55 protein-coding genes (1 of these 55 only partly in view) are annotated in these 55,956 nt (G+C 64.8%); 24 read left to right on the top strand and 31 right to left on the bottom strand.

Annotated elements, in window-relative coordinates; all coding sequences use genetic code 11:
* A partial coding sequence (locus tag NCR34_RS07605) for a hypothetical protein (protein WP_250499526.1) occupies positions 1 to 745 on the top strand: 745 nt, incomplete at its 5' end.
* Positions 746 to 833: 88 nt separating this feature from the next.
* Positions 834 to 1,892 carry a diguanylate cyclase domain-containing protein gene (locus NCR34_RS07610; RefSeq protein WP_371747413.1) on the top strand — a complete coding sequence of 353 codons (1,059 nt, stop codon included), beginning with the start codon at positions 834 to 836 and terminating at the stop codon, positions 1,890 to 1,892.
* A gap of 27 nt (positions 1,893 to 1,919) precedes the next feature.
* On the opposite strand, the gene NCR34_RS07615 is transcribed toward NCR34_RS07610, so the two are convergent.
* Complete coding sequence (locus NCR34_RS07615) at positions 1,920 to 2,831, bottom strand: recombination-associated protein RdgC (RefSeq protein WP_248319876.1); 912 nt, start codon at positions 2,829 to 2,831, stop codon at positions 1,920 to 1,922.
* 166 nt (positions 2,832 to 2,997) lie between these two features.
* Here NCR34_RS07615 and NCR34_RS07620 point away from each other — a divergent pair, with 166 nt between their 5' ends.
* Positions 2,998 to 3,315, top strand: coding sequence for a hypothetical protein (locus tag NCR34_RS07620; protein WP_250499527.1), 318 nt, complete (start codon positions 2,998 to 3,000; stop codon positions 3,313 to 3,315).
* Between the two features lie 61 nt (positions 3,316 to 3,376).
* On the opposite strand, the gene NCR34_RS07625 is transcribed toward NCR34_RS07620, so the two are convergent.
* Together NCR34_RS07625 and NCR34_RS07630 are read right to left on the bottom strand one after the other, a co-directional pair.
* Positions 3,377 to 3,535, bottom strand: coding sequence for a hypothetical protein (locus NCR34_RS07625; protein ID WP_175940360.1), 159 nt, complete (start codon positions 3,533 to 3,535; stop codon positions 3,377 to 3,379).
* Between the two features lie 72 nt (positions 3,536 to 3,607).
* The gene (locus NCR34_RS07630; RefSeq protein WP_248319877.1) at positions 3,608 to 4,435 is read right to left on the bottom strand and encodes an EamA family transporter; all 828 of its coding nucleotides are present in this window, start codon (positions 4,433 to 4,435) and stop codon (positions 3,608 to 3,610) included.
* Between the two features lie 153 nt (positions 4,436 to 4,588).
* Here NCR34_RS07630 and NCR34_RS07635 point away from each other — a divergent pair, with 153 nt between their 5' ends.
* The 3 genes from NCR34_RS07635 (at position 4,589) to NCR34_RS07645 (ending at position 7,553) form a co-directional block, all read left to right on the top strand.
* A complete protein-coding gene (locus NCR34_RS07635; protein ID WP_248319878.1) occupies positions 4,589 to 5,983 on the top strand; it encodes a selenium-binding family protein in 1,395 nt (464 codons plus the stop codon).
* 33 nt (positions 5,984 to 6,016) lie between these two features.
* Positions 6,017 to 6,667, top strand: a complete 651-nt coding sequence (locus NCR34_RS07640; protein ID WP_248319879.1) for a hypothetical protein — start codon at positions 6,017 to 6,019, stop codon at positions 6,665 to 6,667.
* Between the two features lie 196 nt (positions 6,668 to 6,863).
* Positions 6,864 to 7,553 carry a class I SAM-dependent methyltransferase gene (locus NCR34_RS07645; protein ID WP_248319880.1) on the top strand — a complete coding sequence of 230 codons (690 nt, stop codon included), beginning with the start codon at positions 6,864 to 6,866 and terminating at the stop codon, positions 7,551 to 7,553.
* A gap of 854 nt (positions 7,554 to 8,407) precedes the next feature.
* Here the strand turns inward: NCR34_RS07645 and NCR34_RS07650 are convergent.
* Entirely contained in the window at positions 8,408 to 9,499 is a 1,092-nt protein-coding gene (locus NCR34_RS07650; RefSeq protein WP_248319881.1) for a hypothetical protein, read from the bottom strand.
* 163 nt (positions 9,500 to 9,662) lie between these two features.
* A complete protein-coding gene (locus tag NCR34_RS07655) occupies positions 9,663 to 9,875 on the bottom strand; it encodes a hypothetical protein (RefSeq protein ID WP_248319882.1) in 213 nt (70 codons plus the stop codon).
* 179 nt (positions 9,876 to 10,054) lie between these two features.
* Between NCR34_RS07655 and NCR34_RS07660 the strand changes: the two genes are divergently transcribed.
* A complete protein-coding gene (locus NCR34_RS07660; RefSeq protein WP_248319883.1) occupies positions 10,055 to 11,098 on the top strand; it encodes a T6SS phospholipase effector Tle1-like catalytic domain-containing protein in 1,044 nt (347 codons plus the stop codon).
* Positions 11,099 to 11,277: 179 nt separating this feature from the next.
* Here NCR34_RS07660 and NCR34_RS07665 read toward each other — a convergent pair whose 3' ends face one another.
* Entirely contained in the window at positions 11,278 to 11,688 is a 411-nt protein-coding gene (locus NCR34_RS07665; protein WP_244846331.1) for a hypothetical protein, read from the bottom strand.
* A 213-nt stretch (positions 11,689 to 11,901) separates the two neighbouring features.
* Here NCR34_RS07665 and NCR34_RS07670 point away from each other — a divergent pair, with 213 nt between their 5' ends.
* Positions 11,902 to 12,660, top strand: a complete 759-nt coding sequence (locus NCR34_RS07670; protein ID WP_248319884.1) for an SDR family NAD(P)-dependent oxidoreductase — start codon at positions 11,902 to 11,904, stop codon at positions 12,658 to 12,660.
* Positions 12,661 to 12,739: 79 nt separating this feature from the next.
* Here NCR34_RS07670 and NCR34_RS07675 read toward each other — a convergent pair whose 3' ends face one another.
* From NCR34_RS07675 to NCR34_RS07690, 4 genes are all read right to left on the bottom strand, one after another.
* Entirely contained in the window at positions 12,740 to 13,975 is a 1,236-nt protein-coding gene (locus NCR34_RS07675; protein ID WP_248319885.1) for a porin, read from the bottom strand.
* Positions 13,976 to 14,372: 397 nt separating this feature from the next.
* Positions 14,373 to 14,645, bottom strand: a complete 273-nt coding sequence (locus NCR34_RS07680) for a hypothetical protein (protein WP_248319886.1) — start codon at positions 14,643 to 14,645, stop codon at positions 14,373 to 14,375.
* A gap of 101 nt (positions 14,646 to 14,746) precedes the next feature.
* Positions 14,747 to 15,904 (bottom strand): Rieske 2Fe-2S domain-containing protein, encoded by a 1,158-nt coding sequence (locus NCR34_RS07685; RefSeq protein ID WP_248319887.1) that lies wholly within the window; start codon positions 15,902 to 15,904, stop codon positions 14,747 to 14,749.
* 134 nt (positions 15,905 to 16,038) lie between these two features.
* Positions 16,039 to 16,671 (bottom strand): DUF938 domain-containing protein, encoded by a 633-nt coding sequence (locus NCR34_RS07690; RefSeq protein WP_248319888.1) that lies wholly within the window; start codon positions 16,669 to 16,671, stop codon positions 16,039 to 16,041.
* Positions 16,672 to 16,970: 299 nt separating this feature from the next.
* On the opposite strand from NCR34_RS07690, the gene NCR34_RS07695 reads away from it, so the two are divergent.
* The 3 genes from NCR34_RS07695 (at position 16,971) to NCR34_RS07705 (ending at position 20,092) form a co-directional block, all read left to right on the top strand.
* Positions 16,971 to 17,552 (top strand): ankyrin repeat domain-containing protein, encoded by a 582-nt coding sequence (locus tag NCR34_RS07695; protein ID WP_248319889.1) that lies wholly within the window; start codon positions 16,971 to 16,973, stop codon positions 17,550 to 17,552.
* Positions 17,553 to 17,643: 91 nt separating this feature from the next.
* Positions 17,644 to 18,819 carry a hypothetical protein gene (locus NCR34_RS07700; protein ID WP_248319890.1) on the top strand — a complete coding sequence of 392 codons (1,176 nt, stop codon included), beginning with the start codon at positions 17,644 to 17,646 and terminating at the stop codon, positions 18,817 to 18,819.
* A gap of 31 nt (positions 18,820 to 18,850) precedes the next feature.
* A complete protein-coding gene (locus tag NCR34_RS07705; protein ID WP_248319891.1) occupies positions 18,851 to 20,092 on the top strand; it encodes an MFS transporter in 1,242 nt (413 codons plus the stop codon).
* Positions 20,093 to 20,913: 821 nt separating this feature from the next.
* Here the strand turns inward: NCR34_RS07705 and NCR34_RS07710 are convergent.
* Entirely contained in the window at positions 20,914 to 22,296 is a 1,383-nt protein-coding gene (locus tag NCR34_RS07710) for an FAD-containing oxidoreductase (protein WP_250499528.1), read from the bottom strand.
* A gap of 177 nt (positions 22,297 to 22,473) precedes the next feature.
* Here NCR34_RS07710 and NCR34_RS07715 point away from each other — a divergent pair, with 177 nt between their 5' ends.
* Positions 22,474 to 23,787, top strand: coding sequence for a cation:proton antiporter (locus tag NCR34_RS07715; protein ID WP_248319892.1), 1,314 nt, complete (start codon positions 22,474 to 22,476; stop codon positions 23,785 to 23,787).
* Between the two features lie 17 nt (positions 23,788 to 23,804).
* Positions 23,805 to 24,389 (top strand): ATP-binding protein, encoded by a 585-nt coding sequence (locus tag NCR34_RS07720; RefSeq protein WP_248319893.1) that lies wholly within the window; start codon positions 23,805 to 23,807, stop codon positions 24,387 to 24,389.
* A gap of 9 nt (positions 24,390 to 24,398) precedes the next feature.
* Here NCR34_RS07720 and NCR34_RS07725 read toward each other — a convergent pair whose 3' ends face one another.
* Positions 24,399 to 25,514: a saccharopine dehydrogenase family protein gene (locus tag NCR34_RS07725; RefSeq protein ID WP_248319894.1), complete on the bottom strand. Its 1,116-nt coding sequence runs from the start codon at positions 25,512 to 25,514 to the stop codon at positions 24,399 to 24,401.
* Between the two features lie 136 nt (positions 25,515 to 25,650).
* Positions 25,651 to 26,106, bottom strand: a complete 456-nt coding sequence (locus NCR34_RS07730) for an Lrp/AsnC family transcriptional regulator (protein WP_248319895.1) — start codon at positions 26,104 to 26,106, stop codon at positions 25,651 to 25,653.
* Between the two features lie 234 nt (positions 26,107 to 26,340).
* Between NCR34_RS07730 and NCR34_RS07735 the strand changes: the two genes are divergently transcribed.
* Positions 26,341 to 26,874: a Spy/CpxP family protein refolding chaperone gene (locus NCR34_RS07735; RefSeq protein WP_248319896.1), complete on the top strand. Its 534-nt coding sequence runs from the start codon at positions 26,341 to 26,343 to the stop codon at positions 26,872 to 26,874.
* Positions 26,875 to 27,035: 161 nt separating this feature from the next.
* Complete coding sequence (locus NCR34_RS07740; protein WP_248319897.1) at positions 27,036 to 27,464, top strand: PGDYG domain-containing protein; 429 nt, start codon at positions 27,036 to 27,038, stop codon at positions 27,462 to 27,464.
* A 237-nt stretch (positions 27,465 to 27,701) separates the two neighbouring features.
* Here NCR34_RS07740 and NCR34_RS07745 read toward each other — a convergent pair whose 3' ends face one another.
* The 8 genes from NCR34_RS07745 to NCR34_RS07780 all read right to left on the bottom strand — a co-directional run bounded on the left by NCR34_RS07745 (position 27,702) and on the right by NCR34_RS07780 (position 35,414).
* The gene (locus NCR34_RS07745) at positions 27,702 to 28,067 is read right to left on the bottom strand and encodes a DUF3022 domain-containing protein (protein WP_248319898.1); all 366 of its coding nucleotides are present in this window, start codon (positions 28,065 to 28,067) and stop codon (positions 27,702 to 27,704) included.
* A gap of 13 nt (positions 28,068 to 28,080) precedes the next feature.
* A complete protein-coding gene (locus NCR34_RS07750) occupies positions 28,081 to 28,899 on the bottom strand; it encodes a YhfC family intramembrane metalloprotease (protein ID WP_248319899.1) in 819 nt (272 codons plus the stop codon).
* Between the two features lie 10 nt (positions 28,900 to 28,909).
* Positions 28,910 to 30,004, bottom strand: coding sequence for a LacI family DNA-binding transcriptional regulator (locus NCR34_RS07755; protein ID WP_248319900.1), 1,095 nt, complete (start codon positions 30,002 to 30,004; stop codon positions 28,910 to 28,912).
* 125 nt (positions 30,005 to 30,129) lie between these two features.
* On the bottom strand, positions 30,130 to 31,101 hold the full coding sequence (locus tag NCR34_RS07760; RefSeq protein ID WP_248319901.1) for a 2-hydroxyacid dehydrogenase: 972 nt from the start codon (positions 31,099 to 31,101) through the stop codon (positions 30,130 to 30,132).
* A 135-nt stretch (positions 31,102 to 31,236) separates the two neighbouring features.
* Positions 31,237 to 32,520, bottom strand: a complete 1,284-nt coding sequence (locus tag NCR34_RS07765) for an MFS transporter (RefSeq protein ID WP_248319902.1) — start codon at positions 32,518 to 32,520, stop codon at positions 31,237 to 31,239.
* Between the two features lie 76 nt (positions 32,521 to 32,596).
* A complete protein-coding gene (locus tag NCR34_RS07770; protein WP_248319903.1) occupies positions 32,597 to 33,613 on the bottom strand; it encodes a sugar kinase in 1,017 nt (338 codons plus the stop codon).
* A gap of 34 nt (positions 33,614 to 33,647) precedes the next feature.
* Positions 33,648 to 34,424, bottom strand: coding sequence for a sugar phosphate isomerase/epimerase family protein (locus NCR34_RS07775; protein ID WP_248319904.1), 777 nt, complete (start codon positions 34,422 to 34,424; stop codon positions 33,648 to 33,650).
* Positions 34,425 to 34,523: 99 nt separating this feature from the next.
* Positions 34,524 to 35,414: a LysR family transcriptional regulator gene (locus NCR34_RS07780; protein WP_248319905.1), complete on the bottom strand. Its 891-nt coding sequence runs from the start codon at positions 35,412 to 35,414 to the stop codon at positions 34,524 to 34,526.
* Positions 35,415 to 35,529: 115 nt separating this feature from the next.
* Between NCR34_RS07780 and NCR34_RS07785 the strand changes: the two genes are divergently transcribed.
* Together NCR34_RS07785 and NCR34_RS07790 are read left to right on the top strand one after the other, a co-directional pair.
* Positions 35,530 to 36,594 (top strand): YeiH family protein, encoded by a 1,065-nt coding sequence (locus NCR34_RS07785; RefSeq protein WP_248319906.1) that lies wholly within the window; start codon positions 35,530 to 35,532, stop codon positions 36,592 to 36,594.
* 302 nt (positions 36,595 to 36,896) lie between these two features.
* Positions 36,897 to 37,151, top strand: coding sequence for a hypothetical protein (locus NCR34_RS07790; RefSeq protein WP_248319907.1), 255 nt, complete (start codon positions 36,897 to 36,899; stop codon positions 37,149 to 37,151).
* A gap of 224 nt (positions 37,152 to 37,375) precedes the next feature.
* On the opposite strand, the gene NCR34_RS07795 is transcribed toward NCR34_RS07790, so the two are convergent.
* Positions 37,376 to 38,614, bottom strand: coding sequence for a cystathionine gamma-synthase family protein (locus NCR34_RS07795; RefSeq protein WP_248319908.1), 1,239 nt, complete (start codon positions 38,612 to 38,614; stop codon positions 37,376 to 37,378).
* Positions 38,615 to 38,835: 221 nt separating this feature from the next.
* On the opposite strand from NCR34_RS07795, the gene NCR34_RS07800 reads away from it, so the two are divergent.
* The 5 genes from NCR34_RS07800 to NCR34_RS07820 all read left to right on the top strand — a co-directional run bounded on the left by NCR34_RS07800 (position 38,836) and on the right by NCR34_RS07820 (position 43,074).
* The gene (locus tag NCR34_RS07800; protein WP_248319909.1) at positions 38,836 to 39,573 is read left to right on the top strand and encodes a glutathione S-transferase; all 738 of its coding nucleotides are present in this window, start codon (positions 38,836 to 38,838) and stop codon (positions 39,571 to 39,573) included.
* Positions 39,574 to 39,613: 40 nt separating this feature from the next.
* On the top strand, positions 39,614 to 40,417 hold the full coding sequence (locus NCR34_RS07805) for an aldo/keto reductase (protein ID WP_248319910.1): 804 nt from the start codon (positions 39,614 to 39,616) through the stop codon (positions 40,415 to 40,417).
* Positions 40,418 to 40,562: 145 nt separating this feature from the next.
* On the top strand, positions 40,563 to 42,299 hold the full coding sequence (locus NCR34_RS07810; RefSeq protein WP_175940394.1) for a ClcB-like voltage-gated chloride channel protein: 1,737 nt from the start codon (positions 40,563 to 40,565) through the stop codon (positions 42,297 to 42,299).
* A 235-nt stretch (positions 42,300 to 42,534) separates the two neighbouring features.
* On the top strand, positions 42,535 to 42,795 hold the full coding sequence (locus NCR34_RS07815; RefSeq protein ID WP_248319911.1) for a hypothetical protein: 261 nt from the start codon (positions 42,535 to 42,537) through the stop codon (positions 42,793 to 42,795).
* Positions 42,796 to 42,828: 33 nt separating this feature from the next.
* Positions 42,829 to 43,074, top strand: a complete 246-nt coding sequence (locus tag NCR34_RS07820) for a DUF2795 domain-containing protein (RefSeq protein ID WP_248319912.1) — start codon at positions 42,829 to 42,831, stop codon at positions 43,072 to 43,074.
* A gap of 431 nt (positions 43,075 to 43,505) precedes the next feature.
* Here the strand turns inward: NCR34_RS07820 and NCR34_RS07825 are convergent, their stop codons facing one another.
* Entirely contained in the window at positions 43,506 to 45,884 is a 2,379-nt protein-coding gene (locus NCR34_RS07825) for an AsmA family protein (RefSeq protein ID WP_248319913.1), read from the bottom strand.
* Positions 45,885 to 45,999: 115 nt separating this feature from the next.
* Between NCR34_RS07825 and NCR34_RS07830 the strand changes: the two genes are divergently transcribed.
* Positions 46,000 to 46,707, top strand: coding sequence for an ABC transporter ATP-binding protein (locus NCR34_RS07830; RefSeq protein WP_248319914.1), 708 nt, complete (start codon positions 46,000 to 46,002; stop codon positions 46,705 to 46,707).
* A complete protein-coding gene (locus NCR34_RS07835) occupies positions 46,704 to 47,519 on the top strand; it encodes an ABC transporter permease (RefSeq protein WP_248319915.1) in 816 nt (271 codons plus the stop codon). Before NCR34_RS07830 ends, NCR34_RS07835 begins: the two co-directional genes overlap by 4 nt.
* Here NCR34_RS07835 and NCR34_RS07840 read toward each other — a convergent pair whose 3' ends face one another.
* The 8 genes from NCR34_RS07840 to ligD all read right to left on the bottom strand — a co-directional run.
* Positions 47,520 to 47,996 carry a VOC family protein gene (locus NCR34_RS07840; protein WP_248319916.1) on the bottom strand — a complete coding sequence of 159 codons (477 nt, stop codon included), beginning with the start codon at positions 47,994 to 47,996 and terminating at the stop codon, positions 47,520 to 47,522.
* A 35-nt stretch (positions 47,997 to 48,031) separates the two neighbouring features.
* Positions 48,032 to 48,499: a VOC family protein gene (locus tag NCR34_RS07845; RefSeq protein WP_175940401.1), complete on the bottom strand. Its 468-nt coding sequence runs from the start codon at positions 48,497 to 48,499 to the stop codon at positions 48,032 to 48,034.
* A gap of 137 nt (positions 48,500 to 48,636) precedes the next feature.
* Positions 48,637 to 50,574, bottom strand: a complete 1,938-nt coding sequence (locus tag NCR34_RS07850) for a hybrid sensor histidine kinase/response regulator (protein ID WP_248319917.1) — start codon at positions 50,572 to 50,574, stop codon at positions 48,637 to 48,639.
* A 74-nt stretch (positions 50,575 to 50,648) separates the two neighbouring features.
* Complete coding sequence (locus NCR34_RS07855) at positions 50,649 to 51,113, bottom strand: response regulator (RefSeq protein WP_175940403.1); 465 nt, start codon at positions 51,111 to 51,113, stop codon at positions 50,649 to 50,651.
* On the bottom strand, positions 51,106 to 53,487 hold the full coding sequence (locus NCR34_RS07860; RefSeq protein WP_248319918.1) for an ATP-binding protein: 2,382 nt from the start codon (positions 53,485 to 53,487) through the stop codon (positions 51,106 to 51,108). The genes NCR34_RS07855 and NCR34_RS07860 overlap by 8 nt, the downstream gene beginning before the upstream one ends.
* Positions 53,484 to 54,101 carry a biliverdin-producing heme oxygenase gene (locus tag NCR34_RS07865; protein ID WP_248319919.1) on the bottom strand — a complete coding sequence of 206 codons (618 nt, stop codon included), beginning with the start codon at positions 54,099 to 54,101 and terminating at the stop codon, positions 53,484 to 53,486. The genes NCR34_RS07860 and NCR34_RS07865 overlap by 4 nt, the downstream gene beginning before the upstream one ends.
* Positions 54,102 to 54,310: 209 nt before the next feature.
* Positions 54,311 to 54,532, bottom strand: a complete 222-nt coding sequence (locus NCR34_RS07870; RefSeq protein WP_248319920.1) for a hypothetical protein — start codon at positions 54,530 to 54,532, stop codon at positions 54,311 to 54,313.
* Positions 54,533 to 54,574: 42 nt separating this feature from the next.
* Positions 54,575 to 55,956 carry the 3' end of a DNA ligase D gene (gene ligD / locus NCR34_RS07875; protein WP_250499529.1) on the bottom strand. It continues 1,405 nt past the right edge of the window, so only the last 1,382 of its 2,787 coding nucleotides appear in the window; the start codon falls outside the window, past its right edge — the gene reads right to left on this strand; it ends in the stop codon at positions 54,575 to 54,577.

Below are 55,956 nucleotides of genomic sequence, written 5' to 3' on the forward strand. Positions count from 1 at the left end.
CCCCCCCCCCCCCCCCCCCCCCCCCCCCCCCCCCCCCCCCCCCCCCCCCCCCCCCCCCCCCCCCCCCCCCCCCCCCAACGATCCTTCCGTACCGCTTGCCGCGTCCGAGACCGCGCCCGACTTCGACGACGATCTCGACGCGCCGCGCGCGCCCCTGCGCTTCGGGCGGCTCGCGCTCTGGATGGCGTCGGCGAGCGCGCTCGGCATCGGCGTGCTCGGCACGGTCGCCTACAGCATGTGGTTCAACCACGACCAGCGCGTCTATACGGAAGCGATGGCGAGCGCGCGCCGCACGCTCGGCATCGACCAGCCGGTGATCGCGGCGGGGCCGCCGTCGCAAACGCTGTCGTCGGGCGTCGTGCAGGCACCGCCGCCCACCACGAGCCTCGTCGCGGCGCACGCGGACACCACGGCGCTCGCCGACAACCCGCCCGCCGACACGTCCGGCACCACGAGTCTCGGGCCCGTCGCGGTCGCGCCGGTGGCCACGGCCGCGACCGTCGCTGGCGCATCGCAAGATGCGGCGTCGCCATCGCGAACGGCGGCAACTCCTGCGTCGCAGACGGTCGCGGCGAATCGCCCGAGTCGCGGCGCAAGCGGCCAGGCGGTGCGCACGACACAGGCAAAAGAGGCCCGGCATCGAGCGTCGCGTGCCAGGGCCGAGCCGGGACTCTTTGCCCGCGTGGGCGCGTTCTTTCATCGAGTGAGCTATCGACGCAATGCCACATCCGGCCAGCGAGAGTAATATTCCCGTCCGTGAGAACGGCGCGACGCACGTGCTGGCGGCGCGCGCCGCGCGCGTGTTCGACGAGGCCCGCGCGCAGGCCGGGCGGCTGCGCATGCCCGGCCCGGCGCCGATGGCCGCCGCCGCGCTGCTGTGTCTTTTGATCGGCCTGCTGTTTCTCGCGTATCAGGTGCGCGGCATCTTCTCCGCGCAGCTCGAGCAGGAATACGTCGGGCTCGTGCTTCAGGCCGTCGAGCGCGCGGACGCGGCGCGCGCTTCGGCGATCGCGCTGAAGGACGCGTCCGCCACCGACGCGCAGCATCGCGCCGCATACCGCGAGGCGCGCATCGAGTGGGCGGCGCGACTCGCGAGCCTGCATGCGCTCATCACGTCGAGTCCCACGCCCGCACCCGCGTTGCCGCCCTCCGCGCTATCCGCGGCAGCGGACTTCAATCAGGCGAGCGCCGCGCTCGATTCCGCCGACGCCTATTGGCGCGATCAACGCGATCGCGCGAGCAGCGACGTTCGCGCGCGCATCGTCAGCGTGTCGCACACGTTGATTGCATTAACGGCGGTCGTGTTCGGCGTGCTCATCACGGCGCTCGGCATGTATGCAAAACGCAATCGGCAGCTCGTCGGCATCTCCAGCGAATTCGAGCACGCGTCGCTGCACGACGCGATGACCGATCTGCCCAATCGCCGCAAGCTCTTCGCGGCGCTGGAGGAATCGGCGGAGGCGCTCGCCGACGGCTCGCAGGCGAAGCGCATCGCCGTGCTGTATATCGACCTCGACGGCTTCAAGCGCGTCAACGACACGCTCGGGCACCGCATCGGCGATGAATTCCTGATCGCAGTGTCGCGGCGTTTCCGGCAGACGGTGCGCAACAGCGATATCGTCGCGCGCATCGGCGGCGACGAATTCGCGGTGCTGGTCAGAGAGTTTTCGAGCGATCTGGAACTGGCGGCCATTGCGCAACGCATCATCCATTGCGTCGCGGAAACGGACACGCGCATGGGCTTGTCGCTCGTGCGTGCGAGCATCGGCATCGCGAGCTTTCCGGATCGCGTGACCGATTACTGGCGGCTCGTCGCCGCCGCCGACGAAACCATGTACGCCGTCAAGCGCAACGGCAAGAACGGCTACGCGTTCGCGTCGGCGGCCTCATAACTACGCGCTGCTGCGCGATCGTCCGCGTCAGGCCGCCGCGCGCAAGTCTTCTTCGCCGCCAAGCGCTTCGGTCAGCGCCGCGAAAAGGCGCGCGAGCTCGCCCGTCATCAGCAGGAAATCCGACTCGAAGCGTTCGTCGTCGTTCGCGGCGGTGGGATCGGCTGCTTCCTTGATGACGTCGAGCGGGCTCACGCGCTTGAGCGTGAGCGACGGCGTAAGCACGAACGACACGCGGTCGTCCCAGGTCATCGCAAGACGCATGCACTGCTTGCCGGCTTCGATATGGCGGCGCATGTCCTCCGCCTCCAGCGCGTGACCGACATAGCGCACGGTCGCATTGCCCTCGCCCGCCGAACGCAGTTCCGTATCGCGATCGAGCGTGAAGCCCGCGGGCGCGTCGCCCGTCAGCAGCCATTCCGTCATCGCCGACACGGCCGAGCGCGCGACGCGCACGCTGGCGAGCGGCAAGTCCGTGACCGACTTCACCAGCAAGCCGATGATGTCGTCGGCGAGCGTGGCGGATGCCGCATCGATGGCGAGCCAGCCGTGCACCGGATCGATCCACACCCGCGTATCGCGGCGAATGCTGAACGCGCGCGGCAGCAGTTCATCGGTCACCTGCTCCTTCAGTTCGCGCATCTGCTTGCGGCCCGGCTTGAAGCCCTGCTGCTCTTCGAGTTCCAGCGCGCGGTCCTTCGTGAACTGCGTGACCACCGACGCGGGCAAAAGCTTTTTCTCCGCGCGGTACGTGAGCAGCATCTGGCGATTCACGGTGTAGACGAGCGCATCGTCGCCGCGCGGCGAGACCCAGCCGCGCCGCTCGTTTTCGATGCTCGATGCATCGCTGAAAGCAAGCGGCGCGAGCCACTGCTGCATCTGATCGGGCGTGACGGTCCAGTGAACGGGAAGACGGTGAAGCTGAAGATTCTTGAACCACATGGCGGCGCTTTCGATGTTGTTCGGAAAAGCGGGCCATTCTATACGACGCATGCGGCGTGGCGCGAGCCGCCGGCTTTATGCGAAGCAGCGCGGCGCATCCATCGGCAGAAACGGGACTACACTGAGGGCGCTCGATCGCACGCGTGCATCGGGCGAGGAGGTTGGAATGATCGATCTAGACGCGAACCGCACGTTCCGCGGACTACCGCTCACGCCTGAGCAGGACGCCGAAGTCAGGCACTACATCAAGAAGAAAAAGCAGCGCGGCGAGCCGTGGAAGACGCCCGAATTGCGCGCGATGTTGCGCGACATGCTCGAGCCGCCCGACGAAGAAAGCGCGATGGATGAAGTCGCGGACGACGACGCGCGCGCGGTGGCCGAACGGGCTTCGGCTTTCATCGACGATGTCATGGACCCGATCGAAAGCAGCGAGGAATGGCACGCGGCAATGGAAGCCGAAGCGATGAAAGGCCCGCGGCGTTGATAAGCATGGTTGACCCGAGAAGCGCCGGCGTGGACGGCGCCGTTCGCGTCCGCACGCTCGTTCAGTGCCTGCGATGCGTCCAGTCTCGCGGCGGATGCGTGTCTAGCCAGCGCGCTTTCGGCGGATGAATGTTCGGATGTTTGTGATGCATCACGAGAATCACGATGGCGCATAACACCACGACGACTCCCACCATCAAGCTGATCATCGGCTCGGTCATCGCAACCTCCTTCGGGCTCGAGGGGCAACGCTTTCATTGTAGGTGCTTGCGCCGCCGCGGAACACGCGAATGTCACGCGCCGATGCACACCGCGCCCGCCGCGATCACGCAACAGGCCAGCAGGCGTCGCGCGGTCAGTTGCTCGCCGAGGAAGATGCGCCCGATGAGCGCCGCGAACACGACGCTCGTTTCGCGCAGAGCGGAGACGGCGCCCATCGCGCCGAACTGCATCGCCCAGATGACGATGCCGTATGCGGCCACCGAGACGAGCCCGCCCGCTACGTTCTGCGCGACGGCGGCGGCGGGCGCGCGCAACGCATGCCGCCCTCGCAGCGCGACGAAAAGCGGCAGCATCAGCAGATAGAACGCGAACATCCACGCCGTATAGGAGAGCGCGTGCCCCGAAGCCCGCACGCCGATGCCGTCGATCACGGTGTAGACGGCAATGGTCGCGCCCGTGACGAACGCGGCCAACGCGCCCTTTCCCGACAGATTGCCGCGCTGCAACGCGAGCCATACGATGCCCGCCGATACCATCACGATACCCACCACGGGAAGCGCGCCCGGATGCTCGCGCGCGAAAAATGCCGCGCCGAGTGCGACGAGCATCGGCGAAGAACCGCGCGCGATGGGATACGTCGCGCCGAGATCGCCGCCCTGATAGGCGCGCACGAGCGCCATGTTATAGCCGATATGCACGAGCCCCGACGCCACGATGCACGGCCATGCGCCGCTCGCGGGCAGCGGCAAGAACGGAATGGCCACGACGGACACGACGCCGATGCAAAGGCTCATCCACGTCATGGAGAGGAAGCGGTCCGCGTTGCCGTGCAGCATCGCGTTCCAGGTCGCGTGTAAAAGTGCGGCGAAGAGCACGCAGCCGCCTACGTAGCTGAACATCCGTCGAACCGTCCTCTTTTGAGAAGTGCCCAGTCTAAGCCAGACGGGATTGCGACGCGACAGCTTTGTATTGCGCAATCCCTTATATGCGAGCCGCCGCATGCGCTCTAACCATGTCCTATAGTGCAGAGGACCGCATGAGGGAGACACGACATGGCGACATGGAAACCCGACCCGAGCTTCTACCCTTCCCCGCGTCTTGCTGCGAAGGCGCCCCGCGAAACGCTCGCCTACGTCGCGACGTTCGATCCCGAGCGCAAGAGTCCGGACAAGCTCGCCGTCGTCGATGTGGACCCGGATTCGTCGAGCTATGCGCAGATCGTCGGCGAACTGGCGATGCCCGACGCCGGCGACGAACTGCATCACTTCGGCTGGAACGCGTGCTCGTCGTGTCTGTGCCCGAACGCGCCGCATCCGCATATGGAGCGGCGTTATCTCGTCGTGCCGGGACTGCGTTCGTCGCGGATTCATATCGTCGATACGAAGCCCGACCCGAAGAACCCGGTCATCGTCAAGACGATCGAGCCCGAAGAACTTGCTGAGAAAACGGGCTATACGCGCCCGCATACGGTTCATTGCGGACCGGGCGGCATCTATGTCACCGCGCTCGGCAACGCCGAAGGCAAGGCGCCCGGCGGCGTGCTGCTGCTCGACCAGCAGAGCTTCGATCCACTCGGCCGCTGGGAAGTGGATCGCGGACCGCAGCAACTGGCCTACGACGGCTGGTGGCATCTCGGCTACGACACGATGGTCACGAGCGAATGGGGCACGCCCGACACCTTCGAAGAGGGCCTCGTGCCCGAACTGCTGCTCGGCGCGAAGTACGGGCGCAAGCTGCATTTCTGGGACTTCACGAAGCGAAAGCATATTCAGGAGATCGACTTCGGCGACGAGTATCAACTCGTCTTCGAACTGCGGCCCGCCCACGATCCGACCAAGGCGTATGGCTTCGTCAATTGCGTCATCAGCCTGAAGGACCTGTCTTCGTCGATCTGGACGTGGTATCGCGACAAGGACAAATGGGCCGTGAAAAAAGTGATCGACATCCCGGCCGAGCCCGCCGATGCGTCGGTGCTTCCCCCGCTCTTGCAGGGCTTCGGCGCGGTGCCGCCGCTCGTGTCGGACATCGATCTCTCGATGGATGACCGCTTCCTCTACGTGTCATGCTGGGGCACGGGCGACATGCTGCAATACGATGTCTCGGACCCCTTCACGCCGAAACTCACGGGCAAGGTCCGCATCGGCGGTGTGGTGGCGCGCGCCACGCATGCGGGCGCGAAGAACGGTTCGCTGAACGGCGGGCCACAGATGGTCGAAGTCAGCCGCGACGGACGACGCGTGTACTTCACCAACTCGCTCTACGGCGCGGTGGATGCGCAGTTCTACCCCGAAGGCATCGACGGATGGATGGTCAAGCTCGACGCCGATCCGAACGGCGGCCTCTCCATCGACGAGAAGTTCTTCATCGACTGGCCGAAGGGACACCGCCCGCATCAGATCCGGCTGCAAGGCGGCGATTGTTCTTCGGACTCCTATTGTTACCCGTGAGTTATCCTTGATGCTCACGTCGGACGTCATCGCATGAATGCCGTTACGCCGTCGCTCTGGCTCACGGCGGCGGGCCTCGGCGCGTTTCATGGCGTGAATCCCGCGATGGGATGGCTGTTCGCGCTCGCACTCGGCCTCTATGCACATAGCAGGCGCGTGGTGCTGGTGTCGCTCGTGCCGATTGCGCTCGGGCATGCTGCGTCGGTGGCGCTGGTGCTCGCGGGCGTGCTGACGCTCGGCTCGGTGGTGGATCATGAGACGCTTGCGCGCGGTTCTGGCGTGTGTCTGATCGGCTGGGGCGCATGGCGTGCGTGGCGCGGACATCGCGGACGGCCGACGGTGGGCATGCGGACCGGCCTCGCGGGTCTCGCGCTATGGTCATTCGTGATGTCGAGCGCGCACGGCGCGGGCTTGATGCTCGTGCCCGCCCTGCTGCCGCTGTGCGGGGGCGCGGGTGCAAATGCAGGCGCGGCGGGCGCGTCCTCGGCGGCAGCGTTCGAAGCCGGCGCGCTCGCGCTGTCCGTGCATACCGTGGCGATGCTCGCTGTGATCGCGGTCATCGCGCTGGCCGCCATGTCGCTGCATGAGCGTACCGGCCTCGCGTTCCTGCGCACGGGCTGGGTCAACGTCGACTGGCTTTGGAGTGTGGCGTTGATCGCATGCGGCATCTGGCTCTGGGTATAGCGTGGATGCCGCTTTTCGTTGCGCACCGCGATGGCGGGCGGCGGCAGAAGTTCGGCGCCTAACGCCTACCGCCGCCGATTGCACGAGTCCTCGCGTCCCGGCAATATCGCCGAAAACGACGAATAAAAAACGCTGTGCTGCGCCAAGATACGGACCCGGCCGGTCCGATAAAAGTCATAACAACGGGGACTCTGTCATGCGCGAAATCTCGTACGAAGAACAAACCGTCAATTCGATCAATCCGCTCGCGCGCTTCGCCCATCGCACGCGCATGACCGTGGCGACCGAGCTCGTCACCGGTCTATGCCCCGCACGCGGAACCGTGGTGGACTTCGGCGCGGGACCGGGCCTTTTTCTGCATACGCTCGGCGAGTCGCGGCGGGACATCACGTTGATCGGCCACGACAAGTTCATGGCGCCCGCCTTTGCCGAAGTGAAGTATGCGGAGTCGCTGGACACGGTTGCATCGCATAGCGTGGACGTGCTGACGGCTTTCGAGGTCTGCGAGCATCTTTATCCCCGCGAAGTGGACGCGCTGCTCGATGACGCCGCGCGAATCCTGAAGCCGGACGGCGCGCTCGTCATTTCAGTGCCGATCATGTACGGACTCGCGATTGCGCCGAAAGTGTCGAACTGGATGATCCGCAGCCGCACGCTCAAGTCCGAATACACGCCTGCGGAACTGCTCAAGTCGATGATCGGCATGCGCGTGAGCCGGCCGGCGAACCCGCGCACGACGCATAAGGGATTCGATTTTCGCGAGCTTCGCGAGCTCGTGAGCGAGCGCTTCGTTGTCGATGCAGTGCATACGAGTCCGGTGCCGCACGCGCCTTGGTGGATTAGTTCGCAGTACTTTATGGTTTGCCGGACGCACGGGCTGCGCTGAGGGTGCGGGTTGCGTTGCGTTCGTTCGGCGACCGACCGGGCTTTCGAAAAGGGTGTGCGTCAGTCGCGGAAGTCGATCATGCGCGTCGGGCGTAGTACTTCGAAGTGCGATGGGAGGCGTTGCCGCGCGCGTTTCGGAGCTTCAGGTCTGCGAAGGACACGCGTCGACGAGCTTTTTCTGCCCGCGTGCGCGTTGCTGCTGACGGCTTCTTTCAGAAAGCGACGCGTGCAGGCACGGGGCGCTGGTCGGGGAACACCGGCGTCACATGCGAGGACAGGCGGCGGCATTCTGCATGCAACACGCCGCATGCGAAATGCGGGCGCGCTGGCGAGGTTAAGGTAACGGCCAACGATCGTCGAGGAGCTTTTCCGCTCGCGCCCGCATCCAGGTTAGCGGCACTTTCCGGAAAGCAATGTTCCAACCCGCGCGTCGCTGCGGTTCAACGCGAACGTCAGCGTATGTGTATGCGGACAGTTGCGTCCAGCATTCTGCATGCAACACGCCGCATGCGAAAAACGGGGGCGCGCGGGCCAGGTTGAGGTAAGCGGGCAACGCGCATCGCTGCGGCTCAACGCGAGCGTCAGCGTATGCGTATGCGAAAAGGCTGCGCCCCGCATTCTGCATGCAACACTACGCACGCAAAATGCGAGGCGCGTGTGCGAGGCTAAGGTGAACGGGCAGCCCCGTCGCGGAGCTTTGCCGCCCGCATTTGCTTCAAGGTTAGCTGGCCTTCCGGAAAGCAACGCTTCGACCCGCGCGTCGCTTCGGCTGGACGCGAGCGTCAGCCTATGCATATGCGGACAGGCTGCGGCTGGCATTTTGCATGCATGACGCGGCATGCAAAATGCCGCGCGTCAGTTAGCCGGAATCGTGACCACCGGCGCCTTCGCGGTATCCGTCACCTCGCCGAGCGCCATCAGGTTCTGCACCACGGTGAATGCGTACTTCGAATCGAAGTCGGCGCGGTCTATCCAGTAGTTCGACTTGTCGTACAGCACGCTCACGTAGGCGTCCGGCGGCGCTTTCTCGCCGACTTTCACAACGATCGTCGGACGCGTTTCGCCGCCGATCAGCCCGATCGTCGGCTTCGTCGCCCCGCTGCCGACCTGCGAATCCGGCACCGGAATCTGCGCACCCAGATCGGTGAGGATGCCGAGCACCGAGCGCGTGACCATCGGAATGCGATCGTGGTCCGCCGACTGTCCGTACACGATCTCGTAAGTCTTCATCTTCGGCGAAAGATGCAGCAGCCTGCGCACGAGCGCCAGGTCGTCGACGGTCTGCTTGTTCGCGCCGCTGCGCGTCGCGCCGAGCGTCATGAAAATGCGCGGCTGATGATCCTGGTCGCGCGTTTCCACATTCAGTTCGCCGGCAAGTTGCAGACGGCGCAGCGCCTGGAGCAACAGGAAGAACTCCGGCGCGCCCGACGCGTTGGGACCGCCGAGCGCATTGCCGTTCTGCAGGCCCGCGATGGATTGCGCGGTGATGCGCAGCAACAAGTCGACCGGAATGCCGCTTTCTGCGAGCGGCAACACGAGCGTCGGCGAGAGCGGGCGAATGTACGCGCTGGCGTACGCGTCGCCGGTGGTCGGAGTGAAGGTGAACGTCGGGTGATTCGAATACGAGACGCTGCCCGACGCTTGCGCGTAGTTCGGCTGCGCGCCGGAACCTGCATTCAAAATTGCGCCGCCTGTTGCATCGAACGTGTACGCGGCGATGATGCTGCTCACCGTGAGAAACGACGGCGCATCGGCGAAACGCAGCCCGACGATGGCAGCGAGAATCTCGCGCTTCTGCGCGTCGCCGAGTGCGCGGGCATAGTCCACCTGATCGGCCTTGAGCCGTGTTGGCCCGATGCCCGAACAGCCCGCCGCGAGGAACGTCGCGCTGATGAGAGCGATGGAAAGGGCCTTCGTTGATTTCTGGGTCGGTGTCGTCCGGTTCATATGGCCTTGAGTGAGGTCAGCGAGGAGATCGTCGGCGCAGTGGCCGCGGAGCCTCGGGGCCGGCAGCAATTCTCATACCATTTCTAACATCGGACGCGCAGGCGCAAGCCTTCCCGCCCGTTGCATCAGGCGAAGCAACGGCATAGCCAGCCACGCAAGACGTTCAGGACGCGTCTTTTGGTTCGTGGCGGCGCTCGGGCAGCGTTGCCTGTCCACGCCCATGCGCTATATGCCGACTCGCCTCCGCATGATGAGCGACGAGTGCATCGAGGCGATCCTGCGCGAAACGCGGGCCATCGTCGCGTGCGTGCGCCGTTGCGCTCGCGAGCATGGCGCCCGCGATCAGAGCGATAGCCTTCAGGCGTTTGGTATTCATTATTCACCTCCGCAGGAAGACGGGATGCGCGCGTCGATGCTCGATCGCGAGCCTCTCCCGTATCCGCCAAAATACAGCGTCGCCGCGCCGTCTGCATGTTGCATGCAAAGGCGGCCTTGCGGGCGGCGCAGCCATCTCCTATCTGTTAGCTCAAACGCTATGTTCAGGAGACGCCCGCCATGAGACTCGCCATTTTCTTCGACGGCACCTGGAATGAGCCGAACGACCGAACCAACGCCTACCTGCTCTACAAGCTCGCGCCCGAGACCGACGATCAAGAGACGCTGTACGTGCCCGGCGTCGGCACGCAGGGAAACGGCCTGTTCGCGCTGGCGAACAAGTTTCTCGGCGGCGCGTTCGGCGACGGCCTCTCCGCGAACATCAAAAGCGGCTATGCGTGGCTCTGCCAGCGGTACAAGCCCGATGCTTCGATCTATATCTTCGGCTTCTCGCGCGGCGCCTACTCCGCACGCAGTCTGGCCGGCCTCATTCGCAAATGCGGTCTGTCGAACGACTGGAGCGATGAATCCGTCGATCAGGCGTACGGCATTTATCGCGATCAGGGCGTGGGGCCATCCGACGACTCGGTGCAGGCGTATCGCAAACAGTTCGCGCGCGAGGTGGATGTCGCGTTCATCGGCGTGTGGGATACCGTCGGCGAACTCGGCATTCCTATCGGCGGGTTGCCGGTGCCGGGCTTCTCCAGCTACTACAACTTCCACGACACCACGCTCGCGAACAGCACGCGCGCCGCGTATCACGCGATAGCCGCGAACGAATTCCGCTCGCTCTACAAGCCTACGCTCTGGACGAAGGGAACCGAGGACCGCGGGCCGCTGCCGCTCGAACAGCGATGGTTCGCGGGGGCGCACGCCAACGTGGGCGGCGGCTATTTAAGCCCGCCGCGCGATCCCGCCGATCTGCTGCCGCTGATCCCGGCCGAATGGCTCCGGCACAAGGGGCAATTGCACGGCCTCACGTTCGACAAGCCGATCGAGATTCCTAAAGAGGCTTACTGCTGCGAGCCGATCGACTCGTATTCGGAATTCACAAAGATGAATCCGTTGCTCGAAGATGTCTGCAAAAAGGAGCCTCGCGTCGCCGGATCCGCGCTCAACGAGACGGTGGACCGCAGTCTTGCAGACCGGCTCGGCACACCCGGTTTTCTGGATGCATTCCCTTCTCTGCGTGACCAGTTGCGCGCGCTACCAGTCGGAACCTGAGGGCATTCTGCATTCAGAGTTCACACAGAAGAACCTGCCGCTGAAAGACGTCTGCTAGACGGAGCCGCGCGTCGCCGCGAAGCGCTCAAGAGCCGGTCGATCTCGGCCTTGCGAACTAGCTTCGACCGCCCGGTATTCTGTATGCGCTTTCCGCACGGGTCGGAACACCGAGCGCGCTTTCAGAAGAGATGCGGCGGCGTTCGATCCACCATATCCCGGGGCAGCGGTTCTTCGAGTTCGAACTCGACGCTCGGGAAATCCTGCAAGCGGCCGGCCACTTCGGCTTCGCCTTCGCTCGTGAAGAGGCCGTCGAGATAATCGAAGGTCAGCTTGTCGACCAGCGCCTTCAGCGCAAGCTCGGGGCTGCGTTTCGGCTCGACCGTGATATCGTCGACGTCCAGGCGCGCGCAGTATTCGCCGCCCTTCGATTCCATCGCGCCAATGTCGATCACCTTGCCATCGACGTTCTGCGCCAGCACGCGCTGCTCAACGGCGAACAGGCGAAAAGGCCGCTCGAGTCCGACCGGGTCGCCCGAGCCCGACGTCGAGCCGGTCTGGTCTTTTGCATTCGAATTCGTTTGCGCTGTCATCGCTGCTTCTCCTCGGATGCTTAAGGTCGTTTTCTGGAAGCAAGCCATGCGCCCGACGCGCGCCGTCCCACGCGAAGTGCGCAACGTCGCGCAATGTTTCCATTGCGGACCGGGTCGTCCTAAAGTGCTGTAGTCACCCGATGCAATACGAGATACGACTCGCGGAATGCAACTCGCAGGACGAACCCAAAGGAGCAGCAAGTGGACGGAACCATGAGCGCGAAAGTCGCAGTCATCACGGGAGCGGGCCGCGGGCTCGGGCGCAGCGCCGCACTCAAGCTCGCGCAACAGGGCGTGGGCATCATCGGCACCTGGCACAGCGACGCGGCCGCAGCCGAAGCCGTGGCCGGCGAGATCGAGGAACTCGGCTGCAAGTGCGCGATGCTGCAGCTCGACGTCTCCCGCAGTGAGACCTTCGGCGCCTTCGCGGATGAAGTATGCAAGGCGCTCGAACAATCGTTCGATCGCACGAACTTCGATTTTCTCGTGAACAACGCGGGAATCGGCATACACGCGGCTTTCGCCGACACGACGCCCGAGCAGTTCGACCAGCTCGTGAACATACACCTAAAGGGGCCCTTCTTTCTGACGCAGGCGCTGCTACCGTTCCTGCACGAGGAAGGCAGCATCGTGAACGTGTCGAGCGGACTGACGCGCTTCGCGCTGCCGGGCTACGCGGCGTATGCGGCAATGAAAGGCGGCGTCGAAGTGCTGACGCGCTATCTGGCGAAGGAGTTGGGGCCGCACGGCATCACGGTCAATGCCATCGCCCCGGGCGCGATCGAAACGGACTTCGGCGGCGGCGTCGTGCGCGACGATCAGGAAGTGAACGAATTCGTCGCGCAGAACACGGCGCTCGGGCGCGTTGGGCTGCCGGATGATATAGGCGGCGCGATTGCCGCGATGCTGTCCGACGGCAACCGGTGGATGACGGCGCAGCGCGTCGAGGTGTCGGGCGGGATGTTCATCTGACGCGCAGCGTTCGTGCGATTTCGCGGCGCAAAAAAAACCGGACGCCGAGGCGTCCGGTTCGCTGTGAAGCAGGTGCGGCTTAGAAGCGGTGGATGATGCCCACGCCTGCTGCAAACATGCTGCGCGACGCCGACGGAGCCGTGTTGAAGCCGTCGCCGATCGTTGCGTTCGCAGCCGTCTGCGCGTTTACAGCGCCGGTCGGCGAGAACGTCGGCTGCGCGAGCGTACGACCATTGGCGCGTTGGAAAGCTTCCAGCGCGTACAGGCCGGTACGCTTCGACAGCGAGTAGTACTGGGACAGGTTGAACTGGTGGTAGGACGCGGCATCCGAGATGCCGTTCGCCTTGCTGGCCCACGTGTAGCTGTAGCCTGCCGCGAAGTCCCATGCCGACGTCGCCTTCCAGTGCAGCACCGTGCCGGCCGTATTGAAGACGGCTTCGTCGGTGAACTTCGAGTTGATGCCCGGAATGTATTGAACGTTGGTGTACGTCGCGGTGATGTCCCACGCGCTGTTGAACGTGTAGCCGAGGCCCACCGCAAAGCGGTTCTGGGCTTGCGCGCCCTGGTAGCCGTTGGTCACGGCGGACACGCCCGACTGGCCTGCGGTGTTGGTCGTCGATGCATCGCCGTAGACGCCGCCGCCGACCGTCGAGTTGTTGATGCGCGTGAAGGCCACCGTGCCGCCGATCGGGCCTTGCTGATACTGGATCGCAGCCGACCACGTCGAGCCCTGATACACGCTGTCGGGCACGCCGGCGAACGAGTACGAGCCGCTGACCGTCACGCCATACAGCTTCGGCGACGTATAGACGACCGAGTTGTTCGCGCGGTAGATCGTGTCGAGCTCGTCCAGATCGCCCGGGTGCGCGCCGAAGTAGCCGGTCAGCCAGTTCGTCGGGCTATACGGCGACATCAGCGTGTAGTAGGACGTGTACTGACGACCCACGGTCAGCGTACCGTAGTTCGCATTCGTGAGACCGACCCATGCCTGGCGGCCGAACATCGCGTTGGTGTACTGCTGCGCGCCGTTGTTGATATTGAAGCCGGACTCCAACTGGAAAATGGCCTTGTTGCCGCCACCGAGATCTTCCGCACCCTTCAGGCCGAAGCGGCTGCCCGCCCAGATGCCCGAGGCGAGCTTGACGTTGGAACGGCCCGGCTGGGTCTTCGCCAGATTGGTCTGGCTGCTCTGATAGACGATCGAATCGTCGACGATACCGTACAGCGTCACGCTGCTTTGCGCGAACGCCGGCGCGGCGGCTGCGAACGCGGTCGCGGCGATGACGGCGGCCTTGGTCAGTTTCAAGCCCTTCATTTTTTCTCCTCTTGCTTTGTGCGGTATGAGCGGATTCTTCGTCGTCGACGCCGAAACCGGCGCGCTATCGCGCCGCGAGCGCAACTTTTATCGCTGGCAAGTGTATGGCTTGCGGATGGAATTCGAAAGAATCGCGCGTACTGGTGTCTTTTTTTTTCACCGTGTGGTTAACCAGTATTTGCTAGCGCGCAAATATTTGGCAACCAGGCACGAAACTGACAGAAAACCAACGCACGACGGGAGCTCGCGCGCCGGCCGGCAAGCCGCGCGGCGGGTTGCCAAGAAGGAAGAAAATAGAGAACAACGAAACCAGCGCCGACAGCGAGTCGCAAGCAAACGTAAACGGGCGAGCACCCCGCTCGCCTTCGCTCCGGCCGTACTGCGCGACGAAAGAACCCTACTGCTCGATCTTCGCGCGCAGTTCCCGAGCGGTTTCCAGCAGCCCTTCGTAGCCCGAGCGGGCGTGCGAAGGCAGATCGGGATCGCCGACGAGCGTGCCGAGCGTCTCGATCAGGCTGTACAAGATGCCCTTCGCCGCGCCTGCGGCCATTCGTCCGGCGGCGACGGATTCATCGACGTGCGTGATGGCCGCATCGAAATGCTCGACATCCGGATGCGCTTCGTCGACGTTCGGGGAAAGCGGGCGCGGATCGGTCGGGTCGTCGTTCATGATGGTCTGCCTTCGTAGCTGTGCACGCTTCCTGTATAACGCCGCCGCGCGACGGCCGCAATCCGGGCCCGCCGCGCCGCAGTGTCGCGCCGCTGTGTCACCTAGGGCGCGGGCACTTCCTGCACCGGCACGATGCGATGCACGCGCCGGCCGTCGCCGGGATGCGCGCCGGCTGCGCGATGCGGCACGCCGTGCTCCATCAGAAGCGCGCGCAGTTCGTTGATGACCGGAAAGACTTCGTGATTGTGGTCCGCGCCCTGCCGGTCGTGCGCTTCCTGCTCGCGCTCGACGATCCACCGGTCTTCCTTGAAAATGCGCTCGGTGAACCACACGAGCAGCGGCCACGCGACGTCGAGCAGGCCGGAGATTTTCGGGCGGCGGATGGACAACAGGCCGAAGGTGCGGTTGGTGCGCTGCTCGGCGTCGAGCGGCACGTAGGCGATCCACAGGTCCATCACCATGGTGTCGTCTTTCGTGCGAATCTTGAGCGTCTGGTACGGATAGTCCGTGCGGATGGTCATCACGTCCTTCTGCGACGCATCCGGCTTCTCGCCGCGCTTCTGCCCGAACACGAGCGCCTCGCCGATCGGCTGCTTGCCCGCCTCGCGCGCGAAGGTGTAGTCCACTTCGATCCAGTCCTCGCCCCGGCGACGCCCGAGCGAGCGCGCCCGCATGCTGCCCATCTGCCGGCGATGCAGGAACTGATGGTTCATGTCCATCAGGTTCTCGTGCATGAACGTGTAATGGCACTTCACTTCGCGGCCGAAGCGGCGCGTCTTATAGGCCTTGTCGGTCGCGCTCACGAGCGAGGGAAACTTCGCGGCGGCGGCCCGCTGCGGGTCGCCCGTGAAGACGAAGACGAGCCCCGCTTCTTCGCGGCACGGATATGCGCGCACGCCATTGGGCAGACGCTCGCGGCCGAGATACGGAATGTCGGTGCAGCGGCCGGTGCAGTCGTAGGTCCAGCCGTGATAGCAGCAGCGAATGGACTCGCCGTCGACCACGCCCGCAGAGAGCGGCACTTGCCGATGCGCACAGCGGTCTTCGAGCGCGAACACCTTGCCCGAGTCCGTGCGCACGAGCACGATCGGGTCGCCGGCAAAGCGCACCGCGTGCGCGCGGCCGCGCTTCACTTCGCCCGACCACGCGAGCGGATACCAGTGATCGGGATGAATGTCGGTGCGGCGCAAGTCGCGCGGGGTTCCCGGCGTTTCGGTCAGAGCGCCATCCTCATCGCCTTGCGGCAACGCTGCGTGCATGTAGAACGCCTCCGGTAGAGGGAGATCAGGGTACGCGCCGTCGGAGCGGCGCAAAAACGACACGACGAACGACCTCCGCAGTCTACACGGCGACGCGCATTTCAGCGCGAGCGAAAAGCCGCATGCGGCGGCGCCTACGGCTTCGCGTCTTTCACGAACACAAGACTGAAGTTGTTCGCCGGCATTGGAACGGCTTCGGCGAGCGTGAATCGCGCGTCGTGCGCGAGCGCCTCGACGGCTTCCATGTCGCGCACGCCCCAGCGCGGGTCGGTGGCGCGCAGCTGGGCATCGAATGCTTCGTTGCTCGGCGCGGTGTGCGCCCCGTTGCGCCGATACGGCCCATACAGGTACAGTACGCCGCCCGCAGCCATCCGCTTCGCCGCGCCGCGAAAGAGCGCCTCGGCCGCCTGCCACGGCGCGATATGGATCATGTTGATGCAAACGACCGCCGCCACGTCGCCGATGCCCCAGTCGCGCTCGGTCACGTCGATGGCAAGCGGCGCGGCGAGGTTGGAGAGGCCCGCATGCGCGCGCCAGGCGGCGATGGAATCGCGCGCGGCGGCGTCCGGATCGCTCGGTTGCCAGACGATGTGCGGCAGCGCCGCCGCGCAATGCACCGCATGCTGGCCGGTGCCGCTCGCGATTTCGAGAACCGTGCCGCTTTGCGGCAGCACGCGTGCGAGCACCGTTAGAATCGCATCGCGATTGCGTTCGGCGGCGGGCGCGCGGCGGCGCACGCTGGCTTGAGTATGGGATGGAGCTTGCATCGAGCGGTGATCGCGCGGGCGGTCGATAGTTGCGAATGGTGGCATCGAGACTAAGGGCGCGCGCGCTGCGGCGTCAAGCCGTCGCGAGCGGCGAAAGCCTTGGCGCAAAACGTGCTGCCCGGGCTCTCCATCGACCGTCGCGACAGGCACGCACTCAGGCGCGGAGCATCATCAACCTGTGTATGCTCCCGATGAGCCGGCGCGCTCGCCTCTTTCGAGCGTTTGCGAAAGTCCACGCGCAGCATCGAACGCATCACGACGAAACGGCGCGCCGCAGAGCGCCCGACACGGAGCCAAACATGCAGCAGGACAGCAACCAGAACCCGGAACAACCGGCGCGCGAAGGCCCCGACGAAGAGACCATCGCGTTTGCCAACGAAGTCTTCAACGCTGCGCGCCGGGGCGATGCCGCCCTGCTCGAAGTCTGGCTCCAGAAGGGCTTGCCGCCGAACCTGCGCAACGACAAGGGCGACAGCCTCGTGATGCTCGCGAGCTATCACGGCCACGCCGACGCGGTGCGCGTGCTGCTCGAACACAACGCCGATCCCGACATGCGCAACGACAACGGCCAGACGCCGATCGCCGGGGCCGCATTCAAGGGCTTCAAGGATGTCGCCGAGACGCTGCTCGATCACGGCGCGGATGTCGAAGGCGCATCGCCCGATGGCCGCACAGCGCTGATGATCGCGGCCATGTTCAACCGCGTCGAGATTCTGGATTTGCTGATCGCTCGCGGCGCGAATCCGGACGCCCGCGATCAGGGCGGCTTGTCCGCGCGTGAAGCCGCCGCGAGAATGGGCGCGGCCGATACGGCGGCGCGCCTCGCCAAAAACGCGGACGCTGGGGACGCTGGCGACAACCCGGCGGCGCGCGGCGCATGAGCGCATCGAACGAACAGGGACGCGCGCGCGCAGCGCGTTCATCGACACCAACAAGAACTGGAAGGCGGCCCGGACACATGGAGCGTTTGTGATGGCAGGCGGTATCTCGCATCGGGGCGATGCGTCGTCGGTCGGCGCGGGCGCCTTTGCGCCGGCTCTTTCGGTCTCGATCGGGGGCGCGGCGGCGCGATTGTTCGCTCTGGTAAGCGCCCTCGTCCAATGCATTCGCGCGCTGCGGCTATCGTCGGTGCTCGTCGTGCTCGGCGCGTGCAGCCTGTCGGCCTGCGGGATTTTTCAGCAGCAGACGCCCGCGCCCATCGTCGAGCATTCGTACATTCCGGGCCCGAGCGAGACCGAAACCAACGAGCCGGAAGAACCGGCCCCGGTCGTCACCGTGCCGGAGCCCGCGTCCGCCGTGAAGCCGGCGCCCGCGCCGAAGCCGAAGCGCCGCGTCGTGAAACCGAAGCCGCCGGAGCCGGTCGTGACGCCGCCGCCGGAGCCGCCCGAGCCGCCGCCCCCGCCGCAGATCATCTCGACGCGCCTCATGCAGCACGACCAGCTTCACGGCCTGCTCGATGCCGAAGTTCAGCGTCCCGACGGCAAGGTGGTCGGCCGCGCGGTCGATCTGTACGTCGATCCGTCGGCGAAACCCAAGTTGCTGATGGTCAACCTGTCCGGTTTCATGGGCATCGGCGATCGCAAGGTCAATTTCCCGTGGACGGCGTTTCGCTTCACGCCGAATTCGAAGACCGCGCCGATCACCTTCCTGCCACCGCCGCCGCCCGTGAAGGGCAAGCCAGCGGCGGATCCGGTGCCGAAGCCGCAGCCCGTCAGCGAGGCGCCGTCGAACTTCATGCAGCTCGTTGATTCGACGGTGACGCAGAAAAACGGCGCGCGCATCGGCCGCGTGGTCGACGTGCTCGTCGATTCGCAGGCGCAACCGCAGGCGCTCGTCGTCGATCTGTCGAGCTCGCTCGCCGCGGACAAGCGCCACGTCGCGGTGAACTGGAGCGATCTGCAGGTGGTGTCGCGCAACAAGCAGCTCGCGCTGCAGATGGATTTCAACGACGCGCAACTGAAAGCCGCGCCCACCTATGCGCCCGAGCAGCCGATCAAGATCGTGTCGCCGGTCGTTCCCGCGCCGGCGTCGTCGGCGACGGCGAGCGGCGCGGCGAGCGGAGCAGCCTCGGCCAACTCCGGCGGCACGACCGCCTCGGGCGCGGTCGCGGCGCAAACGCCGTCGTCCGGCGCGCGCCCGGCCCGATAACGGAACACCACATGGATAACCGATTCACGACATGGTAATTGCACGCAGTCTGCGCGCGCTCGACTGGCTGAACTTCTTCGTCGCCAACGTGCAGACCGGCTTCGGCCCGTTCATCGCTTCGTACCTTGCGGCCAACAAGTGGACGCAGGGCGAGATCGGCCTGATGCTGTCCGTCGGCACGATCAGCGCGATGGCGAGCCAGCTTCCCGCGGGCGCGCTCGTCGACGCCATGCGCAACAAAAAGTTTGCGGCTCTTTCGGCGATCGTCGCGATCATCGCGAGCGCGCTCTTGCTGGCCGCGAGTCCGACGTTCGTCCCCGTGTTCGCGGCGGAAGTGCTGCACGGCTTCGCGAGCTGCATGCTGGTCCCGGCGATGGCCGCGATCTCGCTCGCGCTTGTCTCGCGCGCCGATCTCGGCGACCGGCTCGGGCGCAATGCGCGCTGGGCGTCGATCGGCAGCGCGCTGACGGCGGCGCTGATGGGCGCGTTCGGCGAGTATCTGTCGCTGCGCTCGGTGTTCTTCCTGACGGCGGCGCTCGCGCTGCCCGCCATCTTCGCGCTGCGGATGATTCACTACGAACCGCTGCCCGCGGTGCCGCGCGCCCCGCCGGGTAAGCCGAAGCTGACTCCCGAGGGTGAAGAGCGCGAATCACTGCGCGAACTGCTGAAGGACAAGCGCCTGCTGATCTTCGCCGCGTGCGTCGTGCTGTTCCACCTTTCGAACGCGGCGATGTTGAATCTCGCCGCCGGCGAGGTCACCGCGCACATGGGCGACAACGTTCAACTCGTGATCGCGGCGTGCATCATCGTGCCGCAGTTCATCGTGGCGGCCCTTTCGCCTTGGGTCGGACGGCAGGCGCAGAAGTGGGGACGCCGTCCAGTCTTGATTCTCGGCTTCTGTGCGTTGCCGGTGCGCGCGCTGCTGTTTGCGGGCGTCAGCAGTCCGTATCTGCTCGTGCCGGTGCAGATGCTCGACGGCATCAGCGCGGCCGTGTTCGGCGTGATGCTGCCGCTCATTGCCGCCGATGTCGCCGGCGGACGCGGCCACTACAACCTCACCATCGGCTTTTTCGGCCTCGCGGCGGGCGTCGGCGCGACGCTTTCGACGGCGGCGGCCGGGTTTGCCGCCGACCGCTTCGGCACGGCGATGAGCTTCTTCGGGCTGGCGGCGGCGGGCGCGATCGCGGTCGCGCTCGTCTGGCTCGCGATGCCGGAGACGCGGGGGGCTGGGGTCGCGGCGAAGAATGTGCAGAAGCCGCCGGTGGAGGCTTGAGGCGTGGGGCGGGCGTGATTTGTGACAGGGGCGGTCTTCGTTGTATGACGCGCTGGCATTCAGAATGCGATCGAGGCGACGCCGCGATTGCGCCGGAATTGAAAATTCAGTAAGCCGGCAATTTCGGGTGACTTGAGAACGCTGGAGAACGTCGGCACCACTTCCCCCGCCGTCCCATCGCTATGCATTGCGCTTTGGGCTGTTGCATGCGGTGTCGTGCATTCATAATGCCGTCGCAACGTGCATCCGAGACGCGACTGGCGGGTTATGCCGGCGGCTCCAGGTCGCACACAACGCTATCTCCGCTCGCTCACCGTCGGTTGAACGTGCATCGGGTTGTAGCGATGCATCGCGCGTTGGCATTCATAATGCCAACGCGTAGTAAGCGAAACCGCGGCGGGCTCCGTTATGCCAGCAGCTACAGCTCGCCCGACAGTGTTACTCGTCAACTTGCTGATCATCGGTTCAACATGCACGGCGCGCCCAGCCTCGCGCGTCGGCATTCATAGTGCCGTCGAGCTCCACAGGGAACGTGACGGCGTGGTTATGTCGGCGGCTCCAGGTCGCCCACAACGGCTACATCAACACACCCTCGGCTAACTGCGCATCTAGTGCAGCGCAGCGTTGGAGCGTTGGCATTCATAATGCCGTCGCCAAATACGTAAAGACGCGGCGGGCTCGATTGTGCGAGCGGCACCAGTCGCCGGACGAAGCTAAGCTCAACTCGCGCACCATCGGTCGAACCTGCCTGGCGCGCCCCTGCGTCACGCGTCGGCACTCAAAATGCGGTCGCGTCTTAGATGCAGCCGCGGCCATCGCCCTCACCCCAGCGGCTTCAAATCACCCAACAACGTCGGCACAAGCTCGCTCACCGTCGGATGAATATGCATCGCGCGTTGCAGCGTGGTGTACGGCGCGTCCGCATTCATGATGTCGACGAACGTATGAATCACTTCGTCACCCTCAATGCCGAAAATCGCCGCGCCGAGAATGCGCTTCGTCTTCGCATCGACGAGCGCTTTCATGAAACCGTCCGTCTCGCCGCGTTCCCGCGCCCGGCCGACGCGCGACATCGGCATCGTCGCGATCAGCGCATCGCGGCCGTCTCGCCGCACGTCCTCCTCGCTCATGCCGACGCGGGCGAACGGCGGATCGACGAACACCGCGTACGTCATGATGCGCGTATCCACACTGCGCGATTGGCCATCGAGCAGATTGGCCGCGACGATCTCATAGTCGTTCCACGACGTATGCGTGAATGCGCCACGCCCGTTCACGTCGCCGATAGCCCAGACGCCATCCACTTTCGTGCGCAGCTGACCGTCCACGTCGATCAGGCCGTGCCGGTTTACGTCGATGCCGGCCTTGTCGAGTCCGAGATCGTCGGTATTCGGCGTGCGTCCCGTCGCAAAGAGAAGATGCGACGCGTCGATGGATTCGTCGCGCAGCGAAATCCGCACGCCGTCGTTCCTCCGTTCGACGCGCTGCGGCTCTGCGCCGAAGCGAAATTCGATGCCCTCGCGCACGAGCACGTCCTGGATCGCGCGAGCGATATCGGCGTCCTCGCGCGTGAGGATACGCTCGCCGCGCACGAGCAGCGTGACGCGGCTGCCGAAGCGCCGGAACATCTGCCCGAACTCCAGCGCGATATAGCTCGCGCCGACGATCACGAGATGCTCGGGCACGTGCGTCAGTTCGAGGACGTTCGAATTGGTGAGATAGGGCACGCTGTCGAGCCCGTCGATGGCCGGCACCGCGGCGCGCGTGCCGGTGTTGATGAAGATCATGCCGGCGTCGATGTCGTGCGATTCACCGTCGCCGCCTACGATAGAGAGCGCATGCGGACCGGTGAAGCGCGCGTGTCCTTTGAATACCGTCACATTCGGCGTTTCATGGAGCCATTGCTCGATGCCGTTGCGCGACGCGCCGATCACTTCGTCCTTGCGCGCCTTCACGCGCGCCATGTCGACCGTAATGGGTCCGCCGATATTCACGCCGTATTTCGCGGCGGTGCGCGCCACGTGCGCCGCGCGCGCGCTCGCGACATAGGTTTTGGTCGGCGTGCAGCCGAAGTTCACGCAGGTCCCGCCGAAAAGATGCCGCTCGATGACGGCGGTGCGCTTGCCGTTTTGCGCGAGTCGCACGGCAAGCGGCGAGCCGCCCTGCCCTGTGCCGATGACGACTGCATCGAAGTGCTGTGACATGCTGAGCCTCCCTGACCGTTGTGCGCGACGCAAACACGAAGACGACGAAGACGAAGATGAGCCGATGGCGATGCCCGGCCATCTTACGCCGAACGCCGCCCACGGGCATGCTCCGTGCTCGCCCCACCCCATTGGCCTTTCGCCCGGCTCGAACCGACTCACCGCTTCAAGGCTTTCATGACCGAGACGATCTGGTTTCTCGTCGTCGGCGGCGTGCTCATTCTGATGGCGCTCGCCAGTTCGACGTTCAAACGCCTTCCGATCAGCACCGCCATGTGCTATCTGGCCATCGGCTTCCTGCTCGGGCCCGGCGTCGCGAATCTGCTGCACGTCCAGCTCGACGGCGACACGGCCGTCCTGCGCCTCATCACCGAAGTCGGCATGCTGGTGTCGCTCTTCGCCATCGGGCTGCGCCTGCGCGTGCCGCCCACCGACCGCCGCTGGCTGCTGCCGCTGCGTCTGGGCTTCGTCGCGATGGTGCTGACCATCGGCGTGCTCACGCTGCTATGCACGTATGGGCTCGGCATGTCGTGGGGCGCGTCGCTGCTGCTGTCCGCGATGCTCGCGCCGACCGATCCCGTTCTCGCGCACGACGTTCAGGTCGAAGCCCCCGGCGACACGGATCTGCTGCGCTTCTCGCTGACCGCCGAAGGCGGCCTGAACGACGGCATCGCGCTACCGTTCGCGCTGCTCGGCATTGCAGTGTGCCGCTTCGAAGCATCGCCGCACGATGCGTTGCAGTGGAGCTTCGTCCTGCAGGCCGTATGGGGCACGCTCGCGGCGCTTGGAAGCGGCTGGCTGCTCGGCGAACTGACGGTGCGCGTGGTGGGCTACTTGCGCACGCGCCACGGCGAAGCGCTGGGCTCGGAAGGCTTCTATGCGCTCGGTTTGATCGCGCTGTCGTACGGCGTCGCCGAGTTGCTGCATTCGTATTCGTTCCTCGCCGTGTTCGCGGCAGGACTTGCGATGCGGCGCGTCGAGCATCGCGAAAGCGGCGACAAGGGCGCGCGGGAAGCCGTCGGCACCGTGGATGTCGGGGACCTCAGCGCGACCGCAGCCGATCCCGACCGCGCGTACGCGTTCATGGCTGAGCGCGTGCACGGCTTCACGATCGAACTGGAACGCATCGCCGAAGTGGCGATCATGCTGCTCGTCGGCTCCGTGCTCGCGACGATGTGGCGCGATATCTTCACGTGGCGCGCGGTCATCATCATCGGCGGGCTTTTTCTCGTGATACGGCCGCTGGCGGTGCAGGCGTCACTCGTCGGCTCGTGCGCGTCGCGCGGGCAGCGGCTATTGATGAGCTGGTTCGGCATCCGCGGAGTCGGATCGTTCTACTATCTGCTTTACGCGATCGAGCACGCTCCGAAGCAGGTCGCCGCCCCGCTCACGCCGATCATCATCGCGGCGATAACGGCGTCGGTCATCGTGCATGGCGTGACATCGACGCCGCTGATGAACCGCTATCAGCGCGCGCGTGACGACGATTGAATACAAGATACGATCCCATGAAGCACTTGCTTTTCTTTTGCGGCCACGCGGGAACCGGCAAGACGACGCTTGCGAAGCGCCTGTTCGCGCCGCTGATGCGCGAAACGGGCGAGCCGTTCTGTCTGCTCGACAAAGACACGCTCTACGGCGCGTACAGCGCGGCGGCCATCGGCGCGCTGACGGGCGATCCGCAGGACCGCGACAGCCCGCTCTTCATCAAGCATCTGCGCGACCCGGAGTATCGAAGTCTCGTCGATACGGCCGCGGAAAATCTGGCCCTCGGCGTGAGCGTGGTCGTGGTCGCGCCGCTATCGCGTGAAGTGCGCGAGCGGCGGCTCTTCGATCGCGCATGGCTCGGCATCGACGACGATGTGACGATTCGCGTCGTGTGGGTGCATGTCGGAGAGGACGTCGCGCGCGAGCGCATTGCCGCGCGGGCGGATCCGAATGATGCATACAAACTAGCGCACTGGGAGGACTACCGGCAGCGCCTTTTCCTTCCCGACGATGCGCTCGCCGCCGATCTGCTGATGTTCGACAACACGGCCTCGACTGCGGACGACGAGGCGCGTCTGCTGGCGCGCCTCGTGGCTCACACATGAGCGAGTGTGCTATGCGACCGCGAGGCGGCGCGTCGTCTCCAGCGCGTTCGCCCCTTCGTAGAGCTTGCCGAAGCGGTTCGCGAGGAATGCATCCAGCGGAACCTGCTCCTGCCGCACGAAGCCACTCTGCGGCAAGACGCCTTCGCGAAACAGATCCAGCTCGGCGCACACGGCGCCCGCCGTCGTGATCTGAATCGCGCTCATTGGCATACCGCATACATCCTTCGCGACGATCTTGCGCGTGAAGACCTGCTGGACCAGTTGATCGCTGCCGCCGCGCATGCCCGTCACCGTGACGAAGATCAGCACCACGTCCTGCGCCGTCGAGGGGACCGCGCGCTTAAGTATCGCCTTGAGGCCGTCGCGGTCGGTGGACATGCGCAGGTCGTCGAGCAGGAACTTCATCAGGTCGCGATGCCCCGGATAGCGCACCGACTTGTAATCCAGCGTCTCGACTCTTCCCGCAAGCGTTTCGCACAAGGTCCCGAGTCCGCCCGACGTGTTGAACGCTTCGTACTCGATGCCGTCCAGCGAGAAATGTTCGACGCCTTCCAGCGGCTGCACCCATTGCGTGCGGCCTTCGCGCACTGCTTCGCACGGCTGGCAATACTCGTTGATGAGGCCGTCGATGCTCCACGTCAGGTTGTACTTCAACGCGTTGGTTGGGAACTGCGGCAGCGCGCCGACGCGCATCTTCACTTCGCGCAAGTTGTCGAGCCGTCCGGCGAGATCGTGCGCGACGATGCCGATGAAACCCGGCGCGAGCCCGCATTGCGGCATGAATGCAGTATGCGATCCGTCGGCGATGGCGCGAATCGCATGCGTCGCGCGCACGTCCTCGGTCAGATCGAAGTAGTGGACGCCCGCCGACTTTGCCGCGGATGCCACGCCGATCGCGAGGTAATACGGCAGCGCGTTGACGAGCGCATCGAAACCGCCGAGCGCGTGACGCAAGGCCGGCGTATCGGCCGAATCGACGCGGCGCGTCGCGATGCCCTGCGCGTCGAGTTGCGCGAGCGCGTGTTCGTCGCGATCGAAAGCGACGACCTCGAAGTCGCCCGTTTCACGCAGCAGATGCGCAATGCTTTGACCGATCAATCCTGCGCCGACGAGTGCCACTTTCATCTTTGTCTCCTTGTTGGGGCATGAACGCCTCAGTGTAGGAGCCCGTGAATATTGATCCTAGACTCAAAATGATGCGAAACGGCGACGGTTTTCGTCATTTAGACGACCGTTCGATGCGATATGTACTTTGCATGCCTTAGCCGGTGCGGTCGATCTTGCGTGCCAGAATGATCGATGTCGTCGTCCGCTCGACGCCTTCAAGCGCGCCGATCTCGTCCAGCATGTCGTTGAGACGGTCGGGGGAGTCGGCGCGAAGCCACGCAACGTAATCGAATTCGCCGCTCACCGCGCACAGCAGTTGGACTTCGGGCATGCGCGCGAGACGCTTCTGCACGTCGCGGCCGTACTTCGGCGCGAGCTTGATGCCGACGTACGCCTGAATGCTCGCGTCGAGCACGTCCTGCCCGAGTCGCACGCCGTAGCCCGCGATCACGTTGTTCTTCTCCAGCCGCGCGATGCGGGCAATGACCGTCGTGCGCGCGACGCCCAGTTGCCGCGCGAGATTCGCGACGCTGTCGCGGGCATTGGTCTGCAAGAGCGCGACCAGATTGCGGTCGATGTCATCGAGTTGATCGAGGCGCGGTGGTCTCATGTCGTCATCCCCTTCGCTTGGCTTTGCATGGCTTTGTTTGGCATTCTTTATTCGATGTGCATTTTTCCAGAGACGTATCGAATGTAAGCAGTTGTGGCAATGCAGGCGGATTGTCGCTCATTCGTGATACTAATATCGGGCGATGGCGTCATTCTCGCGGTCGAGCCGGCCCTACTGTTGGACGGGGCCCGGCCACGCGGCTCGCCACTTTTCCATTGATCGAAAGGCTTACGAATGAAAAAAACACTCGTCGCACTGGCGGCATCCTGCGCCGTCACGGCGGTCTTCGCACAATCGTCGGCGCCTGCGGCAAGCGCATCCGCTCCTGCCGTCGCCGCCCAACCCGCGTCGGCGGCCGCGCCGGCAGGTTCGAAGCGCGAAGCGCGCGTTGAAGAACGCATCGCCCAATTGCATTCGAGTTTAAAGATCACGTCCGCGCAGGAAGCACAGTGGGCGCCCTTCGCCGACGCCATGCGTGAAAACGCCCGCACGATGGCGGACCTGTATCGCCAACGCATCGCGCAACGCGACACCATGTCCGCGCTGGACGACATGAAGCAGTATCAGCAAATCACCCAAGCCAATGCGGACGGCACGAAGCGTCTGGTCGACGCATTCGAACCGCTGTACGCGAGCCTCTCGCCCGAACAGAAGAAGCTCGCCGATACGAGCTTCCGTCAGGAAGGCGAACACCACGGTCGTCGTGAACATGGGTCGCGGCATCCGCGCGCATCCGGTGCGGACGCTGCATCGACGACGAAGCCCTAAGTAAGCGGCGATTGTCCCGGAACGAGAGGCCCGCATTTCATCGATGCGGGCCTTTTCGCATTCTGCATGCGGCATGATGCGCGCGGCGTGATGGATGCAAAATACCGCAATAGCCGTTAGCATCGCGGTCTTCACCTCGTCTTCATGTCTTCATCTTTCCCATGCTCGAACTCGCCCAACCCGACCTTTCCGTCGATCCTCTCGCGCGCCGCGTCGTAAAGAATGAGGCCGTTACCGTCGAATTCGCGGCTGCCGCCGGTGAACTGATGAGTCTCGAAGGACCGAACCGCTATGTGGCGGGCGACGCCATCGTGACGAGCGCATCGGGCGAACGCTGGGTCGTGTCGCGCGAACGTTTCGACGCGAAGTACGCGCCTGAAGGCGGCATCGTGCATGGCGAGCCGGGCACGTATCGGAACCGGCCGAGCGTCGTGCTCGCGAAGCAGATGCAGGAGCCGTTCAGCATCGCGCGCTCCGCTGCGGGCGACGTGCTGATAGGCGAGCCCGGCGACTGGGTAATGCAGTATGCACCGGGCGATTATGGCGTGGTCAAGGCGGCGCGATTCGCGAAGGTGTATCGCGACGCTTGAGCTTCTCGACTGAAGCGCTTCTGAAGAGGCGTGAACGCCTCGGCATCTGCAAGTGCCCCTCTATCCCAAGTGCCGATCAACGCGCGCGAACGGCTTGCGCCTTCAACGCTGCAAGCGCCATACGTTCAACGCACAGACGAAATCCATACGCCTCGATGGCGTGAAGGTGCCTTTTCCGCTCGAACTGCTTCGAGCGGCTTCAACACTCTCAATCTTCACGCGCAGCCCTGAGTGCGCTCAAGCAAAGTCATCGCTCATTTCGATCTCGACCTCGCGCGGCACGGCCTCCCCGTTCGCATAACGTTCTTCGAGCGAGCCAAGCGTCGCCTCGACATAGGCCCGCAGCACCGCGTAACTGCGCGCCTGCAAGCGCGGCGGCAGCGCGCGGTATCGCGCGAGCGCGCCAGGATCGAAGCGCACGTCGATGGTGATGCGTCGCGCCGTCGAGCCGAACCGCATCGCGATGTAGTGAATCATTAGCGAAGTACGGCCGTTGTCGTCGATGCGCTCGGCGAACTGCGTCTGCTCGGGGAAGAGATCGCTGATCGCGTGCGCGAGCATGTCGATATCCGCGCTCGCGCAGTCGTATTGGTAGTCGTCCATTCGGTTTCGGTCGTTAGTGGTGGCGGGCGGCGGGAGACGTTGAATTGTCGGCTTTGGCGGCGCGGCGATAGTAGCGCACGAGCGCGAGCGCGACGATCACGCCCAGCACGAGATACACCGCATCCGCCGCGACGAGCGGAATCATGCGCGCCTGAAACAGCGCTGCGGGCAGCCCGACGAGCGCATGAGCGGCGATCAGCACGCCAAGAGCAGCGCGCGAGCGCTCGCGCAGCAGTTGCCACATGAGCGCCGAGAAGCCGAGCTGGAAGACGAATGCACTCGCGCGCTCGACCAGAAAGATGCCCGCCGACACCGGCGACAAGCTCATGAGGATCATGTGAATGCGCGCGAGGGCGTCGAGCGGCGCGCTTTCGAAATGGGCGTCGAGCGTGCCGTTATTCGCGAGGATTGCATACAAGATCCACTGCGCCTGCACCAGCGCGCCGACGATCCAGGCTTCCGCTCCGCCGTGACCGATGCCGTAGCCGAGCGCCGGGCCGTGTCGTTCGAGCGCACCGGGCTCGCGCCGGATCAGCCACTTCATGCCGGCGAAGCGCCCCGCTTCCTCGCATACGCCCGCCGCGAGCGCGCCGTACACGACGAACACCACAGGATTCGACAACCAATGCGACGTCACCGCATTGCCGAGCACGAAGCCGTGCAGCGCGCGCTCGATGACCATCGCAAAGAGCGCGAAGACCGCGATGCCGAGAATCGGCTCGCGCGGCACCAATGCAAAACGCGTGCGCAGCTTTCGGTACAACACGACGGGCATGGCCGCGACGACGAGCGTCACGAATACGAGGCCCGCCAGCGTCGGGATGCTGACCATTCAGGTTCCTTCAGAGTCCGTGGGTCGCCGGCTGTTGCGTGACGCCGGCCGAGCGCTGCGTCGAGGACCGCACGATGAGTTCACCCGGCAGCAGGCACTCACGCGCCGGCATCAACGCACCGCCGAGCCGCTCGTGCAGAAACTCGACCGCGCGCCGGCCGATGTCGTAGGTCGGCTGACGAACCGCCGTCATGCCCGCGAGTTCCGCCCATTCCGAATCGTCGATGGCGAGCAGCGCGACGCTCGCCTGCCAGTTTGGGCCGTGCCGCTCCTTCAGGTGCACGGCGACGCGCAGCGCAACTGGCCCGTTCGCCGCGAAAAGCGCCACGCGCTTGCCGGCCGAGCGCGCGGTATCGACACGCCGGTCCATTTCGGCGAGCGCGGATGCGGCATCCGAGAGATCGAGCACGAGCGTGGAACCGCTTGCGCCGAGCGTCGCGACGGTCTCGCGAAACGCGGCTTCGCGCAAGCGTCGGGAACTCACGTGCGTCACCGGCTGCACGATGAAGAGCAACTCGTCGAAGCCTTCATCGACGAGATGACGCGTGGCGAGCGCCACGGCGGCAGGATTGTCGAGACCGACCATATCGGTGACGATGCCCTCGACCGTGCGGTCCACGAGCACGACCGGAATGCCGCCTTGCGTGAAGCCCTGCAGCAGTTCTTCCTTCACGCCGAGCGCGTTGACGATCACGCCTTCCACGCGGTAGGTGGTGAGCAGTTGCAGATAACGCCGCTCCATGTCGACCTCGTTCGCGGCATGGCAGATGAGCGGCATGTAGCCGAGCGCATGGCAAGCGGCCTCGACACCTTGCAGCACTTCGACCGAATAGGGATTGGTGAGGTCCGCGAGCAACATGCCGATCAACCGGTTGCGCCCGCGTTTCAGGCCGCGCGCCATCTGGTTCGGCCGATAGTCGAGCTTCGCGATGGCCGCTTCGATGCGCTCACGTAGTTCGAGCGAGAGCACGCCCGTCTCGCCGTTCAGATAACGCGAAATGCTGGTCTTGCCGGTGCCGGCCTCGCGTGCGACGTCGGTGATCGTCGCGCGTCGCGCGGCGAAAGTCAGCGGGCGAAGAGTCTGCTTGTTGGGATCGTCGGACATGATGTGTCGTGAGGACTGGCTCGTGCTCGTCGAGCGCCGATGCGCGTTGCATACAAAATGCGAGGCGGTGCAAGCGTGCCGCCCAAGCGCATGTTATCGCATGCGACGCGCCGATCCCATCGCGGTTAGCGCATCCGCACTTCGCGATTGACGATGTTTTCGGTGAGCGTGCCGTCGAGCGCGCCGATCAGATTCTCCGCGGCATTGCGGTTCATTGCATGCCGCGTTTCGTGCGTGGCCGAGCCGATGTGCGGCAGCGCGACGACGTTCTTCATCGAGAGAAGCGGCGAATCGGCTGGCAATGGCTCCTGCTGAAACACATCGAGACCGGCGGCGCGGATCGTGCCGTTTTTCAGGGCTTCGATGAGCGCGTCTTCGTCGACGGTCGGCCCGCGTGACGCATTGATGAGAATCGCGCTCGGCTTCATCTTCTTCAACTCGTTCGCGCCGATCAGACCGCGCGTTTCGGGCGTGAGCGGCACTTGCAGACACACGAAATCGGACTGCGCAAGCAGTTCGTCGAGCGGAACGCGCTTCGCGCCATACTGCTGCTCGGCTTGCTCGTTGGGCTGCCTGTTCGTATAGAGCACGTTCATGCGAAAGCCGAGTGCCGCGCGCCGCGCGACTGCCCCGCCGATGCGCCCGAGCCCGACGATACCGAGCGTCTTGCCCTGCACGTCGACGCCGAAGCATGCTTCGCCGATGCTTCCCTTCCAGTTGCCTTCCTTCACCCATTCGGCGAGTTCGACGACGCGGCGCGCGCTCGCAAGAATCAGCGCGAAGACCGTATCGGCGGTGGATTCGGTCAGCACGTCGGGCGTGTGCGTCAGGACGATGCCGCGACGCGTCAGGTCGTCGACGTCGAAGTTGTCGAAGCCCACCGATACGGTCGATAACGCCTTCAGGCGCGTCGCGCCTTCGAGCATATCGGGCGTGATCTTCACGCTTGCGCCGATGGCGCCGTCGGCGTCCTTGAGCGCCGCTACGAACGCGGCGTGGTCCTTCGGATCGACGTTGACGACTTCCGCGTGCGTGCGAAGGTACGCTTCCACGTCGGGTGGTAGGGGCTTGTAGGCTACGATCTTTTTCTGGGTCATGGTCGGAATTTGGGTTGCGCCCTGTGAGCGATGAATTCTCTTTGCGGTTCTTGCTTCAGCTTAACGTGTCAATTAATCCGTTGTGCGATTCAACGCCAACATACCGACGAAGCCAGTCGCACGAAACCGCATACATCAAGACCGCAATACCCCCGAAGCCGGAACGGCCGCCTGAGGCTTGACAGCCAACGTGAACCAAACAGAAAGCAAGAGCGCAACGCTCATGAACACGTACGAGGCCGCCGGCGACCCGGTCGCCCCATTCAGATAACCGACCACGTAGGAACCCACGAAGGAGCCCAGCGCGCCCATGCTATTGATGAGCGCCATCGCTCCGCCTGCGACGTTCTTCGGCAGCAACTCGGGCACGATCGCAAAGAAAGGCCCGTACGGCGCATACATGGCGGCACCGGCAATCACGAGCAAAGTGTACGAAGCCCAGAAGTTAGTTGTCCCAAGCAGATACGAACCCGCGAACGCCACCGCGCCGATCAACAGGAAGGGCCACACGAACGCCTTGCGCGCCTGCAGCTTGTCGGATGCCCACGAGGCCAGCAGCATCGCAATGGTGGCCGCGAGATAAGGCACCGACGAAAGCCATCCCGTCTCGACCATGCCGAGCGTCGAGCCGCTCTTCAGAATCGACGGAAGCCACAGCACGAAGCCATACACGCCGATGCTCCAGCAGAAATACTGCGCGCACAACTTCATGACCGCGGGCGATTTGAAGGCTTCGCGATAGTTCTTCACCGGCTTGATCGCGGCCTGCTCCGCGCGCAGCGTCGCATCGAGATCGCGCTTCTCTTGATCCGAAAGCCAGCTCACCTGCGCGGGCTTGTCCTTGACGATGAACCACCAGATCACCGCCCACACGATCGCCGGAAGACCTTCGGCGACGAACATGTGACGCCAGCCGAACGAATTCACGAGATAGCCGGATACGACCGACATCCACAGCACCGTCACCGGATTGCCGAGAATGAGGAACGTATTGGCGCGCGATCGCTCGGACTTCGTGAACCAGTTAGCGATGAAGACGAGCATCGCGGGCATCACTGCCGCTTCGACGATACCGAGCACGAAGCGAATCGCCATCAACGACGGAATGTTGCTGACCATGCCGGTCGCCGCTGCGCATCCGCCCCACAGCACGAGGCTCCAGAACACGAGCTTTTTGACGCTACGGCGTTCCGCGTAGATCGCGCCCGGAATCTGGAAGAAGAAATAGCCGAGGAAAAAGAGCGCGCCGATCAGCGACGACAGTCCCTTGCTGATCCCGAGGTCCTGATTGATGCCGGCGGCCGAAGCGAAGCCGTAGTTCGCGCGGTCGAGATACGCAAGACTGTACGTGATGAAGACGATCGGCATGATCGTCCACCAGCGGCGCACGGCGAGCTTGGGTGTCGAGGATGTGTGCATGTTGTCTCCGAACGCTGAGTGTCGGGTGTTTAGGGCGAGGTCGTGATCGAGCTCGCCTCGGTGTCGTCTCGCGATGTCAGACGATGATCGCGGCTTGGGCCGTCTTGTCGTTCTTGTCGTTCTTGTCGTTGTGATCCTGTGATTCGAGCGCATCGAGCGCCTCGCGCGTCGGCAGGCCTTCGCTGTCGCCGATCACCTGAATCGCCAATGCGCCGATGCGATTGCCGCGCGCGATTGCATCGCGCACGCTGCGCCCTTCGAGCAGCGCGCTGACGACGCCGACTGCGAAGCCATCCCCAGCGCCGACGGTATCGACCACGTTAGCGACCGGCACGCCGGCAACGACGCCGGAGTCGCCATCGGCGGTGCGGAAGTATGCGCCGTCTGCGCCGAGCTTGACGACCACGCCTTTCGCGCCGCGATCGAGATAGAACGCCGCGATGTCCTCGGGCGCGGCATAACCGGTAAGCACGAGGCCCTCGCTCACGCCGGGCAGAACCCAGTCGGCGAGCGCGGCGAGCGCGTTCAGCGACTCGGCCATCGCTTCCCGAGACGGCCATAACGTCGGGCGCAGGTTCGGATCGAAGGAGATCGACTTGCCTGCGGCACGCATTTCGCGGGCCATATGGAACGCGAGTTCACGCGAGCTTGCCGAGATCGCCGGCGCGACGCCCGTGAGGTGCAGGTGACGCGCGCCGAGCACGTAGTCGGCGACGTAATCGTCCACCGAAAGATGGCTTGCCGCCGAGCCCTTGCGAAAATACTCGACTGCCGGATCGCTGCCGTCGTCGCATTTACCCTTCAGCTGAAAGCCTGTCGGATAGCGTTCGTCGATGCTCACGCAGCGCGCGTCGATGCCTTCCGCCGCGAGCACGTCGAGCACGTAGCGGCCGAACGAATCGCGGCCGACGCGGCTCATCCAGCCGACCTTAAAGCCGAGCCGCGACAAGCCGATGGCGACATTAAGATCCGCCCCGGCGACGCGCTTCGTGAAGTGGCCGACCGACGCGAGATCACCCGTTTCCGCGGCGACGAACATCGTCATCGCTTCGCCGTAGGTGACGACATCCAGAGCTTCGTGCTCAACCTGCATGTTCGATCCTTGTCTTTTGCGTACAGAATTCAAATCAGAACGCCGCGATGCGCGCCACCTGAGTCGCCGCGTCGGCTTCGTCGCGGAACGGAAATTCGATGCCGCGTGGCGCATCGGACGGCAAATGGGCGAGAAGCGCGGCGAACTGCGTGTCGTCATGGTCCGGGGCGACGGCGAAGCGCCGCGCGCCCTCGCCTTGCGTCGCCTTGCAATGGATATAGCCGACGTGCTGCCCGAGCCGCCTGGCGGCGTCGAGCGGATCGACGTCGGCCCAGCGCCAGTTGCCGGTATCGAAAGTCATTGCAAGATTGCTCTCGGCCGGCAGCGCGGCAAATAGCATTTCGAATGCATTCGGCAAACCGCCCGCCCGCAATTGACCGTTCTCGACCAACACCCGGGCCGGAGAGCCGTCGGTGGCGCGTGTGAGCGCCTCCAGCGTCGCGGAATCCGTCGCCACGCCGCGCTCGTCGCCGCCTAGTTGCAGCTTGACGATGCGCGCATCCAATGCTCGCGCTTCATCGATTGCGAGCGCAAGCGCTTCATGGTCGAGCGAGCCGTCAGCAGAAAATAGCGCGGCAGGCGTCGAATGCACGGCCCATAAACCAGCGGCCCGGATGCGCTCGCCGAGCCGCGTGAGTGCGTCCAGGCTGGCGTCTTCGCACAGTTCGCGACGCACCTCGAAACCGTCCGCGCCCGAGAGCGACGCCTTCTCCGCCCACGCGGCATGACCGTCGCGGCGAATCGCATCGACGCCGAACGCGCTCGCGACGATCACGACTTCGGTTCTGGCGCTGCTGCTCGACTGTCTCATGGAACCGGTTCCAATATCGCATTCAAAAAAGACGCCGAAGCGCCTGACTGAGTTCGGATACTGCGCCCTGACGAGGCGCTCGCGCCATAGTGGAATTCCCTAGCCGATCGCGGCGCGGTCTTCGCAGATCTCGAGAAATCGCGCCGCTGCGCGCGACGGCGCGGCTGCATGTGGCAGCAAAATCGAGAAACGCCGCATGAGCGGCTCGGGCGCGATATGCAGACGCCGCAGCGCATCGTCCTCGTGACGGATGGACATCGCCGAGACGAAGCCGATGCCCATGCCCGCCCGCACCGCTTCCTTCACGCCCTCCACGCCTGCGATCTCGAGCGCGACGCGCATCTCCACCCCAGCTTCGGCGAACGCCCGCTCGACGATCTGGCGCACGCCCGAACCGCGCTCGCGCAAAACCAGCGGATGCCCGCCGATGACCTCCAGCGTCGCCCCGACACGGCCGTCGGCAAGCGGATGCCCGCCGCGCACGATGGCCACGATTTCGTCGTCGAGCCAAGGCGTCACGCCCGCCGTTGGCGGCAGCCCAAGGCCGGCCGGTCCCTCGATGATCGCGACATCGAGCGAGCCGAGCGCCGCGACGATTTCCGCCGTGTTCCCGTCGATGGTCGTGACGACGACGTCCGGGTAGCGTTGGCGAAACGCCGCGATCAGGTATGGCAGCAGATAACTCGCGGGCGTCGTGCTCGCGCCGATGCGCAACGTGCCGCTTTCCAGCCCGCGCATCGCGTCGCGCAGCGCGTGCGCTTGCTGGTACGCCTCTCGCAAGCGCGTCGCGTAGCCGAGCAGCCCTTCGCCAGCAGGCGTGAGTCGGATGCCGCGTCCGTCTCGCTGATACAGCGGTTCACCGAATTCTTCATTCAGTAAACGGAGTTGGCCCGACACGGCGGGCTGCGAAAGATGCAATGCAACCGCCGCCCGGCTGATATTGCCGTGCTCCGCTACAGTGGCGAAGGTTATCAACTGGTCGGGGGTCATGGCGTGCAAGTATCGTGATAGCTGATATTTGGCATTCTAAATCACGATTTCTCATATGCATATATCCGAACTAGGATAGCGGCATCGCTTAAATGCTCATCGAAGGACGCCGTATATGTCCACCGCCCCCGCCTCGCTTGCCTCCGGTTCGTCCACCCGTGGTCAACTCAACGGCATCCTGTTCGTCGCGCTGTTCGCCGCTGCGGTCACGCGGCTATCCGCGCTTCCTGCCATCGCCGGGCTCGGGATCAGCCCGCTGATCGTCGGAATCGTGGCGGGCGCGCTCTACGGCAATGCGCTCAAGGACGGCATGCCGCAAAGCTGGGCCGCCGGCGTCAACTTCTCGGCGCGCAAGCTCCTGCGCATCGCGGTGGCATTCTTTGGACTGCGCGTAAGTCTTCAGGAGATCGCGCAAGTCGGCCTGCCGGGCTTCGCCGTATCGGCGCTCGTCGTCGTGAGCACGCTCGTTATCGGCACGTGGGTCGGCATGAAGCTCATGAAGCTCGACCGCGATACGGCGCTCCTCACGGCGGCCGGCAGCGCGATCTGCGGCGCGGCGGCCGTGCTCGCGTTCGAATCGACGCTGCAATCCAAGCCGCACAAGAGCGCGATGGCGGTCGGAAGCGTCGTGCTGTTCGGCACGCTCTCGATGTTCCTTTATCCGATCGCGATGCACGCGGGATGGCTGCACCTCGATACGCTCGGCGCGGGGCTTTTCTTTGGCGGCACGATCCACGAAGTCGCGCAGGTCGTCGGCGCGGCGAGCAACGTGAGCCCGGAGGCGACGCACATCGCGACGATCGTCAAGATGACGCGCGTGATGTTGCTGGTGCCGGTGCTGCTCGTGGTCGGCGTATGGATCAACCGGGCACGCGGCGATGCGGCAACGAGCGTCAACCATGCAAAAGGCAAGCTCGCGGTGCCGTGGTTCGCGCTCGGATTCCTCGCACTCGTCGTCGTCAATTCGCTGCATATCCTGCCGGAAAGCGCCACGAGCACGCTCAACACGCTCGATACCTTCGCACTCACGATGGCGATGACTGCGCTCGGCATGGAAACGCGCATCGCGCAGATTCGGGAAGCCGGCCCGCGGGCGATCGCAACCGGCGGGATCCTCTACGTGTGGCTGGTCGGTGGCGGGCTGGCGATCACGTACGGCGTTGAACGCCTTTTCGGTTGATCTGCTCGTGAGTCTGCGAATGCGGCGTCCAATGCATTGAGACGCCCTTTCGCTGTTGCGCGACGAACCTCGTGCAATGCACCGGAGTGCTAACTTCCCTTCGCTATAACAAAAGCAGACCCGACTGATCTCGTAATTCGCGGTTACGAAAAGGAAAATCTGCCAAGTCAGCGGCATGTGCTTCAGTAACGTTGTAGGCCTCAGCGAATAGCTGCAAAGCAGCGCGATTCGCCGTCAACGACACGAAGAGACCGTCTCTTACCGTGTCGTCTGCTGCTCAACAACGCAACTGAGAAAGACATATGAAACGCTCGATCATCACTGCTGCTGCCCTCGCATTTGCCGCTACCGCTGCGATGGCTGCTGGCGGTGCAGTCAATCACGACATCGAAGGCGCGCACCAGCTCGTCGATCAGGGATATCGGCACATCGAGGCCGCGCAATCGGCCGGTCACGGTCAGTTCGGCGGTCACGCAGAAAAGGCCAAGCAGTTGTTGAAGCAGGCTCAGGCGGAGCTCGATCAGGCTGCGGGCTACTACGCCGAGCACCATCGCTAAGCCGTGCGCTTCGGCTCGGTTGCTTGTCGAGTGACCGGGCCTCGCACACGTGTCGGTTCGTGCGCGCTTCCACTGGCGCGTCGCCAGTAAGACTCGGCGCAACGGTTGCGCATCGCAGAAGCTATCATTCGAGCAAGCAAGCCATCTTTAGTTATCCTACCTAGCAAAATCAAAAGGACCGCCAGAAGGCGGTCCCTCAACAAATCGATCGCTGTCCCGCGAAATTAAGCAAGCCGAAGCGCCTGCTCCAAATCTGCGATCAGATCGTTGCGCTCTTCGATGCCCGCCGACAGCCGAATCATGCCGTCGGAAATCCCCATCGCCTTGCGCGTCTGCGCGCCCGCTTCGAAGAAGATCGTCGGCGCGACGGGAATAATGAGCGTGCGCGTATCGCCCAGACCCGTAGCCTTCACCGGCAGTTGCAGTGCATTGACGACGTCGATCATCTTGTCGGGATTGCGCAGCTCGAACGAAAGCAGCCACGAGCCGCTTTTGAACAAAGACTTCGCGATGCCATATTGCGGATGACTTTCCAGCCCCGGATAGAAGACGCGCCCGATGGCCTCGTGGCCTTCCAGAAAGCGCGCAAGGGCGAGCGCGTTGTCGCTGCACTTCGCGACGCGTAGCGCGAGCGTCTCGGCGCCGAGCGCGATCTGATGCGCCTGCTCGGACGAGAGCGCGGCGCCCATGTCCCGCAGCCCCTTCTTTCGGATCTGCAATAGCCCTTGTTCCCTCGGACCGGCACGTCGGTAATCGTCGGCGATGTTCGGATACTGGCTCCAGTCGAAGAGCCCCGTGTCCGTGACCGCGCCACCGAGCGCCGCGCCATGACCCGCGATGGTCTTCGTCAGCGAATTGACGACGAGGCTCGCGCCGACGTGCTTCGGCTTGAAAAGCGCCGGCGACGTGATCGTGTTATCGACGACATAAGCCAGGCCGCGTTCGCGGCAAAGTTCGCCGATACCCGCGAGGTCCGGCACCTGCGTGCCCGGATTCGCGATGGTTTCGACGAAGACCATGCGTGTCTTCGGCGTGATGGCCTCGGCGACATGTTCGGTCTTGCCGGCATCGACGGTCGTCACCTCGATACCGAGCGTGCGAAGCGTATTGAAGAGACTGTTCGTGTTGCCGAACACATAGCGGCTTGCAACGACATGGTCGCCCGCGCGCAACAGCGTCAGGAACACCGCCGTGATCGCGGCCATGCCGGTGCTGAAGCAGATCGAGCCGACGCCCTCTTCCAGCATCGTGAGCTTGCGTTCCAGCGCCGCGGTCGTCGGCGTGCCTTGGCGCGCGTAGTTATAGCCGCCCTTCTTCGTGCCCTGGAACACACCGATCAGGTCTTCGACGCGCTCGAACCCGTACTGCACCGATGTATGAATCGGCTGGCGCAGGCCGCCATGTTCGACGCCCGCGTTGCGGTCGCCGTGAACGATGCTCGTGGTGAAGCCTTGCTTGTCCATCCCTTCTCCGCTTGCTTGTCGATGTATCGCTTGCATGCTGCATGCGGCGTTATGTAGACCGCATGCAAAAGGCCATTCTACACCGCAGCTTTTCAGCCAATCGCCGCTCCGCGCGCGGGTATAGCCGTTGCTTCGATCACGCTTCGCGCCGCGCGCATCGTGCTTCAATAGCAGCAACGACGCGCTTTGCCGCTTGCGGCCGATCGATGAGGAGTTCACGCATGGCTTACGAACTGTATTACTGGGACGGCCTGCAGGGCCGCGGCGAATTCGTGCGGCTCGCGTTGGAAGATGCCGGTGCGGAGTACATCGATGTCGCGCGCGCATCCAAGAAGAGCGGTTACGGCATGGACGCCATGATGAAGCTGCTGAACAGCAAGACGGAGCCGCATATTCCGTTTGCGCCGCCGTTCCTGAAAGACGGCGAGATCATCGTGCCGCACGTGGCGAACATCCTGCTCTATCTCGGCCCGAAGCTGAACCTTGCGCCGAGCGACGAAGCCTTGCGCTACGTCGCGCATGGATTGCAGCTGACCATCGCGGATTTCGTCGCCGAGGTACACGACACGCATCATCCGCTTGCCACCGATCTGTATTACGAAGACCAGAAAGACGCCGCGAAAATTCGCACGAAGAATTTCATCGAGAAGCGCGTGCCGAAGTTCATCGGCTATTTCGAGCGCGTGCTCAAGCAGAACCCGCACGGCGACACGCAGATGATCGGCGACACGGTCACCTATGTCGATCTGTCTATGTTCCAGATCGTCGAGGGATTGCATTATGCATTCCCCCGCGCGATGAAGACCTTCGCCAAGCACTATCCACGCGTGTCGGCGCTGCATGACGCCGTGCTCGAACGGCCGAACATCGCGGCGTACGTCGATTCGGAGCGGCGCATTCCGTTCAACGAATCCGGCATTTTCCGGCACTACCCTGAACTCGATCAGGACGCGCAGTAAGGCGCGTCCAGACGTCACCTACCTCAACAAAGGAGCCAGCATGGTCGAAACGATCCCTTCCTTCGGTCTCGGCACGTTCCGCGTCGATGCCGATAAAACCACGCAAGCCGTCAAGAGCGCGCTGCAAATCGGCTATCGCCATATCGACACAGCGCAGTTCTACAACAACGAAGCCGCCGTCGGCCGGGGCGTGCGCGAATCGGGCATCGCGCGCGACGACGTCTGGGTGACAACGAAAGTCTGGTGGGATCGCCTTGCGCACGACAAGCTGATCGCGAGCCTGAAGGACAGTCACGCGAAGCTCGATATCGGCACCATCGACCTGGCGCTCGTGCACTGGCCGTCGCCCGACGGCGCGGTGCCCATCGCCGAAACGCTCGCCGCGATGCAGGAAGCGCAGCAGCTCGGCCTGATCCGTCACTACGGCGTGTCGAACTTCACCGCGCCGCTGCTCGAAGAAGCGTTGAATGCGCCGGGCGGGCGCGAGATCGTCACGAACCAGATCGAGGTGAGTCCCTTCCTCGCCAACCGCCCGCTTGTCGAAGCGACGCAGCGGCTCGGCGTCAAGGTCACCGCCTACATGCCGCTCGGCGAAGGCCGCGCGCACAACGACACGACCATCAAAGCGATCGCCCAGAAACACGGCGCGACGCCCGCGCAGGTGACCTTCGCCTGGCTGCTGTCGCGCGACATCGTGGTGCTCTCGGCATCGACGAATGCGGAGCACCAGCAAGCCAACTGGGACGCGCAAGAGCTGAAGCTCGATTCCGACGACATCGCCAAAATCGACAAGCTCGACGAAGGCAAGCGCAACGCGAATCCGTCGTTCGCGCCGAAGTGGTAGCCTGTCCGCGCACGGAGCCCGGCCCGCGATCGCGCGCCGGGCTTTTTTGCGCGCGCACGGGCTGCGGGGCCCTCGCGCAATGCTATCCTTGCGGCGCTTTATTCCTTTTGCTTCTAAGCTATCCACGCTTACAGCTAATCGACCCGTGCTCTCGTTCCTGCTCAAGCTGCGCACGCACGCGCAACGACTCTTTCGGCTGTCCGACTCGCACACGATGCTCATCTGGGCCGTGGTCGTCGGCGTGGCGGGCGCGTTCGCGACAACCGTGTTTCGCGGAGGCATCGCGCTCTCGCAGCGGCTTTTGGGCAACCACTCCGAGGGGCTCGTCGCGCTGGCGACCATGCTGCCGTGGCCCGCGCGCATCGCGCTGCCGGCCGCCGGCGGACTCGTCGCGGGCTTCTGCCTGATCGCGGCGCGGCGGCATGCGAAGAAGCAGGCCAACGCCGATTACATGGAAGCCGTCACCATCGGCGACGGCGCGGTGCCGGTCTCGCAAACGGTCTGGCGAAGCCTCTCGTCGCTCTTCACCATCACGAGCGGCGGCTCGATCGGCCGCGAAGGATCGATGGTGCAGCTCGCCGCGCTCGCCTCGTCGCTCATCGGCCGATGGGTTCACTTCGATCCGCCGCGCCTGCGTCTGCTCGTCGCGTGCGGCGCGGCGGCGGGCATCACGTCGGCGTATAACGCGCCGATCGCCGGCGCGTTCTTCGTCACCGAGATCGTGCTCGGCTCGATGGCGATGGAGAGCTTCGGCCCGATCGTCGTGTCGTCGGTCGTCGCCAATATCACGATGCGCGAGTTCGCGGGCTATCGGCCGCCTTACGAGATGCCGGTGTTCCCGACCATCGCGGGCGTCGAAGTGCTGCTTTTCGTGGTGCTCGGCCTGCTGTGCGGCGCGCTGGCGCCGCATTTTCTGCGGCTGCTCGCGGCGTCGAAACGCCGCTTCGCGCTGCTGCCGCTGCCTTTGCCGGTGCGGCTCGCGCTCGGCGGACTGATCGTCGGCATCATCTCGGTATGGTGGCCGGAAGTCTGGGGCAACGGCTATGAGGTCGTGAACTCGCTGCTGCATCAACCGTGGACCTGGACGGCGCTGCTCACGGTGCTCGTCTTCAAGACCATCGCGACGGCGGCGACCGCGGGCTCTGGCGCGGTCGGCGGTATCTTCACGCCGACGCTCTTCGTGGGCGCGGTGCTCGGCTGTCTCTTCGGGCTGGGCGTGCATGGCATCTGGCCGCATTCGACGTCCGCGCCGTTCGCCTACGCGATGGTCGGCATGGGCGCCTTTCTCGCCGCGGCCACGCACGCGCCGCTGATGGCGATCCTGATGATCTTCGAAATGACGCTCTCGTATCAGGTCGTGCTGCCGCTGATGCTCTCGTGCGTCGTCGCGTATTTCATCGCGCGCACCTCCGAGCAGACCTCGATGTACGAAGTCACGCTGCGCCGCACGCGCGAAGAAAAGGAGCGGCTGCGGCTCGCCGCGACGCAGATGCGCGAACTCGTCAAGCCCGCCGATACGGTCGTGCCGCTGACGGCGAACGTGAAGGACATGACGCGCGTCTTCCTCGAATATCCGGTCAAGTACCTCTATGTGATCGATGAAGCCGGACGCTTTCGCGGCGTCGTCGCGCTGAAGGACATCACGTCCGATCTGCTCGACGCCCACGACACGGCGACGAAGACCGCCGCCGATTATCTTCAGCCGCAATTCGACGTGCTCACGCCCGACATGTCGCTCGGCGAGGCGCTACAGCACTTCCTCGCGTTTCAGGGCGAGCGGCTGCCGGTGATCGAGCGCAAGTCCGCGCCGCTCCTGCTCGGCGTCGTGTACAAGACCTCGCTTCTGGACGCATACTTCCGTCTGAACCCGACCACGCGCTGAAACTGCGCGGCCGTGCAATTTCGTGGCTCGCAGCTTCACGCGAACGCGCGTCCGAGGCGCGGATGGCGAGTTCACGCATCACTCGAAGTTCGGTCTCGCGACGCCCGCTCGTCGCGCCCGTGCGCAAGCCGGCGCGACGCTCGAACGCGCGGGACGCCCGCCGCAGAACGATCGGCATAGGCTTTGCTTGATGCTGCTTGATGCTCTGGCTGCTTACGTGAGGAGGGGTTGCCCGATGAAGACCTCAACGTTGTTGTCGATGGCGCTGGTTTCGGTGTCGTGCTACGCCGCGCCGCTGCATACCAGTTCGACGGATTCGGAGGTCGCGTCGGCGACCCGCGCCGCGCTGCGCGTGAATGCCGGGCCGGTGTCGCCGCCCGCCCCGGATGTCAGCGCGCAAAACCTCGATCACGCCCGCTGGCGTCATGTGCCGCTGCCGAAATCGCGCACGCCGAGTCATGGCATGGCGAGCCAGCCGATTCAAGTGCTGACCTGACCGCTCGTTACTTTCATAACAACGGATTCGACGATGACCGACAAGCCCGCAGAGAACCACTTTCTGAACGACGAGCCGATCGACGATGAGATCGCGCAGACGCTGCGCATGGTGCAGTTTCCCGCGAACAAGGACGCGTTGGTGGAAGCGGCGCGGCAGGCGGGCGCGAGCAACGATGTGATCAACGTGTTCGATGGCCTGCCGGAGCAGGATTATGCGGACGCGGATTCGGTCGAGCAGTTGCTCGGGAGTAACGGCGGGCCGGGGATGGCGGGGTAAGGCGCGTCGTCGCGTAAGTCAATCAACGAAGCATCGGTCCGCTAGCGACTTCGCGGATGCACGCGCCAAGCGTATGCTTTCGCGCGCGGGCGCGGACCGCTATCCACACAAACCGTGCATCACCCTGTTGATAACCTGCCGAGAACTGCGTTAAGTCGTTGAGGGCGCAGCGAAAGCGACGCGCGCGTCGAAACGCGTCACGCTTCGGCAACGGAGCCCTCTCGGTCTGCGTAATCGGCGGCGTCGCGCACGCGTGAATGCGACTCTACGTTGCCGCGTCTGCCCGAAGGCCTCTGCATCGTCTTCAAAGGACCTGCCGTCAACGCGCTCCCCGGCTTTCCCGTGCTCCATCGAATAGAAAGGTAAGCGGCGGTAGCGTCGCGGCCGCATCGTCACGCAACAGACGCGCGCGCCACGGCGTCGCGGATTAATCAACTCCCCCGATACTGCCCCGCACTGGCCGCCCCCGGCACCGCCGGCTTCTTCGGCGCCTTGTCCGTAGCACCCGCGCCCGCGGCCGCCGCGCCCGACGACATATACGCCGGCGCAGCCTTCGCCTTCTGCTTCTGCCCGGCGGGCGGCGCGGTCGGCGGCTTCTGGATGTCCGCGAGCATCTGCCCGCACGGCAGCGGCTTGTTGTTGCTCGGCGCGATGAGCGGAATCAGCGCCGCGAACGGATTGATCAGCCCGAGCCCGACCGCCGCGCCTCCGCGCACCGCCAGCGCCCCGACGTTCACACCTACTTTCGGCTCCTTGAACGTGCCCTTCACGTACAACGGCGAGCGCAGCGAGAAAATGCGGAAGCCCTTGGTGTGCGGATGAATGCCGAGATCCATGTCCTCGGTCTTCAGATTGATGGTGCCGTCCACGTTGATCACCGCATCGTCCGTATCGAGCGCGAAGACGCGCGAATCCAGCACGCCGTTCGTCACCACGAAGTCGGCGGCCGCGCAATTGATGTTCACATCGCGGTTGCCGAAGAGCTTCTCGTAGACCACGTTCGCCACGTTCAGGCCCGCCGCCTCCATGTAGAGCCGGCTCACCGTGCCCTCGGTGATCAGCGCCTTCACTTCGCCGTTCGAACTCGCGGCGAGCGCCGCAGGCGAATTGCCGGTCGCGGACAGCGCGGCATCGCCGTTCACTTCGCCGAGGGCGGATTGCATCGTCTTGTTGGTCGGGAACAGCTGCTTCAGCTTCAGATGCCGCGCCTCCGCCGACACCTTGCCCTTCAGCGGCGCGTCGCTGCCATCGAGATGAATATTGGATGCAAACGTGCCGCCCGCGACGCCGAACTTGAGCGGCTCGAGCGAGAGCACGCCGTCCTTCATCACCACATGCGTGTAGAGATCCGTGATCGGCAGCTTCGGGTCCTTGATGATGCGCTGGCCGGTGAACTTCACGTCGGCGTCGATAGCCTTCCACCGGTCCGTTTTGAATTCCTCCGTCGGCAGCGCCTTGGCGGACGGCTGTTTCTTCGCGTCGCCGCGCTTCTCCTTGCTGGCGTTGGAGTCCGCGCCGATGATCGGCGCGAGATCCGAGAACTGCAGCAGGTGCGATACCAGTTCGCCCTGCAACAGCGGCCGCGGCTTCCTGGCGGCATAGACGAGCGAACCGTTGATATCGCTGCCGCCCACGCGCCCGGTGAAGTTCTCGTAGTGGAAGACGTTGCCTTCTTCTCTGAACTGACCGGTCAGGCGTCCTTCCGTTGCGAAAGGCGGCGTGTCCGGCAGCGTGACGCCGGTGAACGTGTACAAATGCGCCATGCTGACCGCCTGCACCCAGAGCCGCAGATCGACCGCGGCGAGATGCGCCGGATCGGTCACGGTGCCGACGAATGCAATATGCGTATCGCCGAGCCGCACATCCGCCTGAACGGGGAACGGGCGCTGCGCGTCCTGCACCGCGAGGACGCCGCCGAGCTTGCCTTCGCCCGAGACCTTGCCGTTGTTGTACGTGCCCTTCGCGGTCCAGCCGAACGCATACGGCGGAATCGGCGGCTTCGGCGCGTCCTTGGTCGTGATGCTCTTGTTCGCGGATGTGCTCGCCGGATTCGGCGCCGATGCATTCGCCGCTGCCGCCGCCGACGCCGCCGATGCAGCCGACGCTTCCGATGCCGCCGCTGCATCCGCCTGCTTGCTGAGCTTGGCCGCCCCGCCCTTGCCGACCATTTCCGCCGACGACTTGGTCGATGCCGCTTCCTGCTGCTTCATCACTTCGCCGATGGGCACGGCCTGGCCGAGCGTATCGACGACGATGTCCATCTGCGTCTTGGTCACTTCGTCATGGACGCCGATCGTGCCTTTGGCGAGCGAAATGTCGCCGAGCTTCAGGTTCCATGTCGAAGGCTGGCTCGACTGCTTGAACTTGAACGTCCAGTTGTTGCGATTGTCCTTCAGCCGTTCGATGTCGATGGACGGATTCACGAGGTTGATGTTCGGAATCACGATGTCATGCGCGAGAAGCGGCAGCACGGCGACCTGAAAGTCGATTTCGTCGAGCGTCGCGAAGTGCTGCTGGCGCGCCCAGTCCGGGTTCGCGATGGTGATTTTTTCGGCGGAGAAGCGCGGCCAGGGCACCCACCGCTTCCAGCCGGTTTCGTTCGGCGGACGGCGCCAGCCGACCTTGAGGTCGCCCGTGATCTGAAACTGACGGCCGATCGCCTGCGAGACCTTGTCGTCGATCCAGGGCCGCAGCCGGTTCCAGTCGAAGGTCAGGAACACGATCACCAGCACGGCGATCAGGACCGCGAGAATGGCGAAGAACCATGCTGCGATCTTTCCGATTTTTCCGGCGGTTCGGGCTTGCGCCATGACCTCTCCATCCGTTTTTTCTGATTCACTTCGCGCCAGCATGACATGTGCCCGGCTCATGTCGGCGAGGCCGCGTAAGATGACGGCCACACGAGACTCCCCACGATTTACGCAGATGGCTAACGACAGACCGCTCGTAGCGGCCAAGGGCGTCGCGCGCCGCGATGCGCTGCGCGGCACGGTACTTCTGCATCCCACCGATTTCACGCTGCGCGCGGGCGAACGCGTCGCCATCACCGGGCCCTCGGGGTCGGGCAAGAGCGTGTTCCTGCGCACGCTTGCGCTGCTCGATCCGTGCGATGCGGGCGTCGTCACGTGGCGCGGCGAGCGCATCGAACGCGCGGGCATTCCGGCGTATCGGCGGCGCGTGGCCTATATCGCGCAGCGGCCCGCCATGCTCGACGGCACGGTCGAGGACAACCTGCGCTATCCGTACACACTGAAGACCTATCGCGATGCGCAATTCGATCGCGACGCCGCCGCGCGCCTCGCGCACGAAGCCGGACGCAGCGCCGACTTCCTCGACAAGCTCGCAAGCGAGTTGTCGGGCGGCGAAGCGCAGATCGCCGCGTTCGTCCGCGTGCTGCAACTCGCGCCCGATGTGCTTCTGCTCGACGAGCCGACCGCTTCGCTCGATCCCGCGTCCGTGCGCGCGATCGAAGCGCTCGTCGGCGCATGGTTCGACGGGGGCGACGGTTCGGACGGCGCGCAAGCGCGCGCGTGCATCTGGGTATCGCATGATCCGGAGCAGGCTCGCCGCGTCGCCACGCGCCATCTCGCGATGTCGGCGGGCACGCTCACCGAAACCGCGGAGGCCGCGTGAACGGCTACCAGAATCTGAGCCTCGTCGATATCGGGCTCGCGGCGGCGCTGATCGTCGTGAACGGGGCGCTTTCTGTCGCGCTCGACCTCGGGCTGGAGCGGCGGCTCCTGATCGCGGCGGTGCGCACCGTCGTGCAATTGCTCTTTATCGGCTACGTGCTCGGCTGGGTGTTCGCGTTCAGCCGCTGGTATGTCGTGCTGCCGCTCATGGTCCTGATGACGGTGATCGCGGGGCTCGCGGCGTCCGGCCGCGGGCGGCGCACGTATGCCGGCCAGCGCGCGGACAGCATCGTGTCGATCTGGGGCAGTTCATGGCTCATCGGCGCGTTCGGGCTTTTCGTCGTGATCCGCATTCATCCGTGGTACGAGCCGCAATACACGATTCCGATTCTCGGCATGGTGCTCGGCAATACGCTGACGGGCGTGTCGCTCGGCATCGAACGCATGACGGAAGAACTGACCGCGGGACGCGGCGCGGTCGAGATGTCGCTCGCGCTCGGCGCGACGCGCTGGGAAGCAGCCAAAGGGCCCGCGCGCCAGGCAGTGCGCGCGGGCATGATTCCGACGCTCAACCAGATGGCCGTGGTCGGTCTCGTGAGCCTGCCCGGCATGATGACCGGGCAAGTGCTGGCGGGGCAGTCGCCGTTGCAGGCGGTGCGCTATCAGATCGTCATCATGTTCCTGATCGCGGCGGCGTCGGGGCTGGGCGTCGTCGGCGCGGTCGTGATGACGTACCGGCGGCTCTTCTCGCCGGACCACCGCTTCAATGCGTCGAAGCTCGTCGAGCGCAAGGCGAAGATGCGCCGCGCGTGATCACGCGCCGTGGTAAGCGCGCTCCAGCGCCGCGATGTCCAGCTTGATCATGCTCATCATCGCCTGCATCGTGCGGTTGGCTTTGGCCGGGTCGGGGTCCTGAAGCATCGAGCGCAGGCGCGACGGCGCAACCTGCCACGTTACGCCGAAGCGGTCCGTCACCCACCCGCAAGCCAGCGCCTGGCCGCCCTCGAGCAGCTTGTCCCAGTACCGGTCGATCTCGTCCTGGCTCTCGCAGTTCACGAACAGCGAAATGGCGGGCGTGAACTTGAACTGCGAGCCGCCGTTGATCGCCATGAACTCCTCGCCGTCGAGTTCGAACAGCACGGCAAGGACGCTGCCCGCGGGGCCGGGGCTGGCTTCGGTATGGCGCATGGTTTCGACGATGCGCGCGTTGTTGAACACGGTGAGGTAGAAGTCGACGGCCTCCTGCGCATTGTCGGCCTCGAACCACAGACAGGGCGAAATCTTCTGCATGAGCTTTCTCCTTGGGATTCGGATACCGCCTGACGTCATTCGCGGGGCGCGCACTTGCCCTGCTGCATCTCGGCGGGACTCACATCGCGCTTATGCGTGGCGACCGACCACTGATGCCCGAACGGGTCTTCCAGACGCCCGTAGCGGTCGCCCCAGAACATGTCGGCGACGGGCATCGTGACGCGCGCGCCGGCGGCTTCGGCCTGCTTCACCGTGGCGTCGACATCTTCCACGTACAGATGAATGGTGACGGGCGAGCCCTTCAGCGACTTCGCGCCGAGCATGCCGAAGTCCGGGTGCTCGTCGACGAGCATCAGCATGGAATCGCCGATCTTGACCATCGCGTGCATGAGCTTGCCGTCGTCGCCGGGCAGGCGTCCCATCTCGACGGCGCCGAACGCGCGTTTATAGAACTCGATGGCTTCGGCCGCGCCCGCGCAGACGAGGTGCGGCGTGAGCGAGTGCATGCCTTCGGGAATGGCTTTGACGGGACTGTGCGACATGGTGGCTCCGTGAATGAACGTGGTGGACGAGCGGGCTCACCCGCTCTCTCTGTCCTACGACGTGCAAGCATGCCGCCAATCGACATCGTTCCGAGCATCCGGCGCAAATTTTTGCAGACGTGCGCGCACCGAGGGCGCTACTGCGAGAGCTGCTCCGCGATCGAGCGAATCAGCGCTTCCAGCCGCGAAAAGTTGACGGGCTTCGTCAGATGATCGCGAAAGCCTGCCTCGCGGCAGCGGCGGATGTCCTCGTCCATGCCGTATCCCGTGATGGCGACCGAAGGCTTGTCCGGCTGAAGCTCGCGCCATGCGCGCGCGATATCGAGTCCGCTGCCATCCGGCAAGCCGATATCGCTGACCAGCAAGTCGAACGGCGCGCCCTTTGCGCGTTCGAGCGCCGCCGCGACGGTCGTGGCGACCGCGACATCGTGGCCGAGCATCTCCAGCACTTCCGCCATGGCCGACGACGTCTGCTCGTTGTCTTCGACGAGCAGCACGCGCAGCGCGCGGCCCTTCTCGTGGCGCGCGGCTTCCGGCAGTGGCGCGGCTTCGTGCGTGGGCTGCACGCGCGCGAGCGGCAGCGTCAGCGTGAAACGCGCGCCCATGTCGCGGCCGTCGCTATGCGCGGAGAGCGTGCCGCCGTGCTTCTGCGCGAGCGTGCTCGCGATGGCAAGACCGAGGCCCAATCCGCCGAATGAGCGCGTGATGGAATCGTCGGCCTGTTCGAACGCCGAGAAAATGCGCGGCAACGCCTCCGCGCTGATGCCGATGCCGCTGTCCGTCACGGACACCGCAATGGTCCGGTCGTCCGGGTTCCACGTGCGCACTTCGATACGCCCGCCCGCCGGCGTGAACTTGACCGCGTTCTTCATCAGATTCCAGATGATCTGCTGAAGCCGCGCGGCATCGCCGAGCACGACGAAACGCTCCGCCTCGAACCGCGTTTCGAGCGTGAGCTGCTTCGCGCGCAAGTCGGCCTCCGACATGTCGACCGCGCTCGTGAGCAGCGTATCGAGCGCGACGTTCGCGAAGTTCAGGCTCAGCTTGCCGCGCGCGATGCTCGTGAGATCGAGCAGATCGTCGATCAGCCGCGCCTCCAGTTCGACATTGCGGCGGATGAGATCGAGCGTCGGATGCGCGTCGGGCGGCAGCGGGTGCTTGATTTCGAGCAGCCGCACAGCCGCGAGAATCGGCGTGAGCGGCGTGCGCAGTTCATGCGAGAGCACCGCCAGAAAATGGTCCTTCGCGCGGTTCGCGGATTCCGCCTGATCCTTCGCGAGCCGCAGCGCGTCGGCGGCCATGTGGGCATCGGTCGCGTCGCGCACGATCTTCGAGAAACCGATCAGCTCGTCATGCTCGGTGCGGATCGCGGTCGTCACGCCGGATGCGAAGAACGAGTGCCCGTCCTTGCGCCACAGCCAGCGATCGTCGCTCGCGCTGCCTTCGCGCCGCGCCGTTTCCAGCTCGTTGTCGTACACGCCGGCTTCGCGGTCTTCCTGGCTATAGAAGATGCTCGCGCTCTGCCCGAGCACGTCCTGCGCCGGAAAGCCCAGAATGCGCTCGGAGGCCGCGTTCCACGTGCGGATGCGGCCTTCGGGATCGAGCGTGATGACGGCGTAATCCTTCAGCGCGTCGATCAGCAGGCGAAAATGCGTTTCCGTTTCGCGCAGCGCCCGCTCCACCGCGATGCGTTGCTCGCGTTCCGCGCTTTCGCGCAGCGCGCGGCGCACCACCGCGGGTAGGCGTTGCAGACGCTGTTTCAGCACGTAATCGGTCGCGCCGCGCTTGAGCATGTCGACGGCGTGTTCTTCGCCGAGCAGACCCGACACGAAGATGAACGGCGTGTCCGGCGTGCGCTCGCTCGCAATGGACAACGCCTCGATGCCGGAGAACGTCGGCATCACGAAGTCGGCGAGAATCACGTCGAAACGCTGGCTGTCGAGCGCGGCGTTGAAGCTCGCGGAATCGTAGACGATGGTCGCGTCCACGATGTAGTCGGCGCGTTCGAGCTGGGCAATCGTCAGTTCCGCATCGAGTGCGTTGTCTTCGACGAGAAGCAGATGCAGGGGCTGCATGGTCTAGGCGGCCTCGCTCGAAAGCGGGCGCGCGGGCGCTGGGAAAGTCACGACGGCGAACATGGGCACAACCGTCACTGCCCCGCCGACGGACGACGAAAGCGCGTGGAGCCTGGCGGCGGCTCGTTGAGCACGGCCCAGAAGACGCCGAGATCGCTGATGGCCTCGACGAATTCCGCGAATTCCACCGGCTTCACCACATAGGCGTTCACGCCGAGCTCGTAGCTGCGCACGAGATCCTGCTCCTCGCGCGAGGACGTCAGCATGACGACCGGAATGCTCTTGAGCCCCGCGTTCGACCGCACCATGTCCAGCACTTCGAGGCCGTCGATTTTCGGCAGCTTCAGATCGAGCAGGATGACGGCAGGATTGCCCGGCGCGCGTTCCTTCCACTGGCCCTCGCACGTGAGATAGTCGATGGCTTCCTGACCGTCGCGCGCAACGATCACTTCGTTGGCGAGCTGGCTCTTGTCCAGCGCGACGAGGGTAAGCTCGAGGTCGTTCGGATTGTCTTCGACGAGCAGTATCGGTTTAAGCATGGTCTGGTCTTGATTTTGTCACTGACGTTGCGGATGCGGCCTTCGGCTTGCCGGCCTCCCGGCCCGTCACGCTGTGAAACTCGACCGGCAACGAGAAATAGAATACCGCGCCCTCGCCCAGCCGCCCTTCGGCCCACGTGCGCCCCTCATGCCGCTCGACGATACGCCGCACGTTCGCGAGGCCGATTCCCGTGCCTTCGAACTCCTCCGCGCGATGCAGCCGCTGGAACACGCCGAAGAGCTTGCCTTCGTACTTCATGTCGAACCCGACGCCGTTGTCACGCACACCGATGATGTGCTCGTCGCCACTGCGAGTCGCGAATATCTCGATTTTCGCCGATTCCCGCGTCCGCGTATATTTCACTGCGTTCGAGATCAGATTGCGCACCGCGAGTTGCAGGAAAGCGGCGTCGCCGGTGACGCGCGGCAGCTCGCCGATCACCCATTCGATGTGCCGTCCGACGGTTTCCGAGTCGAACTCGCGCACGACGAATCGCACCAGTTGCCCGAGGTCGACCGGCGCGGGGCGCAGCGCGGCGCGGCCCATCTGCGAGAACGTCAGAAGATCGTCGACGAGCGTGCCTGCGAAGCGCGCCGATTCCAGCATGTTGTTGAGGAAGCGGCGGCTCTTGTCGGACATGCGCTCGGCTTCCAGCTCGCGCAGCAGGTCTCCGTACCCGGCGATATGGCGCAGCGGCGCGCGCAGGTCGTGCGACACGGAATAGGAGAAGGCTTCGAGTTCCTTGTTCGCGCGGGCGAGTTCGGTCGCCATCTCGGCGCGCTCTTCCGCGCGACGCAGCACGATGTTGAGCAGCGCGCCGCGCAGTTCGCTCGCGACCTCGAGTTCGGCCTGGCGCCACGACACCGAATGTCCGCGCACCGTTTCGAGCCAGGGGCTGAAGCTCGTGCGCGGCGCGCTCGCGCCGTCCTCGCCGCGAATCTTCACGGGCTCGCCGGCCCACTTGATGGTCTGCATGACCTCGGGCCGGAACCACAACAGATAGTTCCGGAAAATCTGCGACACGGGCACGGCGAGCACGCCGCACGCCGTGTCCTGATGCGCCTGCCCCGGCGGCCACTGGCGCGCGAGCGAATCCGTCGACCAGACGCCGGACGTGTTCTCCGCGAGCCAGAGCGCGAGCGCGCGCACCGTCTCTTCGTCGGGCGTTTTGCCCATCAGCGTGATCTGGTCGTTCATCACGATGGCCGCGCCTTCGGAACGCGTGAAGCCGAGCAGATCGCCCGGCACGTCTTGCAACCCGGCGACGAAGCTCTCGTGCTCGCTCATCGCGGCGATGAGGCGGGCCATCGTGCGGCGCAGTTCGGCGAGATATTCGCCCTGCTCGCGCTCCTCCTTCGCCTCGATTTGCAGCGACAGCATGTGCCCGAGATGCTCGACGGCCACGCGCGTGCTGAACGGCACGCGGCGCGCGTCCTGATCGTGGCACGAGATGAGGCCCCACAACTGCCCGCGCACGACGATCGACACGGACATCGACGCGTTCGTGCCCATGTTGCGCATGTACTCCAGATGCACCGGCGAGAAGCTGCGCAGCGTGGCGAAGGTCAGATCAACCGGGCGGCCGGTGACCGGGTTGACTGCCGGGACGAGGCGCGCGGGCACGTAGTTCACATCCGACACGAGGCGGATGCGGTTGCGCAGGTACAAGGCGCGCGCCTGAGTCGGAATGTCGGATGCCGGGAAGAACTGATGCAGGAACGACGGATAGCGCGGGTCGCGGTCTTCGGCGAGCACGTGGCTGCGGCCTTCGGCGTCGAAGCTGTAGAGCATCACGCGGCCGAAACCGCAGATCGCGCGGACCTCGCGCACGGCCAGCGCCGCGAGTTCCTCGACCGTGGTGGCGTCCTGCAGATCGCGGGCGAACGTGCGCACGAGCGGATACATCGACGAGAACGCCGCTTCGCCGGGCTCGGCGGTCGCTTCCATTTCGACGATCAGCACGCCGTCGTGCCGATGAACCGTGACATCGAGCCGCGCGGGCTTATCCGTGGCGCCGACGTAGAGCGGCGAGTCCTCCACCTGCATCGTCGATGCGGCGCGCAGAACGCGCCGCGCGGCGTCTTCGCCGACGAGCGCATCGAGCGGCTTGCCGAGCAGCGCCTCGACGCTTTCGCCCATCAGCGCCGCGATGTTCTCGCTTGCCTGCGTGATGCGCGGGCCGGCCTGATCGCCGGCTTCTTCGGCCAGCACGATCAGATAACCGTGCGGTTGAATGCCGCCGGGAATGTGAATCGGCTCGGCCTCGCAGTCCTTGCTCGCCACGCCCGAATCGAGCGTGAGGCGGCGCGCTTCGGCGTCCGGCGGACCGGCGACGTGCCTTCCGTTCAGAGAATCCTCTGGAATATGGCTCATGCGGCGGCTCCCGAAATCGCTCGCGCGTCGGGCGCATCCACGCACAGCCACGCCTGCAGACTCTCGAACGTTCCTATGGCGGCGCTCACCGCGGCGTCGTATCCCGTTTCCGGGACGACCGAGACGGCGGTTTCGCGGAACGCGTTCCACATGCTGCCCGTGCGCGCGCCATAGCCGTCGAAGTAGGCGTTGCCGACGCCCGGCGCGAGGCCCAGTTGCTCGGCCACGTGCGGCGCGATGAAGCGCCCGCCGAGCGTCGAGCCTTCCATCACATAGAGCGAGCCGAAGGCGCTGCCGAGATCGTCGATCGGCGGCAAGCTCCGTGCGTTGGCGATCATGATGGACTCGGCGGCTGTGGGGTCGCCACTGAGCGCGACGAGATCGGCGGCAAGCAGCGACGCCTTGCGGCGCTCATCGAAGAACGCATGCAGCGACGCAGGCAGGCATGCGCCGACCGCGTCTTCCCACGGCGCGACGTAGCCATAGAAACGTTCGAGCAGCGCAATGTAATCGTCGCGCTGCAAGCCGTCCCGCATCAGGTCGAGCGCATGCTCCAGACGGGAATGACACGCAGCGGTTTCTTGCTTCAGGCGGGACAGAAGGTCGTGTCGCATGTTCGGTTGTGTGGCTTGTTGCGCCGGATATGCGGCAAAAGGCAAGCTGGCTGGAAGGTCTTACCGGCCGGAGGAGCGTTGCGCGTGGCGTCCGGTAAAAACAGGCTGTGTTACCCCGTTTTTTTCGAGACAGACGATCATTCTACGCAGGCGCCCCTTCGATGTCATGGACATCGCCGCTTCGGCGGCGCTTCAGCCAGTTTTCTGCTTCACGGTTCGCTGCTTCTGCGGTCCGTATCGACGAGACCGCGTTCGATGTCCTCATGCGCCTGCTTGCCTACATCGCGCGGCGTTCCCTCATCTTGCGACTGCACGCTCTGATCCGACTCGTGAGGCAGCGGGGGCTTCGCGCGGTCGTCGCTCGTTGCGTTGGCCTCGTCGTCCCGAGGCGCTTCGGGCGTGCTTTTGGGTTCGTCCTTCGCCTGCTTCATGATGCGCTCCGTTTGCGCTTCGCTGCATGCCGGTTTGATCAATCACCCGCGCGAGCCGTCGATGCCCAGGCGCTTTTTCATCTGCGCCGTGAGCCGCTGGCGCGCCTTGGCATAGCCTTCCCAGGGATCGGCGGTGAGCGCGTCCATCCGCTCGCGCGCATTGCCGATGTTCCACTGGTCGCCGCGCGTGGTGTCGTCGAGTTCGTCCCAACTGATCGGCATCGACGCGCCCATGCCCGGCCGCGCCCGCAGCGAGAACGCGCAGACCGTGCTGGACCCGCGATTGTTGCGCAGATAATCGACGAAAATTTTATCCTGCCGATTCTGCATGCCCATTTTCGCCGAGAAAAATTTCGGCAGCGTCTTGGCCATGAACTGCGCGACGGCTTGCGAGAAACCCTTCATTTCGTCCCAGCCTGCCTGCTTGGCGAGCGGCACGACCACATGCAGTCCCTTGCCGCCGCTCGTCTTGCAGAAGGACGCGAGCCCGAGCTCTTCCAGCAGGTCGCGCGTCAGCTTCGCCGCTTCCACCATGCGATCCCAGCCGACGCCCTCGCCCGGATCGAGATCGAACACCATGCGATCCGGCTTCTCGATGTTCGACGCCACCGAGTTCCACGTATGCAGTTCGATGGTGCCCATCTGCGCGGTGCCGACGAGCGCCTGCGCCGATTCCACCGTCAGAAGCGGCGGATGTCCGGGATCGACGTCCGGATGCTGCGTGATGTGCGGAATAGCGAGCCGCGCGCTGTGCTTCTGGAAGAACAGTTCGCCGCCGATATCGTCGGGCGCGCGCACGAGCGACACCGGCCGGTCCTGCAAGTGCGGCAGCATCCATTCGGCAATCGACGCGTAGTATTCGACCACATCGATCTTTCTCAGGCCCGTCGACTTGTCGATCACGCGGTCCGGATGGCTGATCTTCACGCCTTCGATTTCGGTCGCGTTCGCGCGGGACTTCGAGGCCGTTTTGGCGGCTGTCTTGGCGGCTGTTTTGGCCGCTGTCTTTTTCGCAGTCTTAGCAGCCGTCTTTCGCGCCTTGGGCGTCACTGTCTCTTCTTGCTCAGCCTCGACCTTTTCGGCCGATGCCGGCTCTTCCTTCACGATCTGCCGCGCCGGTTTATCGTCGCGCAGACTGACGAACGATGCTTGTCGCACGATGCGCTCCTTGGTCCATTCCGCGAAATTGCACTCGGCCACGAGTTCGGGCTTCACCCAATGCACCGGCGTGCGGCTGCGTTCCTGCGGCTCCTTCTCGAACGGCATGCGATCCGTCGCGCGCTTGTCGAGTTCCTTCTTGACCGCGACGAGCATCGCGTGATCGAAGCCGGTACCCACGCGCCCCGCGTATTGCAGCTTGCCCTTCGCGTCGTACACGCCGAGCAGAAGCGCGCCGAACGCTCCGCGGCTGCCGGACGGCTCGG

It is taken from the genome of Caballeronia sp. GAWG1-5s-s, assembly GCF_023631445.1.
Classification (GTDB): Bacteria; Pseudomonadota; Gammaproteobacteria; order Burkholderiales; family Burkholderiaceae; genus Caballeronia.

Bases quoted from the DNA above. Each gene is read 5' to 3' on its own strand.
- NCR34_RS07615 (WP_248319876.1), bottom strand. From the start codon at position 2,831: ATGTGGTTCAAGAATCTTCAGCTTCACCGTCTTCCCGTTCACTGGACC.
- NCR34_RS07620 (WP_250499527.1), top strand. From the start codon at position 2,998: ATGATCGATCTAGACGCGAACCGCACGTTCCGCGGACTACCGCTCACG.
- NCR34_RS07625 (WP_175940360.1), bottom strand. From the start codon at position 3,535: ATGACCGAGCCGATGATCAGCTTGATGGTGGGAGTCGTCGTGGTGTTA.
- NCR34_RS07630 (WP_248319877.1), bottom strand. From the start codon at position 4,435: ATGTTCAGCTACGTAGGCGGCTGCGTGCTCTTCGCCGCACTTTTACAC.
- NCR34_RS07635 (WP_248319878.1), top strand. From the start codon at position 4,589: ATGGCGACATGGAAACCCGACCCGAGCTTCTACCCTTCCCCGCGTCTT.
- NCR34_RS07640 (WP_248319879.1), top strand. From the start codon at position 6,017: ATGAATGCCGTTACGCCGTCGCTCTGGCTCACGGCGGCGGGCCTCGGC.
- NCR34_RS07645 (WP_248319880.1), top strand. From the start codon at position 6,864: ATGCGCGAAATCTCGTACGAAGAACAAACCGTCAATTCGATCAATCCG.
- NCR34_RS07650 (WP_248319881.1), bottom strand. From the start codon at position 9,499: ATGAACCGGACGACACCGACCCAGAAATCAACGAAGGCCCTTTCCATC.
- NCR34_RS07655 (WP_248319882.1), bottom strand. From the start codon at position 9,875: ATGAATACCAAACGCCTGAAGGCTATCGCTCTGATCGCGGGCGCCATG.
- NCR34_RS07660 (WP_248319883.1), top strand. From the start codon at position 10,055: ATGAGACTCGCCATTTTCTTCGACGGCACCTGGAATGAGCCGAACGAC.
- NCR34_RS07665 (WP_244846331.1), bottom strand. From the start codon at position 11,688: ATGACAGCGCAAACGAATTCGAATGCAAAAGACCAGACCGGCTCGACG.
- NCR34_RS07670 (WP_248319884.1), top strand. From the start codon at position 11,902: ATGAGCGCGAAAGTCGCAGTCATCACGGGAGCGGGCCGCGGGCTCGGG.
- NCR34_RS07675 (WP_248319885.1), bottom strand. From the start codon at position 13,975: ATGAAGGGCTTGAAACTGACCAAGGCCGCCGTCATCGCCGCGACCGCG.
- NCR34_RS07680 (WP_248319886.1), bottom strand. From the start codon at position 14,645: ATGAACGACGACCCGACCGATCCGCGCCCGCTTTCCCCGAACGTCGAC.
- NCR34_RS07685 (WP_248319887.1), bottom strand. From the start codon at position 15,904: ATGCACGCAGCGTTGCCGCAAGGCGATGAGGATGGCGCTCTGACCGAA.
- NCR34_RS07690 (WP_248319888.1), bottom strand. From the start codon at position 16,671: ATGCAAGCTCCATCCCATACTCAAGCCAGCGTGCGCCGCCGCGCGCCC.
- NCR34_RS07695 (WP_248319889.1), top strand. From the start codon at position 16,971: ATGCAGCAGGACAGCAACCAGAACCCGGAACAACCGGCGCGCGAAGGC.
- NCR34_RS07700 (WP_248319890.1), top strand. From the start codon at position 17,644: ATGGCAGGCGGTATCTCGCATCGGGGCGATGCGTCGTCGGTCGGCGCG.
- NCR34_RS07705 (WP_248319891.1), top strand. From the start codon at position 18,851: ATGGTAATTGCACGCAGTCTGCGCGCGCTCGACTGGCTGAACTTCTTC.
- NCR34_RS07710 (WP_250499528.1), bottom strand. From the start codon at position 22,296: ATGTCACAGCACTTCGATGCAGTCGTCATCGGCACAGGGCAGGGCGGC.
- NCR34_RS07715 (WP_248319892.1), top strand. From the start codon at position 22,474: ATGACCGAGACGATCTGGTTTCTCGTCGTCGGCGGCGTGCTCATTCTG.
- NCR34_RS07720 (WP_248319893.1), top strand. From the start codon at position 23,805: ATGAAGCACTTGCTTTTCTTTTGCGGCCACGCGGGAACCGGCAAGACG.
- NCR34_RS07725 (WP_248319894.1), bottom strand. From the start codon at position 25,514: ATGAAAGTGGCACTCGTCGGCGCAGGATTGATCGGTCAAAGCATTGCG.
- NCR34_RS07730 (WP_248319895.1), bottom strand. From the start codon at position 26,106: ATGAGACCACCGCGCCTCGATCAACTCGATGACATCGACCGCAATCTG.
- NCR34_RS07735 (WP_248319896.1), top strand. From the start codon at position 26,341: ATGAAAAAAACACTCGTCGCACTGGCGGCATCCTGCGCCGTCACGGCG.
- NCR34_RS07740 (WP_248319897.1), top strand. From the start codon at position 27,036: ATGCTCGAACTCGCCCAACCCGACCTTTCCGTCGATCCTCTCGCGCGC.
- NCR34_RS07745 (WP_248319898.1), bottom strand. From the start codon at position 28,067: ATGGACGACTACCAATACGACTGCGCGAGCGCGGATATCGACATGCTC.
- NCR34_RS07750 (WP_248319899.1), bottom strand. From the start codon at position 28,899: ATGGTCAGCATCCCGACGCTGGCGGGCCTCGTATTCGTGACGCTCGTC.
- NCR34_RS07755 (WP_248319900.1), bottom strand. From the start codon at position 30,004: ATGTCCGACGATCCCAACAAGCAGACTCTTCGCCCGCTGACTTTCGCC.
- NCR34_RS07760 (WP_248319901.1), bottom strand. From the start codon at position 31,101: ATGACCCAGAAAAAGATCGTAGCCTACAAGCCCCTACCACCCGACGTG.
- NCR34_RS07765 (WP_248319902.1), bottom strand. From the start codon at position 32,520: ATGCACACATCCTCGACACCCAAGCTCGCCGTGCGCCGCTGGTGGACG.
- NCR34_RS07770 (WP_248319903.1), bottom strand. From the start codon at position 33,613: ATGCAGGTTGAGCACGAAGCTCTGGATGTCGTCACCTACGGCGAAGCG.
- NCR34_RS07775 (WP_248319904.1), bottom strand. From the start codon at position 34,424: ATGAGACAGTCGAGCAGCAGCGCCAGAACCGAAGTCGTGATCGTCGCG.
- NCR34_RS07780 (WP_248319905.1), bottom strand. From the start codon at position 35,414: ATGACCCCCGACCAGTTGATAACCTTCGCCACTGTAGCGGAGCACGGC.
- NCR34_RS07785 (WP_248319906.1), top strand. From the start codon at position 35,530: ATGTCCACCGCCCCCGCCTCGCTTGCCTCCGGTTCGTCCACCCGTGGT.
- NCR34_RS07790 (WP_248319907.1), top strand. From the start codon at position 36,897: ATGAAACGCTCGATCATCACTGCTGCTGCCCTCGCATTTGCCGCTACC.
- NCR34_RS07795 (WP_248319908.1), bottom strand. From the start codon at position 38,614: ATGGACAAGCAAGGCTTCACCACGAGCATCGTTCACGGCGACCGCAAC.
- NCR34_RS07800 (WP_248319909.1), top strand. From the start codon at position 38,836: ATGGCTTACGAACTGTATTACTGGGACGGCCTGCAGGGCCGCGGCGAA.
- NCR34_RS07805 (WP_248319910.1), top strand. From the start codon at position 39,614: ATGGTCGAAACGATCCCTTCCTTCGGTCTCGGCACGTTCCGCGTCGAT.
- NCR34_RS07815 (WP_248319911.1), top strand. From the start codon at position 42,535: ATGAAGACCTCAACGTTGTTGTCGATGGCGCTGGTTTCGGTGTCGTGC.
- NCR34_RS07820 (WP_248319912.1), top strand. From the start codon at position 42,829: ATGACCGACAAGCCCGCAGAGAACCACTTTCTGAACGACGAGCCGATC.
- NCR34_RS07825 (WP_248319913.1), bottom strand. From the start codon at position 45,884: ATGGCGCAAGCCCGAACCGCCGGAAAAATCGGAAAGATCGCAGCATGG.
- NCR34_RS07830 (WP_248319914.1), top strand. From the start codon at position 46,000: ATGGCTAACGACAGACCGCTCGTAGCGGCCAAGGGCGTCGCGCGCCGC.
- NCR34_RS07840 (WP_248319916.1), bottom strand. From the start codon at position 47,996: ATGCAGAAGATTTCGCCCTGTCTGTGGTTCGAGGCCGACAATGCGCAG.
- NCR34_RS07845 (WP_175940401.1), bottom strand. From the start codon at position 48,499: ATGTCGCACAGTCCCGTCAAAGCCATTCCCGAAGGCATGCACTCGCTC.
- NCR34_RS07850 (WP_248319917.1), bottom strand. From the start codon at position 50,574: ATGCAGCCCCTGCATCTGCTTCTCGTCGAAGACAACGCACTCGATGCG.
- NCR34_RS07855 (WP_175940403.1), bottom strand. From the start codon at position 51,113: ATGCTTAAACCGATACTGCTCGTCGAAGACAATCCGAACGACCTCGAG.
- NCR34_RS07860 (WP_248319918.1), bottom strand. From the start codon at position 53,487: ATGAGCCATATTCCAGAGGATTCTCTGAACGGAAGGCACGTCGCCGGT.
- NCR34_RS07865 (WP_248319919.1), bottom strand. From the start codon at position 54,101: ATGCGACACGACCTTCTGTCCCGCCTGAAGCAAGAAACCGCTGCGTGT.
- NCR34_RS07870 (WP_248319920.1), bottom strand. From the start codon at position 54,532: ATGAAGCAGGCGAAGGACGAACCCAAAAGCACGCCCGAAGCGCCTCGG.